We start from the raw sequence: 56630 nt of genomic DNA, 5'->3' as shown, positions 1-56630 counted from the left end.
CAGCCGGCGGTGCGCGGTCGGGCGCAGCCCGGGGGCGCGTGCCGCGAGGAGTTCGGCGGCCTGGCCGTCGGTGAGCGGGCCCAGCGTCACGGAGGTGAGTTCGTCGGAGTCCAGACGCGAACGGTAGCCGTCACGTGCGGCTCCCACCACGACGACCGGCTCGGTGCCGACCCTGCGCGCCACGAAGGCCAGGACACTGGCGGTGGCGTCGTCGAGCCACTGGACGTCGTCGACGAGGACCAGCACCGGCGCGGTCGCGGCCGCGTCGGCCAGGAGGTTGAGGACGGCCAGACCGACCAGGAAGACGTCGGGGACTCCCGCCTCGGCGTGTCCGAGGGCGGTGTCCAGTGCCTGCCGGTGCGGCGTGGCCAGCTCGGCGGCCCCTGCGGCCAGCGGGCGCAGGACGAGTTGCAGACCGGCGTAGGGGATGTCGCTCTCGGCCTCGGCGCCGCTGGTGCGCAGGACCCGGTGGCCGAGGCCCTCGGCGAGGGCGGCCGCCTCGGCGAGCAACGCCGTCTTCCCGATGCCGGGGGCGCCGCGGACCAGCACCGCGCTGCCCTGGCCTCCCGGCCGGGCCAGCAGCCGGCGCAGCAGATCCAGCTGGTCGTCCCGGCCGACGAGCTCCACGTTCCCCCCACCGGCCGGCTCCCCGGACTCGGTCTTCCGGAGGAGTCAGATTACTGCGCCCCCGAGCCGGGCCACCAATAGTGGATTGACTAATCCACAAACTGGGCTACTCTTTCCCCATGGCACGCATCAGGGAGTTCGACATAGACCAGGCGACAGACCGCGCCATGGACCTGTTCTGGCGCCGCGGCTACGCCGAGACCTCCCTGCAGGACCTGCTGCAGGAGCTGGCCATCGGCAGCGGCAGCTTCTACGCGGCCTTCGGGTCGAAGGAGCAGCTCTACGTCCGCGCCCTGGAGCGCTACACCTCGCTCCAGGGCGGCGACCTGGCGGAGGTCCTCGACGGGTCGACCGAGATCCGGCCCGCGATCCGCAAGGTGCTCGGCTCCATGATGGAGGCGGACCTGGCCGACCCCACGCGCGGCTGCCTCGTGGTCAACGCCTCGGCGCACTGCGCCGAGCAGCCGGCCACGGCGGACCGGGTCAACGCCGCCGTCCGGCAGGTCGAGTCCCTTCTCGCCGGCGCGCTGGAGCAGGCGCAGGCCCGGGGCGAGATCGCCCCGGACAAGGACCCGAGGAAGCTGGCCCGGTTCCTCACCACGTTCATCCAGGGCATCCGCGTCGTGGGCCAGGCACGCACGGGCCGGGAGTTCACGGAGGACGCCCTGGACACCGCGATGCGCGCACTGGACTGACCGCCCCGGACCGGCTCCGCCTTCGCGGCGCCCGCACCGTCATCACTCATACCGTAATTCTGTATTACTCAATCCAGAAAGAGACTGTCATGGAACTGCACCTCAAGGACAAGGTCGCCGTCGTCACCGGAGCCAGCAAGGGCATCGGCCTGGCCGTCGTCGAGAAGCTGGCCGGCGAGGGCGTCAAGGTCGTGGCCGGCAGCCGCTCCTCCACTCCCGAGCTGGACGCCCTCGCGGCCCGCCACGACGTCACGTTCGTACCGGTCGACCTGTCCACCACAGCGGGCGCCGAGTCCCTGATCCAGCAGGCCCTGGAACGCCACCGGCGCCTGGACATCCTGGTCAACAACGTCGGCGCCGCCGAGCCGCGCGAGTCGTTCCTCAAGGTCGGCGACGCCGACTGGCAGCGGATCTTCGACCTGACCTTCTTCAGCGCCGTCCGCGCCAGCCGCGCCGCCCTCCCCCACCTGATCGCGGCGGGCGACGCGGCCATCGTCAACATCAGCTCGATCAACGCCCGGCTGCCCTTCCCCATGGTGGTCGACTACTCGGCGGCCAAGGCCGCACTGACCAACCTCAACAAGTCCCTGTCCGAGGAGTTCGCGCCCCAGGGCGTACGCGTCAACGCCATCGCGCCGGGCCCGGTCCGCACGCCGTTCTGGACCGCGCCGGGCGGCTTCGCCGACGCCACCGCCGCGGCCGCCGGGGCCACCGCGCAGGAGGCGCTGGACGTCATCGTGCCGCAGAGCATGGGCATCACGTCGGGACGCATCAGCGAGGCGCACGAGATCGCCGACCTCGCCCTGTTCCTCGCCTCCCCCCTGGCCGCCAACATCACCGGCACGGAGATGGTCGTCGACGGCGGCCAGATCAAGACGCTCTGAGGCCCGAACGCACCGGAGCCGTTCACCGTCCGGAACCCGACCCGACCCAAGTGGAGAAAAGCAATGTCGGTCGACGCACCGATCACCCCCGAGCCGCTGCTCCGGCTCGGCCTTGGCTTCATGGCTTCCAAGACGCTGCTGAGCGCGGTGGAGCTCGGAGTCTTCAGCACGCTGGCCGCCGGCGGCCGCGACCGTGAGTCCCTCGCCTCCGAGGTGGGCCTGCACCCCAGATCCGCCGCGGACTTCCTCGACGCCCTCGTCTCGCTCGAGGTACTGGCCCGCGACGAGGACGGCACCTACCGCAACACCCCGGCCGCGGACGCGTTCCTGGACCGCGCCAAGCCGTCGTACGTGGGGGGCATCCTGGAGATGGCCAACGCGCGCCTCTTCGGCTTCTGGAACAACCTCACCGACGCGCTGCGGACCGGCGCCCCGCAGAACGAGGTCGCGCACAGCGGCGCCCCGTTCTTCGCGACGCTCAGCCAGGACCCGGTCGCCTGGCGCACCTTCCTCAACGGCATGAACGGCGTCAGCACGCCCCTCGCCGCGGCGCTGGCCGCCGACTTCGACTGGACCGGCCGCCGCCGCGTCGTCGACCTCGGCGGCGCCCTCGGCGCCGTACCCGCCGCCGTCCTGCGCTCCCACCCCGAGATCACCGGCGGCGTCTTCGAACTTCCCCCCGTCGGGCCGGTGTTCGAGGAATTCGTCGCCGCCCATGGCCTGACCGGCCGACTCACCTTCCACGGCGGGGACTTCTTCACCGACCCGCTGCCCGAGGCCGACGTCTACGTCATGGGACAGATCCTCCACGACTGGAACCCGGAGCAGCGTCGGTTCCTGCTCCAGAAGGCCTACGACGCGCTGCCCGAGGGCGGCACCCTCATCGTCTACGACGCCATGATCGACGACGAGCGCCGCCACAACACCTACGGTCTGACGCTGTCGCTCAACATGCTCATCGACACGGAGGGCGGTTCCGAGTACACGGTCGCGGACGTCACCGAGTGGCTCCGGGCCGCCGGCTTCGCCAAGGTGGAGGCCCGGCACCTCATCGGCGGCTACACCGCCGCCTACGCCACCAAGTGACCCGCCCCCGGCGGACTAGGAGGATGCCCGGGCCACCAGTGCCGTCGGCAGCACCGCGTGCCGGCGCTCCAGCCCCCGGGCTGCGGCCGGACGCCGGTCGGCGATCTCGGCCAGCAGCAGGTCGATCATCGCGCGGCCCATCCCCTCGATCGGCTGGCGGACGCTGGTGAGCGGCGGGTCCATGTGGCGGGCGATGGCCGAGTCGTCGTACCCGACCAGCGCCACGTCCTCGGGGATACGGCGGCCCGCCACGCGCAGCACCTGGCGGGCGCCCGCCGCCATCACGTCGGAGCCGGCGAACACGGCGTCCAAACGGGGCTCGCGCTCCAGCAGCCGGGCCATCGCACGCCGGCCGCCCTCCTCGGTGAAGTCACCCGGCTCGATGAGGAGTTCGTCCGCCGCACGGCCGGCGTCACGCAGCGCGTCGCGGTAGCCGTCGACGCGGCGCTGGGCTCCGTACACGTCGAGCCGGCCGGTGATGTGGGCGATCGTGCGGCGGCCCCGGGTCAGCAGGTGCTCCACGGCCGACCGGGCGCCGCCGTAGTTGTCGGAGTCCACCGAGGTCAGCGTCTCCTCCGCCGAGCGCGGGCCGCTGATCACGGCCGGGATCTCCAGCTGGGCGAGCAGGTCGGGCAACGGGTCGTCGGCGTGCACGGACACCAGCAGCACGCCGTCCACCCGGTGCGCGGCCAGGTACTGGGCGAGCCGGCGCCGCTCGCGGTCGCTGCCCGCGAAGATCAGCAGCAACTGCATCTCGGTGTCGGAGAGTTCGGCACCGACGCCGCTGAGCATGTCGGAGAAGTACGGCTCCGCGAAGAACCGGGTCTCCGGCTCGGGAACGACCAGCGCGATCGCGTCCGTGCGGTTGGCGGCCAGCGCGCGGGCTGCGGTGTTGGGGACGTAGCCGAGCTCGTTGACGGCCGCCTCCACGGCCGCCCGGGTCGCGTCGCTGACCCGGGGCGAGCCGTTGATCACGCGCGACACCGTGCCGCGGCCCACCCCGGCCCTGGCGGCGACCTCCTCCAGGGTCGGCCGCCGAGTGCCTCGGCCCCGCTCACCCTTGACCGTCATCGTCGCCGCCTTCCGTTCGCAGCCTTCAGGCCAGGAAATGTAACAGCCGTGACCCGGCAGCTCCGGGCCCCGTCGCCCCCGCGGGGCCGTACCGGGTCAGCCCTGTTCGCCGGCGCCCGGCAAGGCGTTCCGGCGGATCACCTCCGCGTACCAGTGTGCGCTGGCCTTGGGGATGCGGCGCTGGGTGCCGTAGTCGACGTAGACGGCCCCAAAACGCTTGGAGTAGCCGTAGGACCATTCGAAGTTGTCCAGCAGCGACCACAGGAAATAACCGCGCACGTCCGCTCCGTCGGCGACGGCCTGCCGGACGGCCTCCAGGTGGGAGTGGAGGTAGGCGATGCGCTGCGGGTCGTTCACCAGGCCCTCGGGCGAGACGTAGTCGTCGAAGGCGGCACCGTTCTCGGTGACCATCAGCGGCAGCCCCGGGTGCGAGGCCGCCAGCCCGGTCAGCAGGGTGTGCAGCCCGCTCGCGTCGATGGCCCAGTTCATGGCGGTGAGCTGGTCGTTGGCCAGGTGGAAGGCGACGTCGTCGGCGCCCGTCCACGGCGAGTGGGCACTCGCGCCGTGACCGTCGTCGCGGGTGCTGGCGCCGCCCTCGACGGCCGCGGAGACCACGGTCGGGGAGTAGTAGTTGACGCCGAGCAGGTCGATGGGGCGGGAGATCTCCGCCAGGTCGCCGTCGTGCACCAGCTCCGCCCAGTCCACGAGGTGCGCGGTGTCGGCGAGCAGGTCCTCGGGGTAGGCACCGTCCAGGATCGGGCCGGTGAAGATCCGGTTGCCGACCGCGTCGATCCGGCGGGCGGCATCGGCGTCCGCGGCGCTGTCGGTCAGCGGGCGCACCTGGTGCAGGTTGAGCGTGATGGAGGTCTGCGCGGTCGACGGCAGGTGCTCCCGCAGCGCCCCGATCGCCAGCCCGTGGGCCAGGTTCAGGTGGTGCGCGGCGCGCAGGGTGGCGGCCGGGTCGGTGCGCCCCGGGGCGTGCACGCCGGAGCCGTAGCCCAGGAAGGCGCTGCACCAGGGCTCGTTGAGGGTGGTCCACACCCCGACCCGGTCGCCCAGGGCGCGGGCCATGATCTCGGCGTAGTCGGCGAAGCGGTGCGCGGTGTCCCGCTGCGGCCAGCCGCCCGCGTCCTCCAGTTCCTGGGGCAGGTCCCAGTGGTAGAGGGTGGCGACGGGGGCGATGCCCGCTTCGAGGAGTTCGTCGGTGAGCCGCCGGTAGAAGTCCAGGCCGCGCTCGACCGCGGGCCCGCGTCCGGTGGGCTGCACCCGGGACCAGGAGACGGAGAACCGGTAGGCCTTGAGGCCGAGGTCCTTCATCAGCGCCACGTCGTCCTTGTAGCGGTGGTAGTGGTCGGCGGCGATGTCACCGGTGTCGCCGTTGCGGACCTTCCCCGGGGTGTGGCTGAAGGTGTCCCAGATGGACGGCGTCCGGCCGTCCTCGGCGGCGGCGCCCTCCACCTGGTACGCGGCGGTGGCGGCCCCCCAGACGAAGCCGGGCGGGAAGGAGGTGTCTGAGGCCGACTGGGCAGTGGTCTCGGTTCGTACGGCGGTCATGGTGAGAACGCTCCCGAAGTGGCGTGGGGAAGGGGGAAGGGGAAAAGGGGGGGCCGGCACGGTGCTGCCGCGGGGAGGACGGCCGGGACGCACGTGGGCGCCCCGGCCGGGTACGGGCCCGCGCCTGCGGCGGCCCCGTACGGGACGGCGGGTGGTGCGGGACGCCGGAACGCGCGTGGGCCGGCGGCCCGGTGTCAGCCCTTGACGGCGCCCGCCATGATGCCTCCGACGATCTGCTTGCCGAAGATCACGAAGACCAGGAGCAGCGGCAGCGTGCTGATCAGCGCGCCGGCCATGACGATGCTCTGGTCGGGGGTGTAGGAGGCGCTGAGCTGCCCGAGCGCGACCTGGAGGGTCGGGTTGTCCTGGTTCAGGGCGAGGAAGGGCCAGAAGAAGTCGTTCCACGCCTGGACGAAGGTGAGCATGCCGAGCACCATCATCGCGGGCCGGGCCGCGGGCAGGACCACGTTCCACACGATGCGGATGTTGGTCGCCCCGTCCACCTTGGCGGCCTCGATGAGCTCGTAGGGCAGGGCCTCCAGCAGGTACTGGCGCATGAAGAAGACACCGAAGGCGCCGACCAGGGTCGGGAAGATCACCGACTCCAGCTTTCCGCCCCAGCCGATGTTCGCCATCATCATGAACAGCGGGACCACGCTGAGCTGCGGCGGGATCGTCAGGGTGGCGATGACGGCGGTCATCAGGGCGCCCCGGCCGCGGAACCGCATCTTGGCGAAGGCGTAGCCGGCCAGGGTGCAGAAGAACAGGGTGGCCGCGGTGATGCAGCCCGCCACGATCACGCTGTTGACGATGGCCTTGCCCAGATGGGCCTGTTCCCAGGCGGCCTGGAGGTTGCTCCACAGCCTGCCGCCCGGCAGCAGCGGCGGGGGGCTGTCGAGGACCCGCTGCTGGTCGTGCGAGGCGGCCACCAGCGTCCAGTACAGCGGGAAGATCGAGCCCAGGCCGACGACGGCCAGGACGAGGTAGGTGAGGGGGCCGCCCTTGAGCTGCTGCCCGGCGCCCAGCTTCAGACGGACGCGGTTCCTGGCCGGGGAGGCGACCGGCGGCAGCGGGTCGAGGCCCGGCGCGGTGTTGGTGGGGCTGGTCGTGGTCATCGATATCGCTCCCGTCAGGCCGCGCTCTTGCGCAGGAACCGGCCGACGATCAAGTTGATCAGGGCGATGAGCAGCAGCAGGGCGAGCATGGCCCAGGCCACCGCCGCGGCCGGACCCAGATGCCCCAGCTTCCAGCCGTAGTTGTAGAGGTAGATGCTCAGGGTTTCGTACTGGTGCTCGTTGCCGCCGGTGGAGCCGAGCGTGCCGCCCTGGAGGAGCAGCGGCTCACCGAACAGCTGCATGGAGCCGATCGTCGAGATGACGATGGTGAACAGGATCGTCGGCCGCAGCGAGGGGATGGTCACCTTGCGGAACTGCTGCCAGCGCGTCGCCCCGTCGATGGCGGCGGCTTCGTACAGATCGGTGGGCACGGCCTGCATGGCCGCCAGGTAGATCAGCGCGTTGTAGCCGGTCCAGCGCCAGATCACGATGACCGAGATGGCGATCTTGGAGGTCCATTCGCCGTTGCCCCAGTCGGTGTTGCCGATGCCGACGAAGTGCAGCACCCAGTTGAGGATGCCGCCGTCGGCCCGGAACACCAGGGCGAAGACCAGGGCCGCCGTCGCCACCGAGGTGGCGTACGGGGTGAGGACCACGGTCCGCCAGAACGTGCTGGCGCGCAGCTTGTAGTTGAGCAGGTGGGCGAGGCCGAGGGCCACGAGCAGCTGCGGGACGGTCGAGATGACCCCGATCAGGAAGGTGTTCGTGACGGCCGTCCAGAACTCCGAGTCCTGGAGGATCTTGGTGAAGTTGTCGAAGCCGACCCACTGCGACTGGCTGAGGCTCGTCATCTCCACCCGGTGCAGGGCGATCCAGCCCGTGTAGAGGAGCGGGTAGAGCCCGAAGGCACCGAAGACGAGGAAGAACGGAGCGATGTACGCGTACGGGGACGCGATGTCGTCGAAGCGCCACAGCCGCCTGCGCCAGGTGCCGCGTGCGTTCGGTACGGCACCGGAGCCGCCGGCAGGCGGGGTGGGGGCACCCCGTGTGGGTGTCGTCGTTGCCACGGGGGATTTCCTTCCTGGGGGGATTCGGCCGGGGAACAGGGGCGGGACGGGGCGGGACCGGAGGGCGACGCCGGGGTCTCCCACCGCACCGGGCCCGGCCGGGGGACGCGGCGCGCCGGTGACCGGCGCGCCCTACCCACGCGCCGGGCACCGGAACCTCGTACGGCACAGCGCGCGGTGCGGACGGCCGGCGGGGCCGCCCGCACCGCGGGTCGTCAGCCGATCACCTTGTCGATCGCGTCGGTCGCGGCCTTCCACGCGTCGGCGGGCTTGGTGCCCCGCTGCTCCATGTTGTTGATCTGCGTGGAGATGGTGTCCTTGATCGTCGCGTCCTTCGGGCCGAGCACCGCCTCGGGGATGGTCTGGGCCTCGCCGGCGTAGATCTGGCCGATCGGCGCGTTGTTGAAGTACGGGAGCGTCGCGTTCTTCACGCCGGGCAGGTCGTAGGCGCCCTTGTTCGACGGGAAGACGCCGATCGCCTTGAACACCTCGGCCTGCTGCTCCGGGGCGGTCAGCCACTTCACCAGCTCGGCGGCCTCCTTGGTGTGCTTGCCGCTCTTCGGCACGGCCAGGAAGGAGCCGCCCCAGTTGGCCGCGGTCGAGCCGGGCGCCTTGGCTATGTCCCACTTGCCCTTGAAGGCGTCACCGGAGTTGGTGGAGATCTGCCCGGCCATCCAGGCGGGGCAGGCCACGGTCGCCACGCTGCCCTTGCGCAGCGCCGCCGTCCAGGCGTCGGTGAACTGCGCCAGTCCATGGGTCAGCTTCTTCGACGCGGCCTCGGCGGCCAGGTTCCAGCCCTGCTGCACGGAGGGGCTGTCCTTGTAGATCGGCTTGCCGCTGGCGTCGTAGTACTGCTGCGCGGAGGAGCTGACGACCGCGTTGTACATGGCGCTCGCGGAGTCCATGAAGTAGGTCCCGGACGGGGCCTTCTTCTTGTACTGCTCGCCGAGCTTGAGGTAGTCCTCCCAGCCGCCCGCGACGGCCTTGGCGACCGCGTCGCGGTCGGTGGGCAGACCCGCCTGCTGGAACAGGTCCCGGCGGTAGCACAGGGACATCGGGCCGATGTCGGTGCCGGCGCCGATGACCGTGCCGTCCGAGGCCGTGGCCTGCTTCTCCTTCCAGGAGACCCAGTCGTTCACGTCGATCGTCTTGCTCAGGTCGGTGAACTTGGCCGCCTGGGTGTCGACGACCTCCTTGATGCGGCCCACCTCGATGCCGGTGACGTCCGCCAGGCCACTGCCCGTGTTCAGCTGCTGAAGGAGCTTGGGGTAGTAGTCCTGCTCGTTGGCGGTGGTCTGCTCCTTCACCGTGATCTTCGGGTGCAGCTTGTGGTACTTCGCGAACAGGTCGGCCTCCTTGTAGCCGAACTGCCCGAAGTCCGCCACCGTGAGAGTGATGTTCCCGTTGGAGTCCGAGGCGTCCGAGCCGCTGTCGCTGCTGCAACCGGTCAGCAGCAGTGCCGAGGCGGTCAGGACCGTTGTGGTCAGGGCCGCCGCTCTGCGGCCGCGACGACCGGTACGGGTGATGCGCATTCCACTACTCCTTGTTCCAGTGGGGAACGGGATCTCAGGAAACAGACCGCCGGGGACCGGCGATCCGGACCTGCCCTCTCGGTGCGAGCAGCGGCCGGCCCACAGCACTCGACGTGCTGTGAAAAGGTGCTGGTCAACGGGGTGCGGTGACGACAGAGGGAAAGGCCATGGGGTGGTTCGCTCCACATGGGAGAGGTTCCCCGGCTGACCGTGGGACCGCTCCCACGCGGCATGCCGGAAGACTGGTTGTTGCCGGGCCGACTGTCAAGACTTGAAGACGGCGTTGTTGCCTAAGCGTGTTCCGCGCGTCACGGGAATGTGTCGCACCGGAGAGTTTCGCCGACCGGACATCAGCCCGTCTCATCCCGGAATCACGCAGGTCACAGCGGCGACGGTCGGCGGCGCCCCGGGAATTGGGCCGCCCGCCGCGGAGTGCAAGGGGTTTCCGGGACCAGAACGGCACACCCACGGAACGGGCGCCGAAAGGTGAACGGTGAGCGTTCCGGGGCCGGTTCCGACGGACCGGGCCTCCCCCACTCCGGATCCGGCCGCGAGGTCCGGCGACCCCCTTTGCCATGGGAGCGCTCCCATGCATAATGGCGCCAAGCCGACCATGGGAGCGCTTCCATGACCGATCCGCCGACCGATCCACCCACCGATCCACCCACCGAGAGGTTTCCCGCTGGCTTCCTCTGGGGCGCCGCGACCTCCGCCTACCAGATCGAGGGCGCGGTACGGGAGGGCGGCCGCACCCCGTCGATCTGGGACACCTTCAGCCACACGCCGGGCAGGACGGCGGGCGGCGAGACCGGTGACCTCGCCGTCAACCACTACCACCGCTACCGCGACGACGTGGCGCTGATGGCGGAGCTCGGCCTGAACGCCTACCGGTTCTCGGTCTCCTGGTCGCGCGTCCAGCCGACCGGCCGCGGTCCGGCCGTCCAGGTGGGCCTGGACTTCTACCGCCGGCTGGTCGACGAGCTGCTGGCGAAGGGCATCCGGCCCGCGATCACCCTCTACCACTGGGACCTGCCGCAGGAACTGGAGGACGCGGGCGGCTGGCCGGAGCGGGACACGGCGTACCGGTTCGCCGAGTACGCGAAGATCGTCGGCGAGGCGCTCGGCGACCGGGTGGAGCAGTGGATCACCCTCAACGAGCCCTGGTGCAGCGCCTTCCTGGGCTACGGCTCCGGTGTGCACGCCCCCGGCCGCACCCACCCGGCGGCCGCCCTGCGCGCCGCGCACCACCTCAACCTCGCGCACGGCCTCGCCACGTCGGCGCTGCGCTCGGTGACGCCGGCCCGCAACCAGGTGGCGATCAGCCTCAACTCCGCCGTGGTGCGGCCGCTTTCACAGGACCCGGCGGACCTGGTGGCGGTCCGCACCATCGACGACCTGGCCAACGGCGTCTTCCACGGCCCGCTCCTGCACGGCGCCTACCCGCGCACCCTGTTCGCCGCGACGGCGTCGGTGACGGACTGGTCGCACGTCCGCGACGGCGACCTCGCCGCCATCCACCAGCCGCTGGACGCCCTCGGCCTGAACTACTACACGCCCACCCTGGTGTCGGCCGCGTCCGGCACGACCGGCATCCCGCGCGCGGACGGTCACGGCACCGGCGCCCACTCGCCCTGGCCGGGCGCCGACGACGTCGCCTTCCACCGGACGCCGGGCGAGCGCACCGAGATGGGCTGGACGATCGACCCGACGGGCCTGCACGAGCTGATCATGCGCTACCGCCACGAGGCGCCGGACCTGCCTCTCTACGTCACCGAGAACGGCGCGGCCTACGACGACAGGCCCGGCCCGGACGGCAGGGTCCACGACCCGGAGCGCATCGCCTACCTGCACGGCCACCTCTCGGCGGTGCGGCGCGCGATCACCGACGGCGCGGACGTGCGCGGCTACTACCTGTGGTCCCTGATGGACAACTTCGAGTGGGCGTACGGGTACGGGAAGCGGTTCGGCGCGGTGTACGTCGACCACGGGACGCTGGCGCGGACGCCGAAGTCGAGCGCCCGCTGGTACGCGGCGGCGGCCCGGACGGGGGCGTTGCCGGCGGTGGCCGGCTGACAGGGCGGCCTGGTCGGCGGCCGCACCGTGCCCGGCGGCTGGTACACACCCCCTGGCGGAAGACCGCCCTGGTCGCGGGGGCCGCGGACGTCGGCGGCATGCTCCTTGCCGAGGCCCTCTTCGACGGCTTGCACCACCACGGCCCGCCGATGGGCGGGCCGGGTGGTTTCGGGGGGTTCGGCGGGCCGGGCGGGCCCGGCTTCTGAGCGGACGTGCCGCGGTGCGGTCAGCCGATCGCCGCGAACGCCTTCGAGAAGGCGAACCGGTCCTGGGTGATCGAGCTGCAGGTGGCGTCGGCGGTGGGCTTGGCGCCGCCCGCGCACTGCTGGTCGCGGGCGGCGGACCACATGGAGAGCCAGCCGAGGCCCTTGGACCTGGCGAAGTCGACGAGCTGGGTGGCGTCGTCCACCTTGAAGACCTCGGAGGAGACGTCGTTGACGCCGATCATCGGGGTGACCGCGACCGCCTTCCAGGCGGCGGAGTCGGAGAGCCCGAGGACGCTCTTGATCTGGGCCTGGGTGGCGGTGGCGGCCTGGGTGGCGTAGGTGCCCATGTCGCCGTTGTAGGAGGCGCCGTAGTCCATCGCCATGATGTTGACGGCGCTGATCCGCACGCCGTTGGCCTTGGCGTTGGACAGGAGGTTCACGCCGTCCTGGGTGAGGCCCTCCGGCATCACCGGGAGGGTGTAGGAGACGTCCAGGCCGGGGTGGGCGGCCTGGAGCTTGGCGATGGCCTTGGCGCGGTTGGTGTTCGCCGTGGTGTTGGGCAGCGCGCCGCCCTCCACGTCGAAGTCGACCTTGGTGAGGTTGTACGCGTCCACGACCTTGCCGTACGCCGCCGCCAGCGCGTCCGCCGAGGAACAGGTGGTGGCGAGTTCGGAGCCGGACGCGCCGCCGAAGGAGACCCGGACGTCACCGCCCTTGGCGCGCAGCGCGCCGATCTGGGACGCCACACCGTCGCTCGCCAGGTCCGTCACGCCGCCCCACTTGGGCGTGCAGCCGCCGCCGTCGGTGACGAAGGCCAGGTTGTAGTTCTTCACACCGGTGGCGTTCGCGGCCGCGAGGAGGTCGAACGCCGGGTAGAGGGAGGTGTCGACGTACGGGGCGAACCCGGCGGGGACGGTGGTGCCGGATCCGGTGGTCCGGGTCGGGGAGGCGGTGGGGGTGGCCGTCGCGGTGGGGGTGGAGGTGGCGGTCGCCGTGGCCGTCGGCTTCGCGGTCGGGGTCGCCGTCGCGGTCGGGGTGGCGGACTGTGTCGGGCGGCCGCTCGGCTCCGGGGTCGCCGTGCCGTCCGCCGAACAGCTCGCGTTGTCGATGCGGCAGCCGGTCGGGTCCCCGCTGCCGTTGACCACGAAGCCGACGGTGTCCGACTCGCCGGCCGCGAGGCCGTCCGTGTCCCACTTCGGCGGCTTCACGGTGACGTGCTGCCCGCTGACGGTGTACTCGGCGTTCCACAGCGAGCTGAGCTTCGCACCGGCCGGCAGGTCGAACTCGAGCGTCCAGGTCTGCTCCCTGGCGCCGCTGTTGTTCGTGACGACGTACTGCGCGGTGTACCCGGTCGACCAGTCGCTGGTCTTCGTGTACGCGGCGCCGACCCCGGCCGCCTGCGCGATCCCGGTGAACAGGATCGCCCCGCCACCGACCACGGCCGCCGCGACCAGACCGCCTATCGCCTTGTTCCTGCCACTGATTCTGCGCCGGTGCGTGCTCATGCCGTGCCTGCCTTCGCCTGCCAACGGGGGTGGGGTGCGGCAGCACGCTAGCCGCCGGGAATCGGACAAACGGCCGGATAGGGACGGCTGTTGGGGATCTTAGGGTGCGCTTAAGGAAGGCATCGGGACCGATTAAAGGTCGAGACCAATCCTGCCGGTGGTTCCCCCGGTCCCCCGTTTGCCCGGGTCCCCCGGCGGCCTGCGCGAACGGCGTCTGCGCACCGCTCCCCGGTGCCCCGTGCGCTCCGGTTTCCGGCCGTCCAGCTGGATCCAGATCCGCACCTCGGTGCCGCCCAGCACGGACGACCCGATCCGCACGTCACCGCCCGTCGACTCGGCGAGCCGGCGCACGATGTCAAGGCCGAGCCCGGTCGACCCGGCCGCCCCGGAACCCCGCCCGCGGGCCATCGCCGCCTCCGGGTCGCGGATGCCGTGCCCCGCGTCCGAGACCAGCATGATCACCGCGTCCTCGGCGTTGTGCACGTCGACGGCGAAGGCGGTGCCCTCGGCGGTGTGCCGGAAGACGTTGCCGAGCAGCGCGTCGAGCGCGGCGGCCAGGTCGGCGCGGGCCACGGGTATGCGCACCGGCCGGTCCACGCCGGCCACCCGCCACTTGCGACCCTCGTCCTCCGCGAGCGCCGACCAGAACCCCATCCGCTCGCGCACCACCTCGGCCGCGTCGCACCCGGCGCCCGGCCCGACGGCCGCGGTCTGCGGCTTGGCCTCCCGCGCGGTCCGGATGATGGTGTCGACCTCGCGCTCCAGCTGCGCGACGGCGGCCCGGGTCTGCTCGGCGGCGGTCCCGTCGCCGAGCGAGGCCGCGTTCAGCCTCAGCACGGTGAGCGGGGTGCGCAGCCGGTGCGACAGGTCGGCGGCCAGCTCCCGCTCGTTCGCCAGCAGTTGGACGACCTGGTCGGCCATCGAGTTGAACGCGACCGCCGCCAGCCGCAGTTCGTTGGGCCCCTCCTCCGGTACCCGCGCCCCCAGCTTGCCCTCGCCCAGTTCGTGCGCGCCCTCCACCAGCCGCTGGGCGGGCTGCACCATCCGTACGCCCAGCCGGTCGGCGACCGCGACCGAGCCGATGATCAGCGCCAGGCCGACGGCGGCGAGCACCGCCCAGGCCGTGCCGACCCCGTTGGTCACCTCGGACTCGGGCACGTACACCTCGACGACCGCGATGGCACCGGAGCTCAGCGCGACGGGCTGCAGCAGGGTCGATCCGCCGGCCACCCCGGTGGTGGAGGCCCGGCCCAGCTTCCGAACGGCCGCGATGTCCCGGTCGGCGGCGCGCTGCCGCCCGATGTCGACGGCGGCCTGGCCGCCGGCGGCCGGTATGTGCACGGCCATGCCCCGGTCGGCGCCGGCCGCGGCCACCACCCGCTCCAGCTTGTCGCGGTCGGTGGTGATGGACAGGGCCGGGGCGACGGCGGCGGCCTCCCGCTCGGCGTTGGAGAACGCCCGGTCGCGGGCCAGCTCCTTGACGACCAGGCCGAGCGGGACGGCGAAGGCGACCACGACCATCGCGGTGACCGCGAGGCAGACCTTGACCAGAGCCCATCTCATCCGACCGGCCTCGCTTCCCCGCCCGGTGGCTCCAGCTTCACGCCGACGCCCCGCAGGGTGTGCAGATACCGCGGCCGGGCCGCCGTCTCGCCCAGCTTCCGCCGCAGCCACGACAGATGCACGTCGATGGTCTGGTCGTCCCCGTAGGCCTGCTGCCACACCTCCGCCAGCAGCTCCTTGCGCGGCACCACGACCCCGGGCCGCCCGGCGAGGAAGGCCAGCAGGTCGAACTCCCGCCGGGTCAGGTCGAGTCGTACCCCGTCCAACTCGGCCTGCCTGCGCAGTGGATCGACGGCCAGCCCGCCGACCCGCAGCACGCTCGACGGGGCCGGCTCGCCGCCGCCCGACCGCGCCCGGCGCAGCACGGCGGCCATCCGCGCCGACAGGTGCTCGACGGAGAACGGCTTCGTCAGGTAGTCGTCCGCCCCCGCGTTGAGCAGCCGGACGATCTCCGTCTCGTCGTCCCGGGCGGTGGCGATGATGACGGGCACGTCGGTGATGCCGCGCAGCATCTTCAGCGCCTCGGAGCCGTCCAGGTCGGGCAGTCCGAGGTCCAGCACGACGACGTCGAAGCGGAAATGGGCGACCTCGCGCAGGGCCTCCAGTGCCGTGCCGACGCTGCGCACGGTGTGCGAGGCCTCGGTGAGATGCCGGATGAGCGCCGAGCGGACGAACTGGTCGTCCTCGACCACGAGCACACTTGCCATGCGCCGCACCGTACGCCATGCGGCAGGCGCCGGTCGGAGCCTGTGGATAACTCGGGTCGAGTGCGCGGGGCGGTACCCCTGAGGCAGTATGGCCCGCGATGCGCAGAGGACTCGTACACGTGATGGCCTGGCTGCTCGCCACGGGCGCGGCGGTCACGCTGTCGTGGTGGGGCGTCCACGCGGTGATGGCGGCCACGGCCTACGACCCGCCCCGCGCACTCCCCGTCACGGCGGCGGACGACGACCCGACGCCCCAGGGCGCCAAGTCGCTCGCGCCGGCCGCGTCCCGCGCCCCGAGCCCGTCGCACCCCGCCTCCCCGCGCCCGGCGGCGACTCCCGCACCGACGCCGTCCCGGACCGCGGCCGGCACCCCGAGCCCGACCGCCACCACCTCCTCCGCCACCGCTTCGGGCCAGGTCAAGGCGTACGACACCGATGGCGGCCGGGCGGTCTTCGACCTGGGCGACACCAGCGCGACCCTGGTGTCGGCGACGCCGGGTACGGGCTGGTCGATGCAGGTGTGGAAGACGGAGACGTGGATCCGCATCGAGTTCAGCAGGAGCACGGACCGTGTGTCCGTGTTCTGCACGTGGCACGACAGCGCACCGCAGGTGCAGGTCGAGACGTACTGAGTGCCGGCCGGGGGGGACGCTCACCGGCGCCTGCCTGGCACCGCCCGCGCCCACCCGTGCCGCCCCAGGGGCACGACCGCCGGCGGCTGTGCAGCTGACAGCGCCCCGTCAGGGGCGCTGGCGATCCCCCCGGCCGAAGGCTGGGGGAGGAACTGCGCGATCAGACCCCACCGGTCCGCGGGTTCAGCGGAACACCGAAGGCGGTGGGGAAGGTGAAGCCACGGCCACCGCGTCCGTCACGGCGGCCGCGCCGCCGGTGAAGTCCCGTAGGGAACGCCCGTGTTCGACCCGCCCCGGGTGCGGATCGGATGCGCAACGCCGGGTCAGTTCCGCGACCGGGAGCTGTACGTCGGCCGCCACCAGCACCGCGTTGCCGAACCGCTTCCCCCGCCACACCCCCGCGTCCGCCACCACCGCGACCTCCGCGAACCGCGCCCCCGCGGTGGCGATCTGACCCCTCAGGTGGGTCAACGGCGGCCCGTCCGCGAGGTTCGCGGCGTACGTTCCCCCCGGCCGCAGCACCCTCCGCACGGCGTCCAGGAACTCCGTGGACGTCAAGTGCGCCGGAGTGCGCGCCCCGCTGAACACATCCGCTATGACCAGGTCCGCCCACGCCTCCGGCACCCTGCCCAGTCCGTCCCTGGCGTCCACGGACCGCACCCGTATCCGCGCGTTCGCGTCCAGCGGCAGCTCGCGCCGCACCAGCTGGACGAGGGCCGCGTCCCGCTCCACGACCTGCTGCGTGGACCGGGGCCGGGTCGCGGCGACGTACCGCGCCAGCGTGAGCGCACCGCCTCCGAGGTGCACGACCTGCAGGGGCCTGCCCTGCGGTGCGACCAGGTCGATGACATGGCCGAGCCGGCGCTGGTACTCGAAGGAGAGGTATGCCGGGTCGTCGAGGTCGACGTGCGACTGCGGGGCGCCGTCGATGAGCAGTGTCCAGGCCCGGCCGCGGTCGGGGTCCGGGATGAGCTGGGCGAGGCCGCCGTCGACGGCCTCGACCACGGCCTCGGCGGCGGCCGACCGGCGACGTGAGTTCCTGGACTTGCCCATTTTGCCATTTTCCCAGGCGGCGGCCGTCCGGGAAATTCAGCGGCAGCTGTCCGCCGCCTCGATCATCCGGGCCGCCTCCCCGAGCGCCCGCCGCAGCACCGCCGGATCGGTCGCCAGCTCGGCCTCGCCGGGCGGCAGCAGCCAGTCGGAGCCCTCGACCGGCGGCTCCGGGCTGAGCCGCAGCCCGCGGCCCTCGGTCTCGGTACAGGTGCTGCCGGGTACGTCCCAGCCCGCCGCCGTACCGGCCGGCACCACGAAGCCGAGGGTGCCGCCCCCGTCGTCGTGGAGCACGGGACCCACCGCCTCCCCGGCCCCCCGGCGCAGGATGTCGACCGCCTCCAGGCCCTGCCGGGCCGGCACCGTCACGAGGTCGCATCCCGCGTCGTCACAAGGATCGTTGCCCTGGCTGGTCTCCATGCCGGCCTCCACCGCGCAGCCCTCTTGCAGTCCATGCGGTCCAACGCGCCACCGCGTCAACGGCTACGGCGGAAGTCAGCCGCAAAGGATGGCAGTTCATGGCAGATCGTGCATGAGATATCCGGTTTGTAGCCAAACCCAGCGTCACGGGTCCGACACAGCAGGTACGTTCTTGCCCGCCGGAATCTAGGGTCCACTCGGACAACTCATCACGAGTCCGGCATGGTTCGACGGTTCGCACGAGAGGACCCGGCCATGACGTCGTCCACCACGACCTCGTCGCAGCCCGATCGGCCGGTACGGCCGAACCTCGCCTTCCGGCAGGTACGCGGTCGGCACTCGCCGGCCGAGTTCGCCGCGCTCGTTCGGCGTGCCGCCCGCGAGATCGGTGAGCGGGTGAGCTGTGACGCGCGCTACATCGGCCGGGTCGAGGCGGGTGAGATCCGCTGCCCGAACTACGCCTACGAACGGGTGTTCCTGCACATGTTCCCCGGTCGTACGCTCACCGACCTCGGTTTCGCGCCCCGCTCGTCCGTCCGCGGACGCGCGGCGCGGCCGCCGGGCGACGTGCCCCTGGTTCTCGGCCGGGGTGAGACGCAGGGGGCCGCCGAGCCGTATGACCCGCAGGATCCGCACCACCCGCACGACCGGCATGACCCGCGCGAGACGCGGAACCCGCAGGACCCGTACGAGACGCACGACAACTACGAGGAGAGCGACGTGCTGCGTCGCCTATTCATGACCGGCGGAGGGGCCACCGTGGCCGCCGCCACCCTGGGCCCGCTGGGGTTCACCATCGACGCCGTGGCGGCGGACCGGCCGGTGCGCCGTGCCGGGTCCTCGCACGCGGCCGCCCTGGAGGAGGCCGTACGCCGGATCCGGCTGCTGGACGACCGGCACGGCGCGGACGGGCTGTACCGGCGCGCGGCGGCTCCGCTGCGCGCGGCGTACGCACTCCTCGACGCGGGCGCGACCCGGCAGACGACCGCCGAGCGGTTGCACTCGGGCGCCGGTGAACTGGCCATCTCGGTGGGCTGGCTGGCCCATGACTCGGGCCGCTTCGACGACGCCCGCTCGCACTACGCGGAGGCGCTGGCGACGGCGCGGATGACCGGGGACGCCGGGCTGGAGGCGCACGCCTTCTGCAACACCGCGTTCCTGGCGCGGGACGCCGGGCGGCCCCGGGAGGCGGTGCGGGCGGCCCAGGCCGCGCAGCGGGTCGGCCGGCCCCTCGGCTCGGCCCGCCTGATGTCCCTGCTCGCGCTGCGCGAGGCGGGCGGCTGGGCGGGGCTCGCCGACCGCACCGGCACCGAACAGGCGCTGGCCCGCGCACAGATCCTCTTCGAGCGGGGCCGCTCGGACGCCGACCCCGAGTGGATGAGCTTCTACGGAGAGGCCGAGCTGGAGGGCCTGGAGGCGCAGTGCTGGTCCATGCTGGGCGACTGGCGACGCGCCGCACGCCACGCGCACCGGGCGGCCGATCTGCAGGATCCGCACTTCACGAGGAACATCGCGCTGTACACGGCGGAACTCGCCGACGACCTCGCGCGCGGAGGGCGTCCGGACGAGGCGGCGACGGCCGGCATGCGGGTGCTGGACCTGCTGGACCAGGTCCAGTCGTCCCGGATCCAGGGGATGCTGGCGGGCACGGCCCGGGTGCTGCTGCCGCACCGCCGGGCCGGCGGCGTCCAGGAGTTCCTGGACCGGCACGCGTCCACGCCGAGGGGCGTGTAGGGCCGACAGGGGTGGACCTGTAGTCGTTCGGCTGCGGGTGGGTGGGGGCCGGTCGCGCAGTTCCTACCCCCAGCCTTCGGCCGGGGGTACCCCAGCGCCGCTCACGGGGCGCTGCCCAGCCGCGCCCTGTGTCCATACCCAGCTGCGGGCAGGCGTGCCGCACGGCGGCACGGGTGGGCGCCGGGGATACCCCCGGCCGAAGGCTGGGGAAGGCACCCTGCCAGCGCCGGTAAGCGCTCCCGCCCCCGGCCCGCCGTCAGCCGGCCAGATGCCCCAGGTCGTTCCAGCTCTCGATGGCGGGCTCGCCGTACGCCCACCCCAGCACCGACAGCGACGTCGGGTTCAGCCGGATCCGGGCCGCGAAGTCCAGCGGCAGCCCCAGCCAGCGCGTCCCGATCGACCGCAGGATGTGCCCGTGGGCGAAGATCAGCACGTCGCGGTCGGCCGAGCGCGCCCAGGCCACGACCTCGTCGGCCCGCGCGGTGACCTCCGCGAGGGACTCGCCCCCGGGGACACCGTCCCGCCAGATCAGCCAGCCGGGGCGGACGGACTGGATCTCCGCGGGGGTCAGGCCCTCGTACGCCCCGTAGTCCCACTCCATCAGCGTGTCCCAGCGGGCGGCGCGGTCGCCGAAGCCGGCGAGTTCGCAGGTCTCGCGCGCGCGAGCCAGCGGGCTGGTGCGCACCTCGGCGTCGGCGAGGCCGTCGAACGGCGGCCGGTGCAGTCGCTCCCCGAGCAGCTTGGCCCCCCGCCGGCCCTCCTCCAGGAGCGGTACGTCGGTCCTGCCGGTGTGCTTGCCGGACAGCGACCACTCGGTCTGTCCGTGCCGGGCCAGCAGGATGCGCGGTGCCATGGGAGGAGAACCTTTCGGGAGAAATTCGGAAGCGGGACACCTCCATCATCGCCCAGGCTGGAAAGGCGCCGGGAACGGGGCGGGACGCGGGCAACCCGGCGCGCGCTCTCCGCGTCTTTGACTCCTGAGCGCCCCGCACGGGCGGGGAATTCGCGCAACGTAAAGTGTCACGGTCGGCCCGCCGGGTGCCGCGCGGACAGCGAAGAGAAGGGGGAGGCAGTCGGATGCCGCAGACCGAGATACCGGGCACCGAGGTGGCTGCACGAACCCGGCTGCGCTGGTGGACCGAGCTGCCGCTGATCCTGCTGGTGTACGGCTGCTACACCGCCGGCCGTCTGCTCGCGCGCGGGAACACGTCCGCCGCCGTCGACCACGGCCTGGCGATCCTGCGCATCGAGAAGGCGCTGCACCTCAATGCCGAGCACCCGCTCAACCGCCTGTTCACGCGCGAGGCGTGGCTCGGCGTACCCGCGGACTTCTGGTACGCCTCGCTGCACTACCTGGTCACCCCGGTGATCCTGGTCTTCCTGTTCCGCAAGCGCGCCGAGGTCTACCGGCGGGCCCGCACCTGGCTGATGACGTCCACGTTCATCGGCCTGATCGGCTTCACCCTGCTGCCCACCTGCCCGCCCCGGCTGCTGGACGTGAAGTACGGGTTCGTCGACACGATGGCCCAGTACAGCTCGTACGGCTGGTGGGGCGGCGACGCCAGTGCCCCGCGAGGCCTCGGCGGCATGACCAACCAGTACGCGGCGATGCCGAGCCTGCACTGCGGCTGGGCGCTGTGGTGCGGGGTGATGCTGTGGCGCCACGGCGGCAGCCGCCTGACCAAGGTGCTCGGCGTGGCCTACCCGCTGCTGACCGCGATCGTCGTGATGGGCACCGCCAACCACTACTTCCTGGACGCGGTCGCGGGCGTGTTCGTGATGGGCGTGGGTCACCTGCTGGCGCCGTACGTGATGCGGGTCGCGGATCTCGTCCGGGTGCGGATCACCCCTGGCGCCTCCCTCGTCGCAGCGCGCTCGGGCGTCGCGGGCTCCCCGATTGTCAGTGGCGGATGCCAGACTTCGGCGGGTGAGCGAATTCCAGCGCAGCGCGAGTCCCGGCTCGCCCCCGCAGCCGAACCGGACGCTTCCCCCACAGACGCGGGGGACGGCGCTGCGGCACCGGCTCGCTGAGCTGCGCGGCCCCGCGGTCCCGGCCAAGGCCCTGGACGCGCGTGCCCTCGCGGCGCTCGCCGCGAACCCGGGGTGCAGGCGGCGGGCGATCCTGGACGGCGCCGGGGTGGACAAGACCGCGCTGGCGAGCGCCCTCGGCTCGCCGTCGGCCTTCGGCCAGTCGCAGTTCGCGCTGACCCGGGGCAACGCCTTCGAGGCGAAGGTGAAGGCGGACGGCGGCGCCGAGCTGCTGCGGCTGGTGCGCGCCCACCTCGACCCGGGCGCCGAGCCGGCCGAGCGGGCCACCGTGCCGGACCTGTCCGCGATCGGGCCCGAGGGGCGTACGGCCCGCACGGCGCTGGCGCTGCGCGAGGCCGTCGAGACGGGCGGCTGGGCGCTGTTCGACCATCCGATGCTGGCCCTCGAGGTGGCCGGCTCGCCCGCGTTCCTGGAGCCGGACGCCGTGGTCGTGCACCCGGACGGCAGCTGGACGGTCGTGGAGATCAAGTCCTTCCCGATGCTGGACGGCTCCGCCGACCCGGCGAAGGTGGGCGCGGCCGCCCGGCAGGCCGCGGTGTACGTGCTGGCCCTGGAGCAGGTCGCGGCCCGGCTCACCCCGGCCCCCCGGGTCCGCCACGACGTGCTGCTCGTCTGCCCCAAGGACTTCGCCAACCTGCCGACCGCCGCCGCGGTGGACGTCCGCAAGCAGCGCGCGGTCACCGCCCGCCAGCTGGCCCGTCTCACCCGTGTCCAGGACATCGCCGACGCGCTCCCGGAGGGCACCTGCTTCGCCCCCGACCTGCCCGCCGAGCAGCTGACGGCGGCCGTGGACGCCGTCCCCGCGACGTACGCGCCCGAGTGCCTGTCCGCGTGCGAGCTGGCCTTCCACTGCAGGCAGCGGTCCCGCGCGGCCGACGAGGTGACCGCGCTGGGGCGGGCGGCGCGAGCCGAGCTGGGCGGGCTGAGCACGGTCGAGGAGGTGCTGTCGGCGGCGCGCGGCGAGAGCGGTGACCCGGCCGATCCGGCGGTGGCGGCCCTGCGCCGGGCGGCGGCCCTGCGTGCCGAGGCGCTGAGCGGTGCCCGGGAGGCCGTGTGTCACTGATCACCACCCTCGCCCGCCTCGAGGCCGTCAGCTCGGGCCGCGCGCAGCCCGCCGCGACCGTCCGCCACCGACACCTCTCCGACCGCCCGCTGGTCTTCGTGCCGCTCACCACCGCCGGTGAGGCCGGTGCCCCGCTCGGCGCCCTGGTCGGCACCGACCGGGACGCCCCGCGGCTGCTGGTCGTACCCCAGCCGCGCGACCGCGACCTGCGGTTCGCCTTCCTCGCCGAGCTCGCCGACGTCGTCCTGCCCCACCTGGACTCCTACGCCGCCGGCGTGGAGGCGGCCGAGCGCACCGAGACCGACCCGGAGACCGGCAAGCGGGTCAAGGTCGAGGTCGAACTGTGCGCGGACGCGCCCCAGTTGATCGTCCCGGGACGCGCGGGCATCGAGTACGTACGGCTGCTGGGCCGCTCGATGCGGTTCCGGCGCACGGCGGAGCAGGAGCCGGAGGCGCCCTATCCGGCGCCGCCCCGGGTGCCGTTGCTCGGCCGCTGGCTCACCCACTTCGGCGAGCGGGCCCGGGTCCCCGGCTCGTCCCTGCTCCTCGCCATGACGGACCTGCTGTCCCGGCACTGGGCGACCGGCCAGTCCGGCGTCGAGGACCAGCACCTGGGCGCGCTGCTCGCCTGGATCGCCCCGCCGGACGGCAGCACCGGCGCGGCGGCCGCGCGGGTGGCCGAGCTGGCGCGGGACGGCGACGGCCAGTTGCTGTGCCCGCCGGCCGGGCCCGCCACCGACCCGGCCTTCGACAACAAGCTGCTGGCCCCCGCCCTCGAGCGTTACGACCGGGCCCGCACCGCCCTCGCCGAGGCCGAGGACGGCCTCCAGGCCGACGACCGGCTGATGATCCTCACCGCCGCCGAGCGGGAGGTCCGCGCCCTGGTGGAGAGCCGTACCCGGCCCACCTGGGACGCGGTCTGGCAGGGCCTGGACCTGCTGCGCGGGCTGCCGGAGGGGGCCCGGGTCGAGGAACGGTGGACGCGCGACCGCTGGTCGTTCACCGGTCACCGCGACCGGGTGCTGGCCGGCGAACCCCCGCAGCCGCGCCGCGACGACGCGGTGACCGCCGCGAACAAGCTGGCCACGCGCGAGCGCGAGCAGGCCCGCCTCGACGCCCAGGAGGCCCTCGACGACCCGCTGGTGATGGCGGGGCGGCGGCTGTCCGGGGAGGCGTTCGCGGGCGAGGTCCTCGACGTCGTCATGGCGTACAGCGAGGGCAAGCGGCCCAGCCCGCGCCCGCTGCTGACCGTACGCACCGAGGACCGGCCGCAGCTGGGCGAGCGCGCCAAGGCGTACCGCTCGCTGGGCGGCAAGCCGCAGTCGGCGGAGTTCGTCGGGTACGAGGCGGAGGGGGTCCTGGTGCTGCGCGTCCTGGACAAGATGGGCCGTGGCAAGGAACCCGAACCCGGTTCGGTCCCGGAGAAGGGCGATCGGCTCCTCTTCACCCTGTTCGAACACGAGCAGCGCGGCGGCGCCAAGCTGCCCGACCCGGAGGACACCCCGTGGACGCACGGCGGCCCGCCGGGCGAGGCGGCACCGGAGGCGGCCGACACCGCGACACCGGAGGACATCCTGTGACGACCACGGACTTCGATCCCGGCACGGCCGCCGCGCGGGCCACCGCCGCGATCCTGCACGACACCCTGCACGGCACCGAGCGGGGTGTGGTCGTGGACTCCCCGCCGGGCGCAGGCAAGTCCACGCTGGTGGTCCGCGCCGCGCTGGAACTCGCGGAGGCGGGCCGCCCGCTGATGGTGGTCGCGCAGACGAACGCGCAGGTCGACGACCTGGTCCTGCGGCTCGCCGAGAAGAACCCGGAGCTGCCCGTCGGCCGCCTGCACAGCAGTGACGCCGACCCGTACGACAAGGCGCTGGACGACCTGCCGAGCGTCCGCAAGTCGGCGAAGGCGGCCGAGCTGAAGGAGGCGCGGGTCGTGCTGTCCACCGCCGCGAAGTGGGCGCACGTCAAGGTGGACGAGCCGTGGCGGCACGCGATCGTCGACGAGGCGTACCAGATGCGCTCGGACTCCCTGCTCGCCGTGGCCGGCCTGTTCGAGCGGGCGCTGTTCGTGGGCGACCCCGGCCAGCTGGACCCGTTCGCCATCGTGGGCAGCGAGCAGTGGGCGGGCCTGTCGTACGACCCGTCGGCGTCCGCCGTCTCCACCCTCCTCGCCCACAACCCGGGCCTGCCCCAGCACCGTCTCCCGGTCTCCTGGCGCCTGCCGGCGTCGGCCGCGCCCCTCGTCTCCGGCGCGTTCTACCCGTACACCCCGTTCCGCAGCGGTACCGGCCACGGCGACCGCCACCTCACCTTCGCCGTTCCCTCCGACGGCTCCGGGCCGGACCGGGTGATCGACGAGGCGGCGGAGTCCGGCTGGGGCCTGCTGGAACTGCCCGCCCGGCACACCCCGCGCACCGACCCGGAGGCGGTCCGCGCGGTGGCGGCGGTGGTGCGGCGGCTGCTCGACCGCGGTGGCGCGGCCCGCTCGGAACGCTCCCCCGCCGCCTCCCCCCTCACGGCCGACCGGATCGCCGTCGGCACCGCCCACCGGGACCAGGCGGCGGCCGTCCGCGCGGCCCTGGCGGAGCTGGGCGCGGCCGACGTCACGGTCGACACGGCCAACCGTCTCCAGGGCCGGGAGTACGACGTGACGGTGGTCCTCCACCCGCTCTCCGGCCGCCCCGACGCGACCGCCTTCCACCTGGAGACGGGCCGTCTCTGCGTCCTCGCCTCCCGCCACCGCCACGCCTGCATCATGGTCTGCCGCGCCGGCGTGACCGACCTCCTGGACGACTACCCGTCGACGGAACCCGTCCAGCTGGGCACCCTCGTCAAGTTCCCGGACGGCTGGGAGGCGAACCACGCGGTACTGGCACATCTGGCCGAGCACCGGGTGACGTGGCGGCCCTGACGGACACCCGCCCCGGTTCCGCCCACCCGCCGGACGGAGTCCGGCACGCCGCCGGAGGCGGCCGAAACGCCACAGCCCCGGACGGCTGGGAGGCGAACCACGCGGTACTGGCACATCTGGCCGAGCACCGGGTGACGTGGGGGTCCTGAGCGGCCGAGCGGAGGGGCAGCCGTCGGCCTCGGGGTCCCCTTGCGCGGGCGCGGGACAATGGACGGTGGTCATCGGACCCCAGTCATCGACACCGTACGAGGAGGACCAGACATGGCGGAGCCCACGCCGCGTCGGAACGAACCGCGGCTACGCCCCGCGCCCCTGCTCTTCGAGCCAGTGGAAGCGGTCGCCGACCCCGAGCACTTCTTCGGCCTGGAGTCGATCGACGACCCCGGGGCGCTGCTGACCCGTGCGACGGAGCTGACCCAGGCGTTCCGGATGGCCACCGACCGGGCGGTGGAGTTCCAGGCCATGGCCGCCGCCCAGCTCGCCGACCCGCGCCGCTTCGACCGGCTCACCCCGGCCGACATCGCCGAGCGGGCGGAGTGGACCGAGGACTACGCGAAGAAGATGGTCGAGTTCGGCCGGGATCTGCTGAGGGGGCGGGAGGGGCAAGGGCCCGAGCAGATCTAGCCGGAACCGGCGCATGGCATATGCCGGGTGGGCAAGATACCCCTCTCCGTTGGCTCCTGTCCGGGTTTCCCGCAACTGACGGCGAGCAGGTGTGCACGAGGGGTATCAATGCCTCATGAGCCGCACACCGTACGAGACCTTCCCGGGCCGGGGGGGGGCCGGGGGCGCCGCGGCGGGGGGCGCCCCCCCCCGGGCCCGCCGGCAGGGCGACGCCCGGCCCGGTGCGCGGGCGGGGTAAAAGTCCCTCTTCCCCCCCCCCCCGCCCGCGCCCGGGGCGGGCCGGCGGCCGCGGGCGGCGCCCGCGGCCGGGGTCACCCCGGACGGAGCCGCCTGGCTGGCCTCCGCAGGAACGTATCCGCGGAGCACGCTCGCGTTCTGGGAGGAGCGGCCGGACGCCCCGGTCGTCCTGCCCTGCGGGACCGTGTTCGACGTGGTGAACGCCCCGGCGATCTTCGGCCGCCGCATGCTGGACCGGCTGTGGGACGAGGGGCCGGGCTCCGGGCCGGTCGCGGTCCTCCGGGGCCGGATGCTCCTGTTCGCCGGCCCCGGCACCGCCGCCCGGCTGCCGTCGTTGCTGGGCTGGGAGGAGTGGGGCGGCCGCGGGGATGCCGTGCCGCCGCTGCTCTGCCACGGCACCGGCGACGCGGTGACGGTACCGGCGCCGGCACCGCGCGACGCCCCCTCGCCCACCACGGCCGGTACCCGCTGGCTGGTCGCCCCGGACACCCGGCACCCGTGGCTCCCCGGCCCGGAGATCCTGCTCTGGGCGGCCGTCCGCGCGGCCCGCGCGACCGTCCGCATATCGATTTTTCCTCCCGCCGATCAGGATGCTAAGGTCTACGACGTCAGCAGGCGCCGCTAGCTCAGTTGGTTAGAGCAGCTGACTCTTAATCAGCGGGTCCGGGGTTCGAGTCCCTGGCGGCGCACGCGAAGTAGCCGAAGGCCAAGCTCCTGTGAGCTTGGCCTTCGGCTTTTCTCGTCGGCGGGAATCAGCCGACAGGGTGCAGCCGCCGGGGTTCAGTCCGGCTTCGCCGGTGTGATCTTCACGTTCCAGGCGCCGGACGCCGTCCGCCCCTCCACCGCCACCTGCACGCCGTCCCCCGGCACGGTGAAGCTCTCGCCGAGGGAGACCGGGGCATCGGCCAGCGGCGGGTAGACCGAGTTCTCCCAGCAGGCCTCGGTGCGCGGATGGGCGTCGACCACCTGGATCGCCCCGTTGCCGGAGGCCGTCTCGTCGCGGACCCGGTAGACGAGGATGCCCTGCCGGCAGGCCGCGCTGTCGTTGCCGGACGCGTCGCGCGCCTCGAAGGCCAGCGCCGTGTCGGGCCCGGTGCGCACCACCGCCAGCTTGGTGCCGTCGCCGAGCCCGAAGGCCGGGGCGCCGGCCGCACCCCGCGCGGCCGCGCCGGGCCCGGCGGAGAGCTGTTCCAGGGTCAGCCGGGTCGGCGCGCTCCCCCGGACGCACACCACCTGACGCGGATCCAGCCATCCGAGCTTCCACTTGTGCCACGCGAAGAGGTCCGGGGAGAGCCCGAACTGGCTGCCCATCAGGTCCCAGTCGCCGACGTACGTGTCCCAGTCGCCCTTGCCGTCCACCGGGCGGTGGTAGAGGTCGGGGAGGTCGAAGACGTGCCCGGTCTCGTGGGCGAGAACCAGCCGGTCCGGCGGATGCTTCTCGAAGACCGTGACGACCCGGCGGACGTCGGTGCCGTCCACGTGCACCGGGGTGTCGAGGTTGACCACTTTCGTGGCGTCGGAGTCGACGCCGGGGGCGTCCGGGTCGGCCACCAGGTACACGATGTCGTAGCGCGAGAAGTCGACCTCGGGATCGGCCGCCGCGAACGCGTCCCGCAGGTAGGCGGCCCGCAGCGGGACGCTCCAGTCGCGCCTCATGCCGTAGGCGGCCGAGGGCCGGGGCATCCGCAGCCAGTGGGTGAGCGGGTGCGGGTGGATGGTGAACTTCCCGTAGGAGGCCTGCTCGTAGTAGCGGCTGGTGGCCGGGAAGTGGTCGGCGGTCAGCTCCGCGGGCGTGGTCTGCGGGACCGCGTCCGGGAAGGAGAGGAACACCATCACGGCCGAAAGCGGGTGGGTGGGGCGCGTGTAGTCGGGGTTCCAGGTGTCCAGGCCCTCGGAGTGGTGCGCGGCGGTGCGGTGCAGGGCGCAGGGGGCCGTGGAGAACGGCTCGGCGGACGACGGCCCGGTCAGGATCGTCGTCGCGACGAGCGCCGACATCGTGGTGAACACGGCGGCGGAACTGCGCAGCAGGAGACGCGGCACGGAAGGACCTCCGGGGGCGGTTCGCGGGACACCGCACCCAGCCTCTGCGAGTTTGTCACCTTATGACCTGTTTATCTGCACCAGAAGGGTGAGGAACCACCTGCTCACCACAGGCAGACCCGAACGGCCGACACCCCGGGACGCTAACGGAACGTCACAAGTGGTCATACGACTCAAGAACCCGTCCAGGTGCGGGCAGAAACGATCTGTCAGAATCGCCGGTTCATCGGGGACACTGGACAGTGGCTGGAAGGCCCTCGGGCCAGCCTCTATGATCGGCACACTTTCCTGCACGGACAGAGATCGAGTGCACTGCGGGAGCGAGCGGTGAGCGGAACGTCCGAAGGGCCGACGCCCGCGGCAGACCTCGACCGGTCCGCCGTCACAGAGAGTGACAACACCTACCGGAAGTCGTACGAGAAGACCGACGAGAAGACAGCACCGACGACCTACGAGCACGTCTTCGCGGCCGCCGCGCTGCCCATGGCCGTGGTCGACGGCGACGGGCTGGTCACCGCCGCCAACCAGGCGTTCGCCGTCCTGATCGGCGCCGATCAGGCCGGGCTGCCCGGGCGGATCGCCGCGGACCTGGTGGACCTGGCCTCCGACGCCCGTACCTGGCACGCCTACCGCGAGGTGCTGCGCGGCCGGCAGGCGAGGCTGCGCTGCACCCGCCGGCTGAAGCACCCCGACGGGCACTCGGTCTGGACCCAGGTCACCATCGCCCCGCTGGCCAAGGACGTGCCGGGCGTGCTGATCTCGGTCTCGGACATCAGCGCCCGCCGCGAACTACAGGCCCGGTTGCGGCACTTGCAGATGCACGACCCGGTGACCCGGCTGCCCAACCGGACGCTGTTCTTCGAGCGGCTGTCGGCCGCGCTGGAGGCGGAGTCGTACGAGCAGAGCGGCACCGGCCGGATCGGCCTGTGCTACCTGGACCTGGACGGGTTCAAGGCGGTCAACGACACCCTCGGGCACCGGGTCGGCGACCGCCTGCTGGCCGCCGTGGCCGAGCGGCTGACCCGGGTCGCCGACGAGGCCGGCTTCGCGCGGGCCGGCGCCCCGCTGGTGGCCCGGCTCGGCGGCGACGAGTTCGCCCTCCTGGTCGAGGACTCCACGGGCACGGAACAGCTGGCCGATCTGGCCGAGTCGGCGCTGGCGGCCCTCCAGGCGCCGTTCGACCTGGCCGGCCAGCGGCTGTCGCTGTCCGCGTCGATCGGGGTGGTCGAGCGGCACGCCGCCGGTACCACGGCCACCGGTCTGATGCAGGCCGCCGACACGACGCTCTACTGGGCGAAGGCCGACGGCAAGTCCCGCTGGACGCTCTTCGACCCGGAGCGCAACGCCCACCTGGTGACCCGGCAGGCGCTCTCCTCCACCCTGCGCCCGGCCATCGAGCGCGGCGAGTTCGTGCTGGAGTACCAGCCGCTGGTGGGCATGGGCGACGGCCGGCTCAACGGTGTCGAGGCCCTGGTCCGCTGGCACCACCCGGAGTTCGGCACGCTGACGCCGAATCGGTTCATCGGACTGGCGGAGGAGGACGGCTCGATCGTCCCGCTCGGCCGCTGGGCCCTGACCACCGCCTGCCGGCAGGCCCGCCGCTGGCAGCTGGACCACCCCGGCGAGCCGCCGATCTTCGTCAGCGTGAACGTGGCCGTCCGCCAGGTCTGGGACTCCGACCTGGTCGCGGACGTGGCGGAGACGCTGGCCGAGACCGGCCTGGCCCCGCACCTGCTCCAGCTCGAGCTGACGGAGTCGGCGGTCATGGGCTCGGCGGGCCGCCCGCTCCAGGCCCTCCAGGCCCTCAGCGACATGGGGGTGCGCATCGCCATCGACGACTTCGGCACCGGCTACTCGAACCTCGCCTACCTCAGCCGGCTCCCGGTCTCGGTCCTCAAGCTGGACGGCTCCTTCGTCCGGGGCTTCCAGTACGACGACCCCGGTGACCGGCCGAACCCGGCCGACGAGGTCGTGGTGGAGGCGATGATCCAGCTGGCCCACCGCCTCGGCCTCACCGTCACCGCGGAATGCGTGGAAACCTCGGCCCAGGCCTCCCGGCTCCGGCACATCGGCTGCGACACCGGCCAGGGGTGGCTCTACTCCCGGCCGGTGACGGCGGATCGTATCTCCGAGCTGCTGGACACCAGGACCTACGCGGACGCCCCGGTCGGCAAACCGTAGGCGTCGGCGACCAGTTCGTAGGAGCGCAGGCGCAGCTCGCCGCGGTGGGCGTGCGTGGTGAGCATCAGCTCGTCGGCGCCGGTGCGCTTCTGCAGGTCGTCGAGGCCGGCGCGGACCTCGTCGGCGGTGCCGTGCACGATGTTGGCGGTCCAGGAGTGCACGAACTCCTCCTCCATCGGGGAGAACTCGTGCTTCTCGACGTCGTCGGGGTCGGGGAATAGACCCGGCCGCCCGGTGCGCAGCCGCAGCATGTTCACCGCACCGGCCCGCACCTGCCGCTGCGCCTCGCGCTCCTCGTCCACGGCGAGGACGGAGACGCCGATGAGCGCGTAGGGCTCGTCGAGGACGGCGGACGGGCTGAAGGTCTCGCGGTACAGGTCGAGGGCCGGGACGGTGTTCTGCGCGGAGAAGTGGTGCGCGAAGGCGAACGGCAGCCCGAGCATGCCGGCCAGACGGGCGCTGAACCCGGAGGAGCCGAGCAGCCAGACGGGCGGCCGGTGCGGCGACTGCACCCCGCCGGGGGCAGTGCTCTGCACCGGCCCGGGGATGGCATGGATCCTCCGGTACGGGTGCCCGTCCGGGAAGTCGTCGTCCAGGAACCGGACCAGCTCGGCGAGCTGCTGCGGGAAGTCGTCGGCGCCCTCGTTGAGGGTCTGGGTCCGGCGGAGCGCGGCCGCGGTGGCCCCGTCCGTCCCCGGCGCCCGGCCGAGCCCCAGGTCGATCCGCCCCGGCGCCAGCGCCTCCAGCGTGCCGAACTGCTCGGCGATGACGAGCGGCGCGTGGTTCGGCAGCATGACGCCGCCCGACCCGAGCCGGATCCGCTCCGTGTGGGCGGCGAGGTGGGCGAGGATCACGGCGGGTGAGGAGGAGGCCACCCCGGGCATCGAGTGGTGCTCGGCGACCCAGTACCGGTGGAAGCCGCGGGCCTCGGTGAGCCGCGCGAGCGAGGCGCTGGTGCGCAGGGCGTCGGTGGCGGTGCTGCCGGTGCCGACGGTCACCAGGTCCAGTACGGAGAGGGGGACGGGGGCGGTCCCGTGCGTGATGCCCCGGATCTCGTCTGCCGACACGGTGAGAGCCTCCTGAATTGCGGCCGTGAGCTTGTAGCCGTGGGTAACAGGAGGAGGTCTCCGTTTATTCCGGCGGGTTCCCAGGTGACGTGCGGGGGGCCGTGCCGTTCCTCGGTGACGCGGGGAAGGTGGTGCGGGTGCGGGTGCGGGTGCGGGGGCGGGTGTAGGTGCCGGTGTGGGTGCGGGTGCGGGTGCGTGGGGGCTGGTCGCGCAGTTCCCCGCGCCCCTTGGCAAACTGCGACACCCGGCACCAAGAGCCCGCCCCCTCCAACCGCCCCGGACACCCGCCCCGCCTTCCAACCGGCCGAGCTCCCCACCTGGCCTCTCCACCGCCCCGGACACCCGCCCCGCCTTTCAGTCGGCCGAGGCGCCCGCCTCGCCTCTCCACCGCCCCCGGCACCCACCTCGCCTTCCAACCGGCCGAGCTCCCCACCTGGCCTCTCCACCGCCCCGGACGCCCGCCTCGCCTTTCATCGGCCGAGCTCCCCACCTGGCCTCTCAGCCGCCCCGGACGCCCGCCTCGCCTTTCAGTCGGCCGAGGCGCCCGCCTCGCCTCTCCACCGCCCCCGGCACCCACCCCGCCTTCCAACCGGCCGAGGTGCTCTCCTCGCCTTTTGGGTCGGCCGAGTCGGGTGGTGGGTGGGCGAGGTTTTTTTGGGGGCCGGGGGGTGTCAGGCCTGGACCAGGGGTTCGCGGGTGAACAGGGTGCCGAGGGACGGGGCGTTGACGCGGCGGTCGGCCAGGCGGAGGCCCTCCCAGACGGTCACCTGGTTCGCGGTGAGCACCGGCTTGGACAGGGCCTTCTCCAGGAGGGACACGTGCGCCGCCGTGTGCAGTGCCGTGTCCGGGAGGAGAACCGCCTCGGCCTCCGGCGCGTCCGCGGCCCGCGCCAGGGTCAGGACCTCCTCCTCCCCCCACGTCCCCACCTCCGCCGCCGTCACGATCCCCGAGGACCGCACGCCGGTCACCTCCAGGCCCCCGGCCCGGAGGAAGTCGACGAAGAGGGACGCCACGTCGTCGGGGTAGGTCGCGCCGACCGCCACCCGCCGTACCCCGAGCTCCCGCGCCGCGTGCACGAACGCGAAGGACGTGGACGACGCGGGCATCCCGGCCGCCCGGGCGAGCGCGCGGACCTGCTGCTGGGCGCCCTCCCAGCCGTACACGAAGCTGCCGCTGGTACACGCCCACACCACCGCGTCCGCACCCGCGAGCCGCAGCTCCGCCACCCCCGCGGCCAGCCGTTCCTCGGCGCCCATCTCGCGGAGCGCGTCCACCCGGTGCGCGTCCTCGCCGATGTCGGTGTGGACGACGTCCACCCGGATGTCGCTGCCGAGGAGCTGTTCGATACGGGGGTAGTCGTCCTCCGCGGAGTGCCCCGGATAAAGGAGTCCGAGCGCTGTCATGTCCACCCTTCCTGCTGTTCTTCCGGCAGTACGGGCCAGTCACGCGCAGCCGCCGGTTCGTCCAGGTGACGGACCAGCGCCTGATAAGGGCCCACCGCTCGGGTACCCAGCCTGCGCAGCGCCGCCCACATCGTGACCTGGTTGGCCGACAGGACGGGTATCCGCAGCTCGGCCTCCAGCTGGGGGATGACGTCGTAGGTGGGGAGGTTGGTGCAGGAGATGAACAGGGCGTCGGCGGCCCCGGGCCCTACCGCCTGCCGGGCCATGGCCACCACGTCCCGGTACGGCACCTGCCAGATGTGCCGGGTCAGCCCCATGAACGCGCAGCCGGCGACCCGTACGCCCGCCTCCGCGACGTACTCCTCCAGGACCCGGGTCACCGAGACCGTGTACGGCGTGACCAGCGCCAGCCGTCGTACGCCCAGCTCGGTCAGCGCGTCGAGGAGCGCCCCGGAGGTGGTGAGGGCGGGCACCGCGCCGGAACGGGTCATCGCCTCGCACATCGCCCGCTCGCCCGCGATGCCGCCGACGAAGCTGCCGGAGGTGCAGGCGTAGGCGACGACCTCGGGGGCGACCGCGGTCAGCGCCCGTACCGCCTCGCCGAGCGTCTCGTGCTCGCTGACCAGCCGGGCCAGGTCCAGGCCGACCTCGACCGGCACGAACGGTGTCCTGGTCAGGTGCAGGGAGACGTCGTCCGGCACCCAGCGCCACAGCTCGCGGTCGAGCGCGAAGTCGAAGGGCGCCACGACGCCGACGCCGCGCTGGGGACGAGGTCCGCCCAGAAAGGAGACGTCCATGGGAAGTCACCGGCCTCAGGTTGAAGATCGAGGGGCAACGGTCGACGGATACGCCCGTGTTGACGAAGGTAGGTTCGGGTGCCAGCGTGGTCAATCCGCGCATCCGAGACGTTCCATCTGCCCATGTCAGACCCTGTCGGACACCGGGAGACCGCCCCGAATGACACCACCCGTGCCCACTCTGCTGGTCCTCGACGCCGACCCGCCCCCGCGGCTCGGCCGGCTCACCGGGCGCGCCCGGATCGTGCACACCGACGCGGCGGGCCTGGCGGCCCGGCTGCCGGCGGCGGACGTCCTCCTCGTCTGGGACTTCGCCTCGCACGCCGTCCGCGAGGCCTGGCCGGGCGAGGGGCCGCGGCCGGGCTGGGTGCACACGGCGAGCGCGGGCGTCGACCACCTGATGTGCCCGGAGCTGGCCGTGTCGGACACGGTCGTCACCAACGCGCGCGGGATCTTCGACGCGCCCATCGCCGAGTACGTGGCCGCGCTGGTGCTGGCCGTCGCCAAGGATCTGCCGCGGACCCTCGACCTCCAGCGGGAGCGGACCTGGCGGCACCGCGAGGCGCGCCGGGTGGCCGGCACGCGTGCGTGCGTGGTCGGTACCGGGCCGATCGGCAGGGCTGTCGTCCGCACCCTCAAGGCGCTCGGCGTCATCACGGCCCTCGTCGGCCGCGTCCCGCGTACCGGCATCCACGGCCCGGAGGACCTGGACCGGCTGATGTCCCGCGCGGACTGGGTGATCGCGGCCGCTCCGCTGACCGAGCAGACGTACGGCATGTTCGACGCGCACCGCTTCGGCGTGATGCAGCCGTCGGCCTGCTTCATCAACGTCGGCCGGGGCGGGCTGGTCGACGAGGAGGCCCTGGTCCGGGCGCTGACCCGGCGCTGGATCGCCGCCGCGGCCCTGGACGTCTTCGCGACCGAGCCGCTGCCCGCCGACAGCCCGCTGTGGCAGGTGCCGGGCCTGCTGGTGTCGCCCCACATGAGCGGGGACACGGTCGGCTGGCGGGACGAACTGGGCTCCCAGTTCGTGGAGTTGTACGAACGGTGGGCGGTGGGCAGGTCTCTGCCGAACGTGGTGGACAAGAAGCGCGGATACGTGCGCGGTCACTGACTCCCGGGAGGGTGCCTCTCATGCAGCTCACCGACCTCACCGCCCTGCAGCTCCTCGACGGCTACCGCAAGGGCGAGTTCGGCCCGGTGGCGGCGGTCCGGGCGGTCCTGGACCGGGCGGCGCGGATCCAGCCGGAGGTCAACGCGTTCGTGCGGCTCACCGAGGAGGACGCCCTGGCGCAGGCGCGGGCGTCGGAGGAACGGTGGCGGCGGGGCGAGCCGCGGGGGCTGCTCGACGGCGTGCCGGTGACCGTCAAGGACATCCTCCTCCTGCGCGGCCACCCGACCCTGCGCGGCTCGAAGACGATCTCGGCGTCCGGGAGCTGGGACGAGGACGCACCGTCCGTCGCCCGGCTGCGCGAGCACGGCGCGGTGTTCGTCGGGAAGACCACCACGCCCGAGTTCGGCTGGAAGGGCGTGACCGACTCCCCGCTCTCCGGGATCACCCGCAACCCGTACGACGTCTCCCGCACCGCGGGCGGTTCGAGCGGCGGCAGCGCGGCGGCGGTCGCCCTGGGAGCCGGTCCGCTCTCCCTCGGCACGGACGGCGGCGGCAGCGTGCGCATCCCGGCCGCGTTCTGCGGGATCTTCGGCCTGAAACCGACGTACGGCCGGGTCCCGCTCTACCCCGCGAGCGCCTTCGGCACGCTGTCCCACGTGGGCCCGATGACCCGGGACGCGGCCGACGCGGCGCTGCTGCTGGACGTGATCGGGAGTCCGGACGCCCGCGACTGGTCCGCCCTCGGCCCGGCGCCGGGCTCCTTCGTGGCCGGCCTGGCCGGTGGTGTCCACGGCCTGCGGGTGGCCTTCTCACCCACGCTCGGCGGTCAGGTCGCGGTGGATCCGGCGGTCGCGGCCGCGGTACGCCGGGCAGTGGCTGGGCTCGCGGAACTCGGGGCGTACGTCGAGGAGACCGACCCGGACTTCAGCGACCCGGTGGAGGCCTTCCACGCGCTGTGGTTCGCCGGTGCCGCCCGGGTCACGGAGCGGCTCTCGTCCGGGCAGCGGGAGTCCCTCGACCCGGGGCTGCGGGAGATCTGCGGGACCGGCGCCCGCCTGTCCGCGCTGGGCTACCTGGCCGCGGTGGACGTCCGGACGGACCTGGGCCGCCGGATGGGGCTCTTCCACGAGTCGTACGACCTCCTCGTCACGCCCACCCTGCCCGTCACGGCGTTCGAGGCGGGCCGGGAGGTGCCGAGGGGCTCGGGTCTGCGCCGCTGGACAGGCTGGACCCCGTTCACCTACCCGTTCAACCTGACCCAGCAGCCGGCGGCGACAGTCCCGGTCGGCACGGACGCCGACGGCCTGCCGGTGGGCCTCCAGCTCGTGGCCGCCCGCCACCGCGACGACCTGGTCCTGCGCACGGCCCACGCCCTGTACGAGGCCGGGGTGGCCACGGCGCCGCCGGGCAGCGCCGTCGCGGCCTAGCGCCGTGGCGGCGGAGAAGAGAGACCGACACCCCGCGAGGAAACAGGCGGCAGCACCGCAGGAGAAGGCGGGAGAAGAGCGGGCAGCGCGACGGCCCGGTCGGGTTCGGCCCCGCCGGGCAGCACCGTCGCGGCTGGGCACCGTCGCGGCGGAGATACGGGTGAGCGGCGGTGGAAGGCGCTGAAGGCGGACGCCGCAGATCCCGGTCAGAGGGGCCGGAACGCCAGTTGCTCGCCTGCCGCTCCGTTGCGCCACAGGTCGTTGCAGGCGTCGGCCAGGTCCGGCAGTCCGTCCACCACCTGCCCCCACACGATCCCCGGGACCCAGCCCACGTCGCCGTTGAGCAGCAGGTTGTTGCGTTCGTAGAAGAGGGCCAGGTCGACGACCGTGGTGCCGGGGGGCGGCTCGCGGTCGTAGCCGTAGGCCTTGGTGGCCAGTTCGGTGCCGGCGAAGGAGAAGTAGCACAGGTCGCCGGGGACGGGTGTGACCGTCGGGTTCTCCAGCGGTGGTTCCGTCGGGGAGAACGGCGGGAAAAGGGCGTAGATCTCGTTGCGCGCGTACTTGGCATGGTAGACGTCGCCGGACAGCGGCAGGGCGTCCCAGACGGCGGCGCAGGTGACGGGGGCGCGGTCGTCCAGGAGCCTGGCCCTGGCGGTGACGCCGCGGCTGACCAGCGAGACTTCGATGAATCGTTCGGTCATGCCTTCCATGGTGCATAAGTCGGTTGGGGTCGGGTAGCCGCGCCGCCATGGCTCCACCACTCGGGAACGAATCAGACACATCAGGGCACGAATCCAGACACAGTCGGCGGGCCGTCCTCGCGGGTGCCGCCGCGGTCGGCGCACTCGGGGCGTTCGGCGCCGCCGGCTGCACGCGCGTCGCCTCCGCGGCCGGCACCGACGGAGGCGACCTGCTGCAACGGCTGCGCGCCCAGGGTGTGGTACGGCTCGGCATCGCCGGTGAGATCCCCTTCGGGTACATCGACAGGGACGGGCACCTGACCGGTGAGGCGCCGGAGCTGGCGAAGGCCGTCTTCAAGCGGCTCGGGGTGGACCGGGTCCAGCCGGTGCCGACCGAGTTCGGTTCGCTGATACCCGGGCTGAACTCGCAGCAGTTCGACGTCGTGGCCGCCGGGATGTACGTCAACCCGGAGCGCTGCGAGCAGGTGATCTTCGCCGATCCCGACTACCAGATGCTCGACTCGTTCATCGTGCGCAAGGGCAATCCCAAGGGGCTGCACGACTACAAGGACGTCGTCGGGAAGAAGGCGAAGTTCGCGACCGGGACCGGGTACGCGGAGATCCAGTACGCCGTCGAGGCCGGGTACAAGGAGAGCGACATCCTGATCGTCCCCGACCAGGTCGCCGGGCTGAACGCCGTGGAGGCGGGGCGTGTCGACGTCTTCGCCGGTACGGCGCTCACCACGCGTTCCGTCGTCCGCAAGTCCGCGAAGGCGGAGGCCACCGAGGCCTTCGCGCCGTTGGTGGGCGGGAAACCGCACGTGGACGGGGGCGCGTTCGCGTTCCGGTCGGCGGAGACGAAGCTGCGGGACGCCTTCAACGTGGAGCTGCGCAAGCTGAAGAAGAGCGGCGAACTGTTCCGGATCCTGCGCCCGTTCGGCTTCACCGAGGCCGAGATGACCGACCTGACGGCCAAGGAGCTGTGCGGGGGAGGGAAGAGCGGATGACCTCGGGACTGTGGGACCTCGTACTCAGGGGCGTCTGGACCACCGTTCAGCTGCTCGTGTTCAGCGGGCTGTTGATGACGGCCGTGGCGCTGGTGGTGGGCGTGGCACGGACGAACCGGCTCTGGTTCGTCCGGTTCCTCGCCGGTTTCTACACCGAGGTGTTCCGCGGCACCTCGGCGCTGGTGATGATCTTCTGGGTGTTCTTCGTGCTGCCGGTCGCCTTCGGCTGGCAGCTGGTGCCGATGTGGGCGGGGACGCTCGCGCTCGGCCTGACGTACGGCGCGTACGGCGCGGAGATCGTGCGCGGGGCGCTGAACGCGGTCGACCCGGCGCAGAAGGAGGGCGGGATCGCACTCAGCTTCACGCCCTGGCAGCGGCTGCGCCTGATCCTGCTGCCGCAGGCGGTGCCGGAGATGATCCCGTCCTACTGCAACCTGCTCGTGGAGCTGCTCAAGGGCACCGCGCTGGTGTCCATCACCGGCATGGGCGACCTGGCGTTCAGCGGGAACCTGGTGCGGCTGGCCCTGCAGGAGAGCGCGCACATCTACACGTACCTGCTGATCGTCTACTTCGTGATCGCGTTCGTCATCACCCGGCTGATGCGCGGTCTGGAGAAGCGGCTGAAGGCCGGCATCGGCAAGAACCCGGGGAACGAACGTGAGGCGCGTGCGGTGAAGCGCAGGGAGACGACCAGGGTCGGTGGTGTCGCGTGACGTGGGACTGGAGTGCCGTACGCGCGTTCATGCCGCACTTCTGGGACGGCCTGTGGGTCACCCTGCAGGCGCTGGCCCTGGGTTCGCTGATCTCGTTCACGCTGGGGCTGGTGTGGACGCTGCTGATGCGGACGCCCACGCGCTGGGTGCGCTGGCCGGTCGGGGTGGTGACCGAGTTCGTGCGCAACACCCCGCTGCTGGTGCAGCTGTTCTTCCTGTTCTACGTGCTGCCCGAGTGGGGGCTGACGTTCTCCGCGCTGACCACCGGGGTCTTCGCGATCGGCCTGCACTACTCGACGTACACCATGCAGGTCTACCGGGCCGGTATCGAGGCCGTCCCGGCCGGGCAGTGGGAGGCCGCCACCGCGCTCAGCCTGCCGGCCCGACGGACCTGGTTCGCGGTCATCCTGCCGCAGGCGGTGCGCCGGGTGGTGCCGCCGCTCGGCAACTACGTGATCTCGATGCTCAAGGACACGCCGATCCTGATGTCGATCACCGTGCTGGAGATGCTCGGCCAGGCCCGGCTCTTCTCCCAGCAGCACTTCCAGTTCACCGAGCCGGTGACGGTGATCGGCGTCGCCTTCATCGTCATCTCCTACCTCGCCTCCGTCCTTCTGCGCACCCTGGAGCGTCGCCTTGTCCGTTGACACCAGCAAGCAGCCGCATACCGCCGGGACCGCGTCCGACGAGCTGATCCGCATCGAGGGGGTGACCAAGCGGTTCGGGGACAACACCGTCCTCGACGGGCTCGACCTCGCCGTGCAGGCAGGCCGGCACGTCACCCTGATCGGTCCCTCCGGCTCCGGCAAGACCACGATCCTGCGGCTGCTGATGACCCTGACCGAGCCGGACGCGGGCACCATCACCGTGGACGGGCAGCGGCTCTTCCCGGCGTCCGAGAAGGAGCGGCGGGAGGTCCGCAAGCAGATCGGGATGGTGTTCCAGCAGTTCAACCTGTTCCCGAACATGAGCGTGCTGCGCAACATCACCGAGGCCCCGGTGACCGTGCTCGGGTTGCCCAAGGACGAGGCGGAGGCACGCGCCCGGGACCTGCTCGACCTGGTGGGCCTCGCCGACAAGTGCGACGCCAGGCCGACCCGGCTCTCCGGCGGCCAGCAGCAGCGGGTGGCGATCGCGCGGGCGCTGGCCATGCGCCCCAAGGTGCTGCTCCTCGACGAGGTGACCTCGGCGCTCGACCCGGAGCTGGTCGCGGGCGTCCTCGACGTGCTCAGGGACATCGCCCGCAGCACCGACATCACCATGCTCTGCGTGACCCACGAGATGAACTTCGCCCGGGACATCTCCGACCAGGTCCTGATGTTCGACTCGGGCCGGGTCATCGAGGCGGGCCCGCCGGAGCGCATCTTCAGCGAGCCCGAGCACGAGCGGACCAGGGAGTTCCTCGGCGCGGTGCTGTAGATAATTCCACCGTCGGCGCCGTAAAGGTTTTCCCGCGCCGACCCCCGGCTACAGGAAGTGAACGCTCGATCACCCGAGGTCCGGCGGTCGGGTCATTCCGCTGGCATATGCCAGAGGGTCTTCTTCGCAGTTGGGAGGCCCGGAATCTCGCCAACACCCCCTCCGTTTCCGGTGCTTGCCGGTTATCGTGGAGAGGATCCGCTGTCCGGATCGCGGCCCAAGCAGTGCAGCCGAAGCAGTATCGCCGAGCGAGCGCAGGGGGACCACCGTGGCGCTGATGCACGAGCCGACCGCCCCGTACCACTCCGCCCAGGACGCCCTGCGGGTCCTGGAGACGGTGGCGGGGCACGCCACCGGCGTCACCGACACCGAGCTGGCCCGCCGGACCGGCCTCGACCCCGAGCGGCTGACCGCGCTGCTGCGCATGCTGCGCCGCGAGGGCTGCGTCGAGCAGGTGACCGACGGCGCGTACGTGACCGGCGAGACCCTGCGCCGGCTCGGCTCCGCGCACGAGCGGGAGCAGGCCCTCGGCGAGCAGCTCCAGCAGACCCTCGACCGGCTGCGCGACTCGGTCGGCGCCGCCGTCTATCTCAGCCGGTACATCGACGGCGAGGTGCGGATCGGCCCGTACGCGGACGGCCCGGCCACCCCCGCGGTCAACGAGTGGGTGGACTTCCGCTCCTCCGCGCACGCCACCGCGATCGGCAAGAGCCTGCTCACCCAGCTCGACCACGACGCGCGCCGCGACCACCTCTCCCGGCACCGGATGGCCCGCCTCACCTCGCGCACCATCACCAGCGACAAGCTGCTGCTCTCCCGCCTGGAGGCACAGCCGCCGACGGTCCCGGTCCTGGACCTCCAGGAGTACGCCATCGGCACGGTGTGCGCGGCGGTCCCCATCACCGCCGGCTCCGCGGTGGGCTGCCTGGCACTGTCCCTGCCGGTCGAGCACGCGCACCGGCTCCGCCAGGCCGCCGACACCCTGAACCGCGGAGCCGCTCCGCTGCTGCTCTCCCTGGCCATCTAGACCCGGTCCGGCGGTGGTCGGAAGCACCCCGCCGGACCAGGTATTATTTTCCTCGTCGCCAGCCGCGAGAGGCAGTCGAAAGACGATTCGAACGGTCGGCGTGAGTCATGCGCCGCTAGCTCAGTTGGTTAGAGCAGCTGACTCTTAATCAGCGGGTCCGGGGTTCGAGTCCCTGGCGGCGCACCTACGATGACCTGGGGTTTCACCACCCCGGGTCATTTTTTTCGGTCCGGTAGCCGGCCGGTGGCCCGCTCCGGGCGCCACGCTTCCGCCTCCTGTGGGGTCAGCCTGCGGTAGGTGCGCTCCCCCGGCGGCCGCCACCACACCGGGTCGGCACACCGCACGCCCTCCCCGCGCAGCTCCGCCCGCCGGATCTTGTTGGTCGCCGTCACCGGCATCCGCTCCACCACCCGCACGAACCGGGGCGCCATCTTCGTCCCCAGGTCGGGCTGGGCCAGCAGGAACTCGGCGAAGTCCAGCGGCTCGAACCGCCCGGCGATCGTCGCCATCACCTGGTCCCCGGTCACCGGGTCCGGCACCCCGTACACGGCGACGGCCTCCGCACCCCCGTACCGGGCCACTATGTTCTCGATCACCGCGGCGGCCAGGTTCTCCCCGTCCACCCGGATCCGGTCGTCGGTACGCCCCGCGAAGTACAGGTACCCCTCCGCGTCCCGGTAGAAGAGATCCCCGGTCCAGTACCAGCCGCCCCTGCGCCGCTCCGCCTCCGCCGCCGCGTTCCGCCAGTACCCCTCGAACGGGTTCGGCGCCCGGTTCACCAGCTCCCCTATCGCCGCCTCCCCGTTCAGCAGCCGGCCTCCGGAGTCGAAGACGGCGGCCGGGCACTCCTGCCCCGACTCCCGGTCGAGCACGACGAGCCCCGGCGCCGCCCGCCCCACCGCCCCGGTGGGCGTCCCCGGCGACCACTGGATCGCCGCCCCGCCCTCGGAGGACCCGTACCCCTCGACCAGCCGGACCCCGAACCGCTCCTCGAAGGCCGCCGCGTCCACGGCCCCGGCCTCCGTCCCGAAGCCGAGCCGCAGCGGGTTGTCCCGGTCGTCGGGGCGCGGCTCGGTGGCGAGTACGTACTGCACCGCCCGGCCGACGTAGGTGAAGTAGGTGGCCCGGTACCGCCGTACGTCGCAGAGGAACCCGGACGCCGAGAACCGCCGCCGCAACGCCACCCCGGCGCCCGCGACCAGTGCGGGCGCCCAGTCGGCGATCACGGCGTTGCCGTGGAACATCGGCATGCAGACGTAGTGCACGTCGTCGGGGCGGACCCCGAACTGCCCGGCGAGGGAGCGGCCGGCCGCCGCGAGCCGCCCCTGCGAGCAGAGCGCGGCCTTCGGGGCGCCGGTCGAACCGGACGTGAAGTAGAGCAGGATCCGGTCGGCGGGGGCGGCCCGGGAGGCGTCGGGAACGGCGCCGAGATACGGGGCGAGAAGAGCGCCGTACTCCGGTTCGTCGGTGACGAGGACGCGGACGCCGGGCAGTTCGAGCCCGGCGAGCAGCGGCAGGTGGGCCCGCTCGGTGACGAGCACCGGGCACTCGGTGTGCAGGATGTCCCGGGCGAGTTCGGGTCCCCGACGGGTCGGGTTGACCCCCGCGACGGCGGCCCCGGCGAGCGCGGCGGCCCCCAGCCAGAGCGGGAACTCGGGGGTGTTGTCGAGGAGGACGCCGACGTGGGGCACGGCGCCGGCGGGCAGCAGATCCCCGAGCAGAGCCGCCCGGGCGGCGGCCCCGGCGGCCACGACGTGGTGCGTCAGCACCGACTCCTCGAACCACAGCCCAGGCCGGTGGTCCCCCCACCGGGCGGCCACTGCTTCCGCGATCGTGCCCCTGTCGGAGTCCATGGAGATGCAGCGTAACTGACACTCCGTCAGATGGGCAGCGGTCCGTAAGGGCCGCGGCGGACTGCGCGACCAGCCCCCACCGACCCACGGAGGTCCACGGCCTCACCCGCCCCCCCCACCGGCCCACAGAGGCCCACAGAGGCCCACGGCCTCACCCGGCACTCACGGAGCAAGACCGTCCGCCTCCGCGAAGGCGAAGTGCGCCCCGACGGCGAACGCCAGCGCGAACCCGATGAACACCACGAAGAACGCCACCGAGCACCCGGTCCCCACCGCCAGCTTCCCCTGCGCGGGCGGCTGGGACGTCGCCCCCTCGGGGTGCTCCGGCAGGTAGTGGACCGTCACGAAGTCGCCCTCGACCACGGTCGACGGCCCGCTCGCCTCGTCGAAGCGGACGACCCGCCCCTCATCCGTGGTGAACTCGTAGACGTGGTGCAGCGTGGTCGTCACGGACGTGTCCCCGCCACCGCCGCTGGTCCGCGTGTACGACCGCAGACAGCGCGCCTCGGCGGTACGCCCGTGACGCCACGCCCGACTGATCTCGCTCGACCGCCGCAGCGTCCGGACCAGCCCGAGGACACCGACGACGACGAAGATGCCGGGAAGGATGTAGAAGAACGCTTCCATCAGGCCCATGAGAGTCCCCCGCCTCCGAACGCCGGTCCGATCGACCGGCGTGGCGGGAACGTACCCCCGCGGCCCGCGGCGGGTCCTCAAGCGAAGCTCAGATCAGCCGGGCGTTACCCGCCTGTCGAACGACACGGGTCAGAACGTGACGTCCGAGCAGGCGTAGAACGCGTTGCCGGTGTCGGCGATCGTCCAGACCGCCACGATCACGTGGTGGCCGCTCAGCCCCGACGGCAGGGTGCCGCTGTGGCTGAGGGTGGCCGGCGGGCGCTGGCCGTTGTAGGGGACGGTGAGGAACGGGGTGGTGTTGAGGTCCGAACGGGCGAGGGCGTGGTTCTGGTTCCAGCCCTGCTTGGTGACGTAGTACCTGAAGTCGGTCGTGGCGTGCATCGCCGTGAACTGCCAGCGGAACGTGTACGTCTGACCGCCCGTCACCCGGGTCGTCGGCCACGCCCCGCCGGACGGGGTCATCGGCGAGCTGAGCTGGGCGAACCTGCTCAGCCCGCCGTTGCAGATCTGGCCGTCGGCGGGACCGGCCGCCGGGAAGCCCTTCGGGCCCTCGACGCTCTGCGGCTCGTACTGGATGTCGCCGCAGTTGGTCACCGTGCCGTTGGCGCAGAGCTTCTGCCGGCTGATGGGGAGGTCGGTGTAGCCGTGCCCGCTGGCGCCGCCGGTGGAGAGTGCGAAGGCTCCGGCGGTCGCCACGCCGAGCACGACGGCCGACACCTTGGTCCGTTTACGCATGCTGCCGCTCCTGGAGAACGTGGGGGAGGTTCAGTGAGCCGTGCAGGTCTAGACCAAGTCCCAGATTATTGCCGACCTTTGAACATGTCCATACCAATCACGGCACGGCCTCGGCACGCCCCGAGCAGAACGCCACCGTCAGGTCCCGCACCAGCACCTTGCGTTCGTAGTCGTCGAGTTCGACGAGTCCGCGCATGGTCAGCCGGGTCACCGTGTCCTCGACCGAGTCCACGACCGAGGTGAGCATGGTGGACCGCTGCCGGGCGTCGAGCGCGGCGAGCCGGCGGCGCTGCATGGCACCGGCGACCTCCGGGGCGTACTCCACCCGGACCGGCTGCACGGAGAACACCTCCAGGCCGATGCCCGCCGCGTCCGCCGAGACCAGCCGGGTCAGCGCGTCCGTGGCCATCTCCACCGAACCCCGGGCGGTGCCCGGCGGCTCCACCGGCACCCGGGCCAGCGCGGCCTCCACGCAGTCGCGCAGGTACGTCTCGTGGTCCTCGACGCCCAGCACCGCCCGCGCGGTGTCCCGCACCCGCCACACCACCAGCACGACGACCCTGAGCGCGACCCCGTTGCCGTCCGCCGCCGGCATCTCCTCGCTGCGCCAGTGCCGCAGCCGGACGTCGACCCGGCGGCGCAGCAGCAGCGGGTTGACCCAGAGCAGGCCGGTGCGCCGTACCGTTCCCCGGTAGCGGCCGAACAGGCCGAGCACCCATGCCCGCCCGGTCGTCCCGCGCGCGAGCCCCGCGAACCCGGCCACGCCGAGCGCACCGGCCCCGGCGTACGCCGCCCACTGCGCCGGACCGAGCCCCGCACCTCCGTACGCCGGCAGGTGCAGCGCATGCGCCGCGAGCGCCGGCAGCGCGCCCGCCCACCAGGAGGTGGCGAGCCCCCCGGTCACTCCGGCGAGCCCGGCGCACACGCCGGCCGCGCCCGGCAGCACCCGGGCCGGACGCTCCACCAGGTCGGGGTCGACGGCGGCGACCGGACGGGGCTTGGCCGGCAGCGGGCGCCGCAGCCGGGGCTGTTCGCCGGTGCCCTGCCGGCGGCCGACCACGGCGGGCCGCAGCGGCACCGCGACGGGGTCGGGGTCGTCGCGGAACAGCAGGTGGACGGGGATCTCGGTGGTGATCTCGTTCTGGATGAGCCGGGGGGTCGGGCGGGTGGGCGGCCCGCCGTCCGGGGGCCCGTCCGCGTCAGGTGTGTGTTCGGTGGTCGTACTCATGCCTGCCTCCAGCCTCCGCGCCAGATGCTTCAGGTGTTTCCCACGGGGTCGCAGTCGGGGTCGTCACAGGAACAGGCGGCGCCAGGTCTCCGGCCCCGGGTAGCCGTCGGCCGCGCCGCCGCGCCAGCCCTGGGCGCGCTGGAACGCCTCGACGGCCCTGCGGTCGGCCTCGCCCCAGGCGGCGTGCGGGCCGTCCGGGTAGAACCGGCCGTACCCCTTCTCGGCCAGCCGCCTGCCGAGCCGGACGACGTAGTCGTTGGCGGCGCCCGGGCGGAAGAAGTTCTTGCCGGGGTAGCCCGGGACGCCGTGCGAGGCGGGGGCGGCCGGGGCCGGGCCGGCGGGCCTGATGTTCCTGCCCCTCCCGGACGCGAGGAGTTCCCAGGTACGTGGCCCCGGCAGGCCGTCGGCGGCGGCGCCGGTCCAGCCCTGGGCCTGCTGGAACGCCTGGGTGGCCCGCTGGTCCGCCGGCCCCCAGGCCGGCCCCGGGCCCTTGGGGTAGTGGGCCCCCCGGGCGACCAGCAGCTGCCCGAGCAGGGTCACGTACTTGTTGTGGGCGCCGGGCCCGAAGTAGGCGGCGCCCGGGAACGGCACCGCCGTCTTCGCGGCCTGGGCGCCGGGGGTGGCCGGGTCCGCGATCAGGCCCTTGTAGCGGTAGGGGACGTACTTCGAGGAATTGCTCCAGTAGGTGTAGGGCGTGGACTGGCGGCGGGCGTTCGGGGGTGTCTGCTCGTACGCCGTGTACGCGGTGTGGGTGTAGTCGGTCCAGCCCCCGAAGATCACGACGTGGGAGCCCTTCTCGGGGTTGTCCGGGTTGTGGAAGAGCAGGATGTCGCCGGGCTGGAGCTCGTCCTTAGTGGTCTTCGTGCCGAACTGGTCGAGGCTCCCGGTCCACTCGTTGCCGGTCAGCCCCCAGGCCATGGAGACGTAGCCGGAGCAGTCCTGCCGGTACCCGTCCGTCCAGTAGAGGGACATGCTGTACGGCACCTTGGCGGTGACCCAGGTCTTGGCCCGGTTGATGATCTGCGTGCGGGTGATGGGGGGCGTGGTGACCGGGCCTTTGACGGGCGTGCCGTGCGGCCCGTGCAGGGGGGACTTGGCGCCCTGCGGGGTCTGGGGCTCGGGGTCCACGGGGGCGGCGGACCGGTGCGGGGCGGGCGGGGCGCTGTGGGCGGCCGCGGTCGGGGCGCCCGCGGCGAGGGCGGCGGACGCGGCGGCGGCCACGACCAGGACACCGCGGGCGGCGGGGTGCCCGCCGAAGCGGCCGGGCAGCGGGGAGGGACTCACCCGCCGCCAGTGGACGCAGCCGGGGCATTCGCAGGTGATCGCGGGGTCGAATTCCTCGAAGACCGGGGCCGGCATGCGATTCCCCTCACACTTCATGTTGATATGTCCGGGACTGTGCACGTTGATGAGTTTCCCAACTGTGGTCCCGGTGCGCATGCTGACGGTCCGAATGATGTACGGCAGAGGGCTGAGGGGGGTCGCCCTGGTGGCCGATGGTCAGGAGCACGGTCCCCCGTCGGGTAGAGTTCTCGGTGTCAGCAGGCGCCGCTAGCTCAGTTGGTTAGAGCAGCTGACTCTTAATCAGCGGGTCCGGGGTTCGAGTCCCTGGCGGCGCACCGACACCCACAAGGCCCTCCGCTTCGGCGGGGGGCCTTGTGGCGTACGCCCCGTCGGTCACGCGGCGCCGCTTCGACACTCCTTGCCGCTCATTGCCCCTTTTTGTCAACAACCGACACGTCCGGTCCACACAATCCCCACACGCTCCACAATGAACGCGTATGCCCGGTAAACACGGCGTTTCGCCCTTGCGATCATGCTGAGCACCGTAGAACCCTGGGTGTCCAAAGTGCCGGTGTTTCGCGGCACTTGGGGGGTAGGTAGCCGGTTGCCAGATCTGCGGGGTTGAGGGGCCCCGGTCATGAATCGGTGCCGAGGGGGGCACCACGCAACCGGACGGTCACGGTCCGTTTCCATCGTCTGTGGAACGACTGTGCCCCGCCTTTGACGCGCCCGGCAGGGTCGAGGGGGATCCGAGCGGGCTCCGGGACCGATGAAACACGCGCTGACCTGCGTGTGGGGGGATGACTCATGACGTCGACGCCGATGGGCGCCCGGCAGGAACACGAACACGACCCGTCACGGACCGCACAGCTCCGGGCGCCCGGGTACCGCACCGCGGCTGCCCTGGGCCGCATAAAGAAGACACTGCCCAGATACGACTACGAGCACTACAGCCGGCTCGCGGGCCCCCTCACCCAGCCCGACCCGGCCCGGCCGTACACCGTGCAGTACCGCTCGCTGCTCTCCCAGGAGCCGCACCGCGTCCGCGCCGCGCTGATGCTGGGCGCCGCTCCGCTGCTCTCGCTGGTCCTGCTGGCCTGGCTGCTGCAGCCCGAGCACTGGACCCGGCGGGACTATCCGGCGTACGACTTCCTGCCGGCCCTCGACGTCGTGATGCTGGTGTCGATCGGCCTGATCGAGTTCTTCCGCTGCATGAACGTGCTGTCCAACGCGCACGCCACCCTGGTCGCCCGCGACCCGGTCCCGGTGGTCCCGGAGACCGGCACCCGGGTCGCCTTCATCACCACGTTCGTGCCCGGCAAGGAACCCCTCGACATGGTCACCCGGACCCTGGAGGCGGCGGTCCGGCTGCGCCACCGGGGCCTGCTGCACGTCTGGCTGCTCGACGAGGGCGACGACCCGGACGTGAAGGAGGTCTGCGCGCGCCTGGGCGTGCACCACTTCACCCGCAAGGGCGTCGCGAGGTGGAACCGGCCGACAGGCCCGCACCGCGCGAAGACCAAGCACGGCAACTACAACGCCTGGCTGGAGGCGCACGGCGACGCCTACGACTTCTTCGCCTCCGTCGACACCGACCACGTCCCGCTCCCCAACTACCTGGAGCGGATGCTCGGATACTTTCGCGACCCGGACGTCGGCTTCGTCATCGGCCCGCAGGTCTACGGCAACTACGACACGTTCGTCACCAAGGCCGCCGAGTCCCAGCAGTTCCTCTTCCACGCCCTGATCCAGCGTGCCGGCAACCGCTACGGCGCCCCCATGTTCGTCGGCACCTCCAACGCCGTACGGATCGGGGCGCTCCGGCAGATCGGCGGGCTGTACGACTCGATCACCGAGGACATGGCGACCGGCTTCGAGATGCACCGCGCGAAGAACCCGGCGACCGGCCGCAAGTGGCGCTCCGTCTACACCCCGGACGTGCTCGCCGTCGGCGAGGGCCCGAACGCCTGGACCGACTTCTTCACCCAGCAGCTGCGCTGGTCCCGGGGCACGTACGAGACGATCCTCAAGCAGTACTGGAAGGGCCTGTTCAGCCTCGGTCCCGGCAAGCTCTTCAACTACACCATGATGATCATCTTCTACCCGATGTCGGCCCTCAACTGGATCCTGGCCGCGCTGAGCTGCGCACTGTTCCTGGGCCTGGGCGCCTCGGGCGTCGACATCGACCCCGCCGTGTGGCTGATGCTCTACGGCAACGCCTCCGCGCTCCAGATCGGCCTCTACGTCTGGAACCGCCGGCACAACGTCTCCCCGCACGAGCCGGAGGGCTCCGGCGGGGTCGCCGGCATGGTGATGTCGGCGCTCTCCGCACCCGTCTACGCCCGTTCCCTCATGGACGCCGTGCTGCGCCGCAGGAGCAGGTTCGTGGTCACCCCGAAGGGCGAGTCGGCGAGCCCCGACACCGTCTTCGGCACCTTCCGCATCCACTGGTTCTTCATCCTGGTCTTCGGCGGCTCGCTCGCCGCCGGTTTCGTCGAGGGCCACTCGCAGCCCGCGATGATCGTCTGGGCCACGCTGGCGCTGCTGATCACGGCTGCGCCGATCCTCGTCTGGCGGTACACGCTGTGGAAGGAACGCGGAGCGCCGGCGGCGGTGGCCGAACCCGAGGACGCGGTACCCGCGGGCTACCTGCCCGCGGGACACGCACCGCAGCAGCGGCCGACCTGGACGCCACCCGCCGGCACCCCCGCGGAACAGACCCTGCGGATCGCGCTCGGCGGGCTGGGAGGTCGTGAGGAATGAACGACAGCGCCGGCCGTCGCCGGGCCCGCCGGCTCGCGATCAGTACCGTGGTCGTTCTCGCCCTGGCCGGGATGAACGGGCCCTGGCTGTACCGCTTCGGGACCGACCGGTACCACCAGTACAAGATCAACAGAGCGGAGTACAAGGCCGCGAACGGCCACTGGGACGTCATCGAGTTCCCGAAGGAGTACCGCCAGGACACCATCCACGCGGTGCTCCTGCACACCGGGAAGGTGCTGCTGGTCGCGGGCTCGGGCAACAACCAGGACAACTTCGACGCGAAGATCTACGACAGCCGGATCTGGGACCCGGTCAAGGGCACGATCAAGAAGGTGCCCACCCCGGCCGACCTGTTCTGCACCGGCCACACCCAGCTCGCCGACGGCAACATCCTGATCGCGGGCGGCACCAAGCGGTACGAGAAGCTCAAGGGCGACGTCAAGAAGGCCGGCGGCGTCATGATCCTCTACAACGAGAACCCGGACAAACCGATGACCCTGCCCAAGGGCACCCGGTTCACCGGCAAGCAGAACGGCAAGACGTTCGTGTCCGACGACTCGGCGCTGGTCCCGCGCGCGACGAAGGTCTTCGACAAGGCCGGCAGGTACCTGCGCAACAACCCCGGTTACGCCCGCGTCGTCGTGGAGGCGCCCGAGCAGGGCACCAGGTACGAGACCGGCACCCAGGACAACTACCGCATCCAGGGACTGAGCGGCGCCGACGCCCGCAACACCTACGGCATCGCGAACAAACTCGGAATGGACAAACGGGACTTCGAAGGCATCAAGAACGCCTACGAATTCGATCCGGTCGCCGAGAAGTACATCAAGGTCGACCCGATGAACGAGGCACGCTGGTACCCGACGCTCACGACGCTGTCGGACGGCAAGGTGCTGAGCGTCTCGGGGCTCGACGACATCGGGCAGCTGGTGCCCGGCAAGAACGAGGTCTTCGACCCGGCGACGAGGAGCTGGACGTACACGAAGTACAAGCGCCAGTTCCCGACCTATCCCGCGCTGTTCCTGCTGCAGGACGGCAAGCTCTTCTACTCGGGCTCCAACGCGGGATACGGGCCGGACGACGTCGGGCGTGACCCCGGGATCTGGGACGTCGGCACCAACCGGTTCACGAGACTGTCCGGGCTCAGCGACCCGAACATGCTGGAGACGTCCGGGACGGTGCTGCTGCCTCCGGCGCAGGACGAGAAGTACATGGTGGTCGGGGGCGGCGGGGTCGGCGAGTCCAGCCTGTCGACGAACAGGACGCGGCTGATCGACCTGAAGGACCCCGAACCGAGGTTCGTGGACGGCCCCCGGCTGGAGAAGGGAACGCGGTACCCGCAGATCTCCGTTCTGCCCGACGACTCCGTGCTGGTGTCGGGCGGCTCCGAGGACTACCGGGGCCGCGGCGCCTCCGACATCAGGCAGGCGCGGATGTACGACACCGCGACCAACTCCTTCCGGAGGGTCGCCGACCCCCTCGTGGGCCGCGACTACCACTCCGGGTCGATCCTGCTGCCCGACGGCCGGGTCATGTTCTTCGGCTCCAACCCGCTCTTCGCGGACAAGGCGGACACCAAACCCGGGGTCTTCGAGCAGCGGATCGAGATCTACACGCCGCCGTATCTGTACCGGGACTCACGGCCGACGCTCGGCGGCGGGCCGCAGACCATCGCGCGGGGCGGGGCGGGGACGTTCACGTCGCGGCACGCGTCGACGATCAGGAAGGTGCGGCTGATCCGGCCGAGCGCGACCACCCATGTCACGGACGTGGACCAGCGCTCGGTCGCCCTGGACTTCAGGACGTCGGGGAACCGGATCACGGTGACCGTGCCGGAGAACCGGAACATGGTTCCCTCCGGGTGGTACATGATCTTCGTGGACGACGATCAGGGGACGCCGAGTGTGGCGCAGTGGGTGAAGGTGCCGTAGCGCTCCCGCGTGTTCGGCCTTCGGGTGCGGGAGCGCGGTGGCTGGTCGCGCGGTTCCTCCCGCACCCCTCGGCCGGGGGTACCCCCAGCGCCCCTAGGTCCCTGACCCGCGCGCCAGTTCCAGGGCGTAGGCCGGCCACCAGTCGCCTGCCTGCGGGCCCCCCTTGCACGTCCCGTCCGACTCCCCCGGGCGCTTGACCCACAGGTAGGCGTCCACCAGCGGGTCGGCTGTCCTGGTGGTGGGCGTCTCCCCCAGGGCACGGCCCGGTGGGTTGCACCAGCGTTCCGCCGGGTCGCCGCCCGTGTAGGGGCCGTTGCCGTTCCTGCTGGTGTCGATGACGAAGTGTTTGTTGCCGACCTTCGCCGACAGCTGCTTGCCGTAGGTGATGGAGTCCTGGGTGGAGTAGAAGTTGGAGACGTTGACGGCGAAGCCGTCGGCCCGGTCGACGCCGGCCTGCTGGAGGGACCGGTAGATCTGGTCGGGGCGGCCCCAGCCGGCGTTGCCCGCGTCCAGGTAGACCTTGGTGTTCTTCAGGGACTTGAGTTTCGTGATCGCGCCGCGCAACAAGTCGTAGCGCTCCTCGGCGAATCGGGCCGGGGTACAGCCGTCCACGAGGTGCAGTACCGCGTCCGGTTCCAGGACGACGGTGGCCGGGCGGTCCTGGATGCCGTTCGCGACCCCGTCGATCCACGCCCGGTACGCGTCGCCGTCGGCCGCGCCGCCCTGGCTGTACTGGCCGCAGTCGCGGTGCGGGATGTCGTAGAGGACCAGGAGGGCCGTGCGGCCGGACCGCTGGGCGGCCTCGGTGAAGCCGCGCGCCTCCTGCTCCGGGTTCTCCGGGCCGATCCACTCGCCGGTCGGCTGTGCCGCTATCTTGCGGATCTGCTCGGCGTCGCCGTCCTTGCCGGCGCGCGCGTAGGCCTTCACCTGGCGGGCCGCGTTGGAGTCGGGGTTCACCCAGAACGGGTCGGCCTCCTTGGGCTGCTGGGTGATCACCGCCTGCGGACTCGCGGCCGGCCCGTCCCCGCCCGAGCCGCCGCCCGAGGAGCATCCGGCGAGCAGCAGCGCCGCCCCCACCGCTCCGGCCCGGGCCGCCGAGCGGGCCCCCCTGCTGTCGTACATCCAATTCCCCCCTGGGTGCACTTGGCCAGAGCCCAATCGTGACATACCCACCGCACTCGCCACGAGATCGCCCAACCTTGTCGGTGAGCTGTTACAGCCGCTGTCGACGGGCTTGGCGAGCGCGAACCTAGGCCGGGGCGCCCGTTGCCCTCTAGAGTCGCTTGCGGGCGGCCCGGCCCGCCGGCCCGCCTTCCCAGCCTCCCGCGCCTGCCGCCGGGTTACTCCCGCAGCCCGAGCGCGCGCGGTCGAGGACCGGCCCGGTCGGCGGTCTCAGGGGAGCGGGCCGTCGACCGGGCGACAGGTGCGGCGGGTTGCGGCCGGGCCCGCGGTCAGGCCTTGCGGCGCCTGACGACGAACACCAGACCGCCACCGAGCAGCAGCGCGCCCGCACCCACCGCGGCGGCGACGGGCAGCACGCTGCTGCCGCCCGTGCTGGCGAGGGAGCCGTCCCCGGCCGTGTCGGCGACCGTCTGGGGGGTGACGTCGTTGCCGTCGGCCTTGCCGCCGGTGCCCGGGGTGGTGGCGGACGCGGAGGGCGAGGCGGTGGCACCGCTGTCGTCGCCCTCGACCTTGACGGTGACGGGCGCGGTGTTGTTGGCGGGGTTGTGGTCGAACTCCAGGGGGGTGTCGTACGTCGTCGTCGCCCGGACCTCACCGGTGGTGGTCTTCGCGTCCTTGCGGATCTTCAGGCCGAAGTGGAAGGTACGGGTGTCCCCGACCTCGAAATAGTTCGGCTGAGGGAAGCAGACGTACTGCGGGGCTCCAGGCGTCCGCTCTCCCGTGCTGGACTGGGCCTCGGGGTCCCACACCCGGCACCGGTCGGCGATCTCCACGGCCTTGGCGCCGGTGGGGACGGTGAACACCAGCGCGGGCTGGTCGTCGCCGACGTCGTTGGCCATCCGGGCGGGGCCCTCGTTGCTCAGCGTGAGGTCCACGTGCACCAGGTCGCCCGGCGCGCCCGAGGCGGTGTCGCCGCCCGCGGCCATGTCCGCCGTGTTGTCGACCATGACGTACTGCCTGCCGAGCTCCACGCCACCGGTGTCCGCGGCCCCGGCGGCCACCAGGGAGAGCTTCGGGCCGCTCCCGGACGGCGCCTTGGCGTCCTTCACGGGCAGGGCCTCACGGCGGATGTACTCGTACAGGGCCTGCTTGCTCACGTCCAGCTTGAGCGGCTGGTCCAGCCGGTAGCTCTTGCCCGGCTCGACGGTCGTGTCGAAGGTGCACAACGCCTGCTGGGTGGTGCCGTACAAGTCACCGGAGGCCGTGGAGTAGGAGCAGTTGGAGAACCTGTCCGCGTAGGAGAGGCCGGGGGTGGTGAGCACCTGCAGCTGGACACCGTTCGCGGGCAGGGAACCGGTGTTGCTGATGGTGAGCGGCGACTCGATGGTGGAACCGGGCTTGTCGCCCTTGCGGTCGGCGAGCTTGTTGACCTTCAGCTCCACGTCGCCCGCGGTCACTTCGACGGTCTTGGAGACCACGGTGCCGTTCGACGAGGTGCCGCTGAGGGTCACCGTGCCCTTGGTGCCCAGCGGGGTGCCGTCCTTGGCCCGCAGGTCGACGAAGCCGCCTCCGTTGTTGCCCTCGTGGACGTCGCCGATCGCGGGCGCCGTGTAGGTGTCGACCGTCTTCCCGTCGACGGTGATCCAGTCCTTGACCTGGCTGAAGTCGAGCTTGATCGTGACGTCCTTCGCGGCGCCCGGCCCGTCGTTGTCCAGGCCCCAGCTGATCTGCGGCGGATCCTGGGTCGGCACCGGCACCCCGATGTCGTCGTTCACCACGAAGATGTGCACCACCGGCCCGTCCGCGGCCTGTGCGGACGTGGCGGGCAGCCATGCGGCGACGGCGGCCGCGAAGGCGGCCAGCACCGCCCCCACCTTGCGCTGACGGTTGGTCATTCCGTGTCCCTCCCCACGGGGCGCCTCTCGCCCCGCCACCCTTCAGACACCCCAGGGACGCCAGGGGTTGTCCGGGAGTTCGCGTCACCGCCGGGCGTTCTACGGACCGGTGCCCGTCAGGTACGCCGAGACGACCACGTTCGCCGTGTAGCTGTGGGTCGTGCGGTCGAAGGTGCCACCGCAGGTGATCAGGCGGAGTTCGGCGCGGCCCGACTCCCGTGCACCGTAGGCCTGTTGGGCGTCGAAGTGGTCGCGGGGCAGGACCCGGACGTCGTCGACGGTGAACTCGGCGACGGTGTTGTCGGCGCGGACCACGCGGATCGTCTGGCCGGGGCGCATCGCGCTGATCTTGTAGAAGACGGCGGGCCGGGTCTCGGTGTCGACGTGCCCGACCAGGACCGCGGTGCCGGCCGCGCCGGGGTCGGTCCCGGAGCCGTACCAGCCGACCACGCCGGGCTGGTCGAAGGGCGGCGGGTCGACCCCGCCGTCCTCGTCGAGGCCGCGGGCGACCACGGGGGCCTGCACGCCCAGTTCCGGGATGTCGACGCGCTCCGGCACGGCCGCGGTCAACGGCTCGGCCGCGGGCGGGAGTTCGGGATTCGAGGGCGGGCGGCCGACGGCGGCCACGTCGCCCGTGGTGGGCCCTGTCACGGCGTCGGGTATCTCGGTCACCCCGCGGCCCCACAGCCACAGCCCGAGCAGCAGGACCGCCCAGGCCACCCCGGTCAGCAGCCGTCCGGTGCCGGGGGAACGTTCGGTGTCGTCGGACATCGTGCTCCCGTCCTCAGCGCGCGCCCTGGCGGCGGCGGGCACTCAGCAGTCCCACGGCGACCGCGGCGAAGGCGGTGAGGAGCAGACCGGTGACCGCCTGCGCGGTGTCGGGACCGGCCGAACGCGCGTCCACCGAGGCGAGCGGAGCGGTGCCGCCGCCGCCCGCGTGCACGGGTGCGAACGGCGAGGCGGGCACCACGCCGGGCGCGTCCTGCCGGAACGACTGGGACGACGTCTGCGGTACGACGGTGACGCTGCCGGTGACGGCCGAGCCGCCGCAGCTGACCTGCACGGTGTAGGTGCCCGCACCGGCCGTGGAGCGGACCTGGGCCTGGCCGGTCAGGTCGCCGCCGGTGCCGCCGAGGCGGGCGTCCGTGACGAAGGCGGTCGAGACGGCGGTGCCGGTCGTACCGGAGCAGCCGCTCGCCCGCAGCGCCACCACGGATCCGGCGGACGGGGAAGCGGGGGTCACGGCGACGCCCTGGCCGTCCGCCGCGAGGGCGGCCGCCGGGGCGAGACCGGCGGCACAGGCCAGGAGCCCGGTACCGAGAGTGAGGGTAATTGAGCCCATCGTGAACCTCCAGATATCTGGAGGCTCCCCCGCACGGGGCGCCCCCGCATCCTCGGGGGGCGCCTTGTTGCTCCGTACGGGTGGTCCCAGGTTTGATCCCCGCCGGTCGGAGCCGGTCCGGAGGCGATCCGGATCCGGTTCAGACCGGTTCGGATCCGGTTCAGATCCGGTCGACGAGGTCCTCGATCGAGTCCACGACCTCGGAGGGCCGGAACGGGTAGCGGTCGACGTCGTCCGGCTGGGTGACGCCGGACAGCACCAGGAAGGTGCGCATCCCGGCCTCCAGGCCGGCCAGGACGTCGGTGTCCATCCGGTCGCCGATCATCGCGGAGGTCTCCGAGTGGGCGCCGAGCGCGTTCAGGCCGGCCCGCATCATCAGCGGGTTGGGCTTGCCGACGAAGTACGGCTTCTTGCCGGTCGCGGCGGTGATCAGCGCGGCCACCGAGCCGGTGGCGGGCAGGTCGCCCTCCACGGACGGGCCGACGTTGTCGGGGTTGGTGGCGATGAACCGGGCGCCGTCGTTGATCAGCCGCACGGCCTTGGTCAGCGCCTCGAAGGAGTAGGTGCGGGTCTCGCCGAGGATGACGAAGTCGGGCTCGTGGTCGGTGAGGACGTACC

At 72.4% G+C, this 56630-nt stretch carries 48 protein-coding genes, 3 tRNA genes and 1 pseudogene (2 of these 52 only partly in view); 25 read left to right on the top strand and 27 right to left on the bottom strand.

Features of this window, described 5'->3' with window-relative positions; translation table 11 throughout:
• On the bottom strand, positions 1-627 hold the 5' end (the start) of the coding sequence (locus AB0472_RS17090; protein WP_366357248.1) for an AAA family ATPase. The gene continues 2088 nt to the left of window position 1, outside the view; only the first 627 of its 2715 coding nucleotides appear in the window; the start codon lies at positions 625-627; its stop codon lies beyond the left edge, outside the window.
• A gap of 119 nt (positions 628-746) precedes the next feature.
• Between AB0472_RS17090 and AB0472_RS17085 the strand changes: the two genes are divergently transcribed.
• The 3 genes from AB0472_RS17085 to AB0472_RS17075 all read left to right on the top strand — a co-directional run bounded on the left by AB0472_RS17085 (position 747) and on the right by AB0472_RS17075 (position 3292).
• Positions 747-1322 carry a TetR family transcriptional regulator gene (locus tag AB0472_RS17085; protein WP_366357247.1) on the top strand — a complete coding sequence of 192 codons (576 nt, stop codon included), beginning with the start codon at positions 747-749 and terminating at the stop codon, positions 1320-1322.
• An 89-nt stretch (positions 1323-1411) separates the two neighbouring features.
• The gene (locus tag AB0472_RS17080; RefSeq protein ID WP_366357246.1) at positions 1412-2206 is read left to right on the top strand and encodes an oxidoreductase; all 795 of its coding nucleotides are present in this window, start codon (positions 1412-1414) and stop codon (positions 2204-2206) included.
• A gap of 63 nt (positions 2207-2269) precedes the next feature.
• Positions 2270-3292, top strand: coding sequence for a methyltransferase (locus AB0472_RS17075; RefSeq protein WP_366357245.1), 1023 nt, complete (start codon positions 2270-2272; stop codon positions 3290-3292).
• 15 nt (positions 3293-3307) lie between these two features.
• On the opposite strand, the gene AB0472_RS17070 is transcribed toward AB0472_RS17075, so the two are convergent.
• The 5 genes from AB0472_RS17070 to AB0472_RS17050 all read right to left on the bottom strand — a co-directional run bounded on the left by AB0472_RS17070 (position 3308) and on the right by AB0472_RS17050 (position 9571).
• Positions 3308-4363, bottom strand: a complete 1056-nt coding sequence (locus tag AB0472_RS17070) for a LacI family DNA-binding transcriptional regulator (protein WP_366357244.1) — start codon at positions 4361-4363, stop codon at positions 3308-3310.
• A gap of 96 nt (positions 4364-4459) precedes the next feature.
• Entirely contained in the window at positions 4460-5917 is a 1458-nt protein-coding gene (locus AB0472_RS17065; RefSeq protein WP_366357243.1) for a GH1 family beta-glucosidase, read from the bottom strand.
• Positions 5918-6111: 194 nt separating this feature from the next.
• On the bottom strand, positions 6112-7032 hold the full coding sequence (locus AB0472_RS17060; RefSeq protein ID WP_366357242.1) for a carbohydrate ABC transporter permease: 921 nt from the start codon (positions 7030-7032) through the stop codon (positions 6112-6114).
• A gap of 14 nt (positions 7033-7046) precedes the next feature.
• The gene (locus tag AB0472_RS17055) at positions 7047-8039 is read right to left on the bottom strand and encodes a sugar ABC transporter permease (protein WP_366357241.1); all 993 of its coding nucleotides are present in this window, start codon (positions 8037-8039) and stop codon (positions 7047-7049) included.
• 215 nt (positions 8040-8254) lie between these two features.
• Complete coding sequence (locus AB0472_RS17050; protein ID WP_366357240.1) at positions 8255-9571, bottom strand: extracellular solute-binding protein; 1317 nt, start codon at positions 9569-9571, stop codon at positions 8255-8257.
• A 627-nt stretch (positions 9572-10198) separates the two neighbouring features.
• Between AB0472_RS17050 and AB0472_RS17045 the strand changes: the two genes are divergently transcribed.
• Positions 10199-11644, top strand: coding sequence for a GH1 family beta-glucosidase (locus AB0472_RS17045; RefSeq protein ID WP_366357239.1), 1446 nt, complete (start codon positions 10199-10201; stop codon positions 11642-11644).
• A gap of 226 nt (positions 11645-11870) precedes the next feature.
• Here AB0472_RS17045 and AB0472_RS17040 read toward each other — a convergent pair whose 3' ends face one another.
• From AB0472_RS17040 to AB0472_RS17030, 3 genes are all read right to left on the bottom strand, one after another.
• Complete coding sequence (locus AB0472_RS17040) at positions 11871-13355, bottom strand: cellulose binding domain-containing protein (protein WP_366357238.1); 1485 nt, start codon at positions 13353-13355, stop codon at positions 11871-11873.
• A gap of 132 nt (positions 13356-13487) precedes the next feature.
• Positions 13488-14918 carry a HAMP domain-containing sensor histidine kinase gene (locus AB0472_RS17035; protein ID WP_366357237.1) on the bottom strand — a complete coding sequence of 477 codons (1431 nt, stop codon included), beginning with the start codon at positions 14916-14918 and terminating at the stop codon, positions 13488-13490.
• On the bottom strand, positions 14915-15625 hold the full coding sequence (locus tag AB0472_RS17030) for a response regulator transcription factor (protein ID WP_366357236.1): 711 nt from the start codon (positions 15623-15625) through the stop codon (positions 14915-14917). Before AB0472_RS17030 ends, AB0472_RS17035 begins: the two co-directional genes overlap by 4 nt.
• A 98-nt stretch (positions 15626-15723) precedes the next feature.
• On the opposite strand from AB0472_RS17030, the gene AB0472_RS17025 reads away from it, so the two are divergent.
• On the top strand, positions 15724-16257 hold the full coding sequence (locus AB0472_RS17025; RefSeq protein WP_366357235.1) for a hypothetical protein: 534 nt from the start codon (positions 15724-15726) through the stop codon (positions 16255-16257).
• 183 nt (positions 16258-16440) lie between these two features.
• On the opposite strand, the gene AB0472_RS17020 is transcribed toward AB0472_RS17025, so the two are convergent.
• Both AB0472_RS17020 and AB0472_RS17015 read right to left on the bottom strand, forming a co-directional pair.
• The gene (locus tag AB0472_RS17020; RefSeq protein WP_366357234.1) at positions 16441-17310 is read right to left on the bottom strand and encodes a fused MFS/spermidine synthase; all 870 of its coding nucleotides are present in this window, start codon (positions 17308-17310) and stop codon (positions 16441-16443) included.
• 36 nt (positions 17311-17346) lie between these two features.
• Positions 17347-17727, bottom strand: coding sequence for a hypothetical protein (locus AB0472_RS17015; RefSeq protein WP_351712689.1), 381 nt, complete (start codon positions 17725-17727; stop codon positions 17347-17349).
• A gap of 255 nt (positions 17728-17982) precedes the next feature.
• Here AB0472_RS17015 and AB0472_RS17010 point away from each other — a divergent pair, with 255 nt between their 5' ends.
• Positions 17983-19461, top strand: a complete 1479-nt coding sequence (locus tag AB0472_RS17010; protein ID WP_366357233.1) for a hypothetical protein — start codon at positions 17983-17985, stop codon at positions 19459-19461.
• Positions 19462-19717: 256 nt separating this feature from the next.
• Here AB0472_RS17010 and AB0472_RS17005 read toward each other — a convergent pair whose 3' ends face one another.
• Positions 19718-20314: a histidine phosphatase family protein gene (locus tag AB0472_RS17005; RefSeq protein WP_366357232.1), complete on the bottom strand. Its 597-nt coding sequence runs from the start codon at positions 20312-20314 to the stop codon at positions 19718-19720.
• Positions 20315-20538: 224 nt separating this feature from the next.
• Between AB0472_RS17005 and AB0472_RS17000 the strand changes: the two genes are divergently transcribed.
• The 7 genes and pseudogenes from AB0472_RS17000 (at position 20539) to AB0472_RS16970 (ending at position 27037) form a co-directional block, all read left to right on the top strand.
• A complete protein-coding gene (locus tag AB0472_RS17000) occupies positions 20539-21492 on the top strand; it encodes a phosphatase PAP2 family protein (RefSeq protein ID WP_366357231.1) in 954 nt (317 codons plus the stop codon).
• On the top strand, positions 21389-22573 hold the full coding sequence (locus AB0472_RS16995; RefSeq protein ID WP_366357230.1) for a hypothetical protein: 1185 nt from the start codon (positions 21389-21391) through the stop codon (positions 22571-22573). Before AB0472_RS17000 ends, AB0472_RS16995 begins: the two co-directional genes overlap by 104 nt.
• Entirely contained in the window at positions 22564-24153 is a 1590-nt protein-coding gene (locus tag AB0472_RS16990) for a hypothetical protein (RefSeq protein ID WP_366357229.1), read from the top strand. The genes AB0472_RS16995 and AB0472_RS16990 overlap by 10 nt, the downstream gene beginning before the upstream one ends.
• A complete protein-coding gene (locus AB0472_RS16985) occupies positions 24150-25487 on the top strand; it encodes an AAA domain-containing protein (protein WP_366357228.1) in 1338 nt (445 codons plus the stop codon). Before AB0472_RS16990 ends, AB0472_RS16985 begins: the two co-directional genes overlap by 4 nt.
• A gap of 261 nt (positions 25488-25748) precedes the next feature.
• Positions 25749-26111 (top strand): hypothetical protein, encoded by a 363-nt coding sequence (locus AB0472_RS16980; protein WP_366357227.1) that lies wholly within the window; start codon positions 25749-25751, stop codon positions 26109-26111.
• A gap of 286 nt (positions 26112-26397) precedes the next feature.
• A pseudogene (locus AB0472_RS16975) lies at positions 26398-26973 on the top strand (bifunctional DNA primase/polymerase); the annotation flags it as partial.
• Positions 26964-27037: transfer RNA gene (locus AB0472_RS16970), tRNA-Lys, on the top strand. The pseudogene AB0472_RS16975 and the gene AB0472_RS16970, both read left to right, overlap by 10 nt.
• Before the next feature lie 91 nt (positions 27038-27128).
• On the opposite strand, the gene AB0472_RS16965 is transcribed toward AB0472_RS16970, so the two are convergent.
• Positions 27129-28343, bottom strand: coding sequence for a M6 family metalloprotease domain-containing protein (locus AB0472_RS16965; protein ID WP_366357288.1), 1215 nt, complete (start codon positions 28341-28343; stop codon positions 27129-27131).
• 372 nt (positions 28344-28715) lie between these two features.
• On the opposite strand from AB0472_RS16965, the gene AB0472_RS16960 reads away from it, so the two are divergent.
• On the top strand, positions 28716-30569 hold the full coding sequence (locus AB0472_RS16960) for an EAL domain-containing protein (RefSeq protein WP_366357226.1): 1854 nt from the start codon (positions 28716-28718) through the stop codon (positions 30567-30569).
• Here the strand turns inward: AB0472_RS16960 and AB0472_RS16955 are convergent.
• From AB0472_RS16955 to AB0472_RS16945, 3 genes are all read right to left on the bottom strand, one after another.
• Entirely contained in the window at positions 30539-31636 is a 1098-nt protein-coding gene (locus AB0472_RS16955; protein ID WP_366357225.1) for an LLM class flavin-dependent oxidoreductase, read from the bottom strand. The genes AB0472_RS16960 and AB0472_RS16955 overlap by 31 nt on opposite strands.
• 671 nt (positions 31637-32307) lie before the next feature.
• Positions 32308-33039: a decarboxylase gene (locus tag AB0472_RS16950; protein WP_366357224.1), complete on the bottom strand. Its 732-nt coding sequence runs from the start codon at positions 33037-33039 to the stop codon at positions 32308-32310.
• Positions 33036-33836 carry an aspartate/glutamate racemase family protein gene (locus AB0472_RS16945; protein WP_366357223.1) on the bottom strand — a complete coding sequence of 267 codons (801 nt, stop codon included), beginning with the start codon at positions 33834-33836 and terminating at the stop codon, positions 33036-33038. Before AB0472_RS16945 ends, AB0472_RS16950 begins: the two co-directional genes overlap by 4 nt.
• A 160-nt stretch (positions 33837-33996) precedes the next feature.
• Here AB0472_RS16945 and AB0472_RS16940 point away from each other — a divergent pair, with 160 nt between their 5' ends.
• Together AB0472_RS16940 and AB0472_RS16935 are read left to right on the top strand one after the other, a co-directional pair.
• Positions 33997-34950 carry a D-2-hydroxyacid dehydrogenase gene (locus AB0472_RS16940; protein WP_366357222.1) on the top strand — a complete coding sequence of 318 codons (954 nt, stop codon included), beginning with the start codon at positions 33997-33999 and terminating at the stop codon, positions 34948-34950.
• A 20-nt stretch (positions 34951-34970) separates the two neighbouring features.
• Positions 34971-36377, top strand: a complete 1407-nt coding sequence (locus tag AB0472_RS16935) for an amidase (protein WP_366357221.1) — start codon at positions 34971-34973, stop codon at positions 36375-36377.
• 206 nt (positions 36378-36583) lie between these two features.
• Here AB0472_RS16935 and AB0472_RS16930 read toward each other — a convergent pair whose 3' ends face one another.
• On the bottom strand, positions 36584-37078 hold the full coding sequence (locus AB0472_RS16930) for a DUF3830 family protein (RefSeq protein WP_366357220.1): 495 nt from the start codon (positions 37076-37078) through the stop codon (positions 36584-36586).
• Between the two features lie 47 nt (positions 37079-37125).
• Between AB0472_RS16930 and ehuB the strand changes: the two genes are divergently transcribed.
• The 6 genes from ehuB to AB0472_RS16900 all read left to right on the top strand — a co-directional run bounded on the left by ehuB (position 37126) and on the right by AB0472_RS16900 (position 41406).
• Positions 37126-38064: an ectoine/hydroxyectoine ABC transporter substrate-binding protein EhuB gene (ehuB, locus tag AB0472_RS16925; protein ID WP_366357219.1), complete on the top strand. Its 939-nt coding sequence runs from the start codon at positions 37126-37128 to the stop codon at positions 38062-38064.
• The gene (gene ehuC, locus AB0472_RS16920; protein ID WP_366357218.1) at positions 38061-38777 is read left to right on the top strand and encodes an ectoine/hydroxyectoine ABC transporter permease subunit EhuC; all 717 of its coding nucleotides are present in this window, start codon (positions 38061-38063) and stop codon (positions 38775-38777) included. The genes ehuB and ehuC overlap by 4 nt, the downstream gene beginning before the upstream one ends.
• Positions 38774-39424 (top strand): ectoine/hydroxyectoine ABC transporter permease subunit EhuD, encoded by a 651-nt coding sequence (gene ehuD, locus AB0472_RS16915; protein WP_366357217.1) that lies wholly within the window; start codon positions 38774-38776, stop codon positions 39422-39424. Before ehuC ends, ehuD begins: the two co-directional genes overlap by 4 nt.
• Positions 39414-40196: an amino acid ABC transporter ATP-binding protein gene (locus AB0472_RS16910; protein WP_366357216.1), complete on the top strand. Its 783-nt coding sequence runs from the start codon at positions 39414-39416 to the stop codon at positions 40194-40196. Before ehuD ends, AB0472_RS16910 begins: the two co-directional genes overlap by 11 nt.
• Positions 40197-40464: 268 nt before the next feature.
• Positions 40465-41223 carry an IclR family transcriptional regulator C-terminal domain-containing protein gene (locus AB0472_RS16905; protein WP_366357215.1) on the top strand — a complete coding sequence of 253 codons (759 nt, stop codon included), beginning with the start codon at positions 40465-40467 and terminating at the stop codon, positions 41221-41223.
• A 109-nt stretch (positions 41224-41332) separates the two neighbouring features.
• Positions 41333-41406, top strand: a tRNA-Lys gene (locus tag AB0472_RS16900).
• Positions 41407-41438: 32 nt separating this feature from the next.
• Here AB0472_RS16900 and AB0472_RS16895 read toward each other — a convergent pair.
• The 5 genes from AB0472_RS16895 to AB0472_RS16875 all read right to left on the bottom strand — a co-directional run bounded on the left by AB0472_RS16895 (position 41439) and on the right by AB0472_RS16875 (position 47034).
• Positions 41439-43076, bottom strand: coding sequence for a long-chain-fatty-acid--CoA ligase (locus AB0472_RS16895; RefSeq protein ID WP_366357214.1), 1638 nt, complete (start codon positions 43074-43076; stop codon positions 41439-41441).
• A gap of 162 nt (positions 43077-43238) precedes the next feature.
• Positions 43239-43703 carry a DUF3592 domain-containing protein gene (locus AB0472_RS16890; RefSeq protein WP_366357287.1) on the bottom strand — a complete coding sequence of 155 codons (465 nt, stop codon included), beginning with the start codon at positions 43701-43703 and terminating at the stop codon, positions 43239-43241.
• A gap of 138 nt (positions 43704-43841) precedes the next feature.
• Positions 43842-44447, bottom strand: coding sequence for a lytic polysaccharide monooxygenase (locus tag AB0472_RS16885; protein ID WP_366357213.1), 606 nt, complete (start codon positions 44445-44447; stop codon positions 43842-43844).
• A gap of 97 nt (positions 44448-44544) precedes the next feature.
• Complete coding sequence (locus AB0472_RS16880) at positions 44545-45675, bottom strand: SPFH domain-containing protein (protein WP_366357212.1); 1131 nt, start codon at positions 45673-45675, stop codon at positions 44545-44547.
• 63 nt (positions 45676-45738) lie between these two features.
• Positions 45739-47034, bottom strand: coding sequence for a peptidoglycan-binding protein (locus AB0472_RS16875; RefSeq protein WP_366357211.1), 1296 nt, complete (start codon positions 47032-47034; stop codon positions 45739-45741).
• Between the two features lie 186 nt (positions 47035-47220).
• Between AB0472_RS16875 and AB0472_RS16870 the strand changes: the two genes are divergently transcribed.
• The 3 genes from AB0472_RS16870 to AB0472_RS16860 all read left to right on the top strand — a co-directional run bounded on the left by AB0472_RS16870 (position 47221) and on the right by AB0472_RS16860 (position 51653).
• Positions 47221-47294 (top strand) — tRNA-Lys (locus tag AB0472_RS16870).
• Between the two features lie 472 nt (positions 47295-47766).
• On the top strand, positions 47767-49722 hold the full coding sequence (locus tag AB0472_RS16865; RefSeq protein WP_366357210.1) for a cellulose synthase catalytic subunit: 1956 nt from the start codon (positions 47767-47769) through the stop codon (positions 49720-49722).
• Entirely contained in the window at positions 49719-51653 is a 1935-nt protein-coding gene (locus AB0472_RS16860) for a kelch motif-containing protein (RefSeq protein ID WP_366357209.1), read from the top strand. The genes AB0472_RS16865 and AB0472_RS16860 overlap by 4 nt, the downstream gene beginning before the upstream one ends.
• Before the next feature lie 93 nt (positions 51654-51746).
• Here the strand turns inward: AB0472_RS16860 and AB0472_RS16855 are convergent, their stop codons facing one another.
• From AB0472_RS16855 to AB0472_RS16835, 5 genes are all read right to left on the bottom strand, one after another.
• The gene (locus AB0472_RS16855) at positions 51747-52775 is read right to left on the bottom strand and encodes a glycoside hydrolase family 6 protein (RefSeq protein ID WP_366357208.1); all 1029 of its coding nucleotides are present in this window, start codon (positions 52773-52775) and stop codon (positions 51747-51749) included.
• Positions 52776-53104: 329 nt separating this feature from the next.
• The gene (locus tag AB0472_RS16850) at positions 53105-54670 is read right to left on the bottom strand and encodes an LPXTG cell wall anchor domain-containing protein (protein WP_366357207.1); all 1566 of its coding nucleotides are present in this window, start codon (positions 54668-54670) and stop codon (positions 53105-53107) included.
• Positions 54671-54769: 99 nt separating this feature from the next.
• Positions 54770-55441 (bottom strand): class F sortase, encoded by a 672-nt coding sequence (locus tag AB0472_RS16845; RefSeq protein ID WP_366357206.1) that lies wholly within the window; start codon positions 55439-55441, stop codon positions 54770-54772.
• A gap of 13 nt (positions 55442-55454) precedes the next feature.
• On the bottom strand, positions 55455-56012 hold the full coding sequence (locus AB0472_RS16840; RefSeq protein ID WP_366357205.1) for a hypothetical protein: 558 nt from the start codon (positions 56010-56012) through the stop codon (positions 55455-55457).
• Between the two features lie 160 nt (positions 56013-56172).
• Positions 56173-56630 carry the 3' portion of an HAD-IIA family hydrolase gene (locus AB0472_RS16835; RefSeq protein ID WP_366357204.1) on the bottom strand. Its footprint extends 322 nt past the window's final position, so 458 of the gene's 780 nt are visible here — the last part of the coding sequence; its start codon lies off the right edge, out of view — the gene reads right to left on this strand; its stop codon occupies positions 56173-56175.

Source organism: Streptomyces sp. NPDC086777, assembly GCF_040702065.1.
Lineage (GTDB): Bacteria > Actinomycetota > Actinomycetes > Streptomycetales > Streptomycetaceae > Streptomyces.
This window is presented reverse-complemented; position numbering and strand designations above follow the sequence as displayed.

Excerpts from the sequence above, each read along its gene's own strand:
- AB0472_RS17035 (WP_366357237.1), bottom strand. The coding sequence starts at position 14,918 with ATGAGATGGGCTCTGGTCAAGGTCTGCCTCGCGGTCACCGCGATGGTC.
- AB0472_RS16965 (WP_366357288.1), bottom strand. The coding sequence starts at position 28,343 with ATGTCGGCGCTCGTCGCGACGACGATCCTGACCGGGCCGTCGTCCGCC.
- AB0472_RS17050 (WP_366357240.1), bottom strand. The coding sequence starts at position 9,571 with ATGCGCATCACCCGTACCGGTCGTCGCGGCCGCAGAGCGGCGGCCCTG.
- AB0472_RS17005 (WP_366357232.1), bottom strand. The coding sequence starts at position 20,314 with ATGGCACCGCGCATCCTGCTGGCCCGGCACGGACAGACCGAGTGGTCG.
- AB0472_RS16940 (WP_366357222.1), top strand. The coding sequence starts at position 33,997 with ATGACACCACCCGTGCCCACTCTGCTGGTCCTCGACGCCGACCCGCCC.
- AB0472_RS16945 (WP_366357223.1), bottom strand. The coding sequence starts at position 33,836 with ATGGACGTCTCCTTTCTGGGCGGACCTCGTCCCCAGCGCGGCGTCGGC.
- AB0472_RS16930 (WP_366357220.1), bottom strand. The coding sequence starts at position 37,078 with ATGACCGAACGATTCATCGAAGTCTCGCTGGTCAGCCGCGGCGTCACC.
- AB0472_RS17040 (WP_366357238.1), bottom strand. The coding sequence starts at position 13,355 with ATGAGCACGCACCGGCGCAGAATCAGTGGCAGGAACAAGGCGATAGGC.
- AB0472_RS16860 (WP_366357209.1), top strand. The coding sequence starts at position 49,719 with ATGAACGACAGCGCCGGCCGTCGCCGGGCCCGCCGGCTCGCGATCAGT.
- AB0472_RS16890 (WP_366357287.1), bottom strand. The coding sequence starts at position 43,703 with ATGGAAGCGTTCTTCTACATCCTTCCCGGCATCTTCGTCGTCGTCGGT.
- AB0472_RS17015 (WP_351712689.1), bottom strand. The coding sequence starts at position 17,727 with ATGGAGACCAGCCAGGGCAACGATCCTTGTGACGACGCGGGATGCGAC.
- AB0472_RS16880 (WP_366357212.1), bottom strand. The coding sequence starts at position 45,675 with ATGAGTACGACCACCGAACACACACCTGACGCGGACGGGCCCCCGGAC.
- AB0472_RS17080 (WP_366357246.1), top strand. The coding sequence starts at position 1,412 with ATGGAACTGCACCTCAAGGACAAGGTCGCCGTCGTCACCGGAGCCAGC.
- AB0472_RS17085 (WP_366357247.1), top strand. The coding sequence starts at position 747 with ATGGCACGCATCAGGGAGTTCGACATAGACCAGGCGACAGACCGCGCC.
- AB0472_RS17070 (WP_366357244.1), bottom strand. The coding sequence starts at position 4,363 with ATGACGGTCAAGGGTGAGCGGGGCCGAGGCACTCGGCGGCCGACCCTG.
- AB0472_RS17060 (WP_366357242.1), bottom strand. The coding sequence starts at position 7,032 with ATGACCACGACCAGCCCCACCAACACCGCGCCGGGCCTCGACCCGCTG.
- AB0472_RS16850 (WP_366357207.1), bottom strand. The coding sequence starts at position 54,670 with ATGACCAACCGTCAGCGCAAGGTGGGGGCGGTGCTGGCCGCCTTCGCG.
- AB0472_RS16885 (WP_366357213.1), bottom strand. The coding sequence starts at position 44,447 with ATGCGTAAACGGACCAAGGTGTCGGCCGTCGTGCTCGGCGTGGCGACC.
- AB0472_RS17000 (WP_366357231.1), top strand. The coding sequence starts at position 20,539 with ATGCCGCAGACCGAGATACCGGGCACCGAGGTGGCTGCACGAACCCGG.
- AB0472_RS16875 (WP_366357211.1), bottom strand. The coding sequence starts at position 47,034 with ATGCCGGCCCCGGTCTTCGAGGAATTCGACCCCGCGATCACCTGCGAA.
- ehuB (WP_366357219.1), top strand. The coding sequence starts at position 37,126 with ATGGCTCCACCACTCGGGAACGAATCAGACACATCAGGGCACGAATCC.
- AB0472_RS17030 (WP_366357236.1), bottom strand. The coding sequence starts at position 15,625 with ATGGCAAGTGTGCTCGTGGTCGAGGACGACCAGTTCGTCCGCTCGGCG.
- AB0472_RS17010 (WP_366357233.1), top strand. The coding sequence starts at position 17,983 with ATGACGTCGTCCACCACGACCTCGTCGCAGCCCGATCGGCCGGTACGG.
- AB0472_RS16950 (WP_366357224.1), bottom strand. The coding sequence starts at position 33,039 with ATGACAGCGCTCGGACTCCTTTATCCGGGGCACTCCGCGGAGGACGAC.
- AB0472_RS16935 (WP_366357221.1), top strand. The coding sequence starts at position 34,971 with ATGCAGCTCACCGACCTCACCGCCCTGCAGCTCCTCGACGGCTACCGC.
- AB0472_RS17065 (WP_366357243.1), bottom strand. The coding sequence starts at position 5,917 with ATGACCGCCGTACGAACCGAGACCACTGCCCAGTCGGCCTCAGACACC.
- AB0472_RS17045 (WP_366357239.1), top strand. The coding sequence starts at position 10,199 with ATGACCGATCCGCCGACCGATCCACCCACCGATCCACCCACCGAGAGG.
- AB0472_RS16980 (WP_366357227.1), top strand. The coding sequence starts at position 25,749 with ATGGCGGAGCCCACGCCGCGTCGGAACGAACCGCGGCTACGCCCCGCG.
- AB0472_RS17025 (WP_366357235.1), top strand. The coding sequence starts at position 15,724 with ATGCGCAGAGGACTCGTACACGTGATGGCCTGGCTGCTCGCCACGGGC.
- AB0472_RS16845 (WP_366357206.1), bottom strand. The coding sequence starts at position 55,441 with ATGTCCGACGACACCGAACGTTCCCCCGGCACCGGACGGCTGCTGACC.
- AB0472_RS16895 (WP_366357214.1), bottom strand. The coding sequence starts at position 43,076 with ATGGACTCCGACAGGGGCACGATCGCGGAAGCAGTGGCCGCCCGGTGG.
- AB0472_RS17020 (WP_366357234.1), bottom strand. The coding sequence starts at position 17,310 with ATGGGCAAGTCCAGGAACTCACGTCGCCGGTCGGCCGCCGCCGAGGCC.
- AB0472_RS16865 (WP_366357210.1), top strand. The coding sequence starts at position 47,767 with ATGACGTCGACGCCGATGGGCGCCCGGCAGGAACACGAACACGACCCG.
- ehuC (WP_366357218.1), top strand. The coding sequence starts at position 38,061 with ATGACCTCGGGACTGTGGGACCTCGTACTCAGGGGCGTCTGGACCACC.
- AB0472_RS16840 (WP_366357205.1), bottom strand. The coding sequence starts at position 56,012 with ATGGGCTCAATTACCCTCACTCTCGGTACCGGGCTCCTGGCCTGTGCC.
- AB0472_RS16855 (WP_366357208.1), bottom strand. The coding sequence starts at position 52,775 with ATGTACGACAGCAGGGGGGCCCGCTCGGCGGCCCGGGCCGGAGCGGTG.
- AB0472_RS17075 (WP_366357245.1), top strand. The coding sequence starts at position 2,270 with ATGTCGGTCGACGCACCGATCACCCCCGAGCCGCTGCTCCGGCTCGGC.